48 protein-coding genes (1 of these 48 only partly in view) are annotated in these 57,671 nt (G+C 71.0%); 27 read left to right on the top strand and 21 right to left on the bottom strand.

The features are described from left to right. Positions 1-268: 268 nt before the first annotated feature. The 3 genes from OG985_RS32675 to glnA all read right to left on the bottom strand — a co-directional run bounded on the left by OG985_RS32675 (position 269) and on the right by glnA (position 4,222). Positions 269-1,057 (bottom strand): hypothetical protein, encoded by a 789-nt coding sequence (locus OG985_RS32675; protein WP_371671940.1) that lies wholly within the window; start codon positions 1,055-1,057, stop codon positions 269-271. Positions 1,058-1,067: 10 nt separating this feature from the next. Next, entirely contained in the window at positions 1,068-2,540 is a 1,473-nt protein-coding gene (locus OG985_RS32670; protein ID WP_371671939.1) for a reverse transcriptase domain-containing protein, read from the bottom strand. Between the two features lie 320 nt (positions 2,541-2,860). Continuing rightward, complete coding sequence (gene glnA / locus OG985_RS32665) at positions 2,861-4,222, bottom strand: type I glutamate--ammonia ligase (protein ID WP_371671938.1); 1,362 nt, start codon at positions 4,220-4,222, stop codon at positions 2,861-2,863. A 364-nt stretch (positions 4,223-4,586) separates the two neighbouring features. Here glnA and OG985_RS32660 point away from each other — a divergent pair, with 364 nt between their 5' ends. The 4 genes from OG985_RS32660 to OG985_RS32645 all read left to right on the top strand — a co-directional run bounded on the left by OG985_RS32660 (position 4,587) and on the right by OG985_RS32645 (position 9,824). After that, positions 4,587-5,246 carry a DUF3105 domain-containing protein gene (locus OG985_RS32660; RefSeq protein ID WP_371671937.1) on the top strand — a complete coding sequence of 220 codons (660 nt, stop codon included), beginning with the start codon at positions 4,587-4,589 and terminating at the stop codon, positions 5,244-5,246. Further along, complete coding sequence (locus tag OG985_RS32655) at positions 5,243-5,863, top strand: DUF305 domain-containing protein (RefSeq protein ID WP_371671936.1); 621 nt, start codon at positions 5,243-5,245, stop codon at positions 5,861-5,863. The genes OG985_RS32660 and OG985_RS32655 overlap by 4 nt, the downstream gene beginning before the upstream one ends. A gap of 180 nt (positions 5,864-6,043) precedes the next feature. Beyond that, positions 6,044-7,984 carry a protease pro-enzyme activation domain-containing protein gene (locus tag OG985_RS32650; RefSeq protein ID WP_371671935.1) on the top strand — a complete coding sequence of 647 codons (1,941 nt, stop codon included), beginning with the start codon at positions 6,044-6,046 and terminating at the stop codon, positions 7,982-7,984. An 85-nt stretch (positions 7,985-8,069) separates the two neighbouring features. Next, complete coding sequence (locus OG985_RS32645) at positions 8,070-9,824, top strand: NAD+ synthase (protein ID WP_371671934.1); 1,755 nt, start codon at positions 8,070-8,072, stop codon at positions 9,822-9,824. A 147-nt stretch (positions 9,825-9,971) separates the two neighbouring features. Here the strand turns inward: OG985_RS32645 and OG985_RS32640 are convergent, their stop codons facing one another. The 4 genes from OG985_RS32640 to OG985_RS32625 form a co-directional block, all read right to left on the bottom strand. Beyond that, positions 9,972-11,186, bottom strand: coding sequence for an MFS transporter (locus OG985_RS32640; RefSeq protein WP_371671933.1), 1,215 nt, complete (start codon positions 11,184-11,186; stop codon positions 9,972-9,974). 152 nt (positions 11,187-11,338) lie between these two features. Continuing rightward, positions 11,339-12,313 carry an endonuclease/exonuclease/phosphatase family protein gene (locus OG985_RS32635; protein WP_371674568.1) on the bottom strand — a complete coding sequence of 325 codons (975 nt, stop codon included), beginning with the start codon at positions 12,311-12,313 and terminating at the stop codon, positions 11,339-11,341. Positions 12,314-12,640: 327 nt separating this feature from the next. Continuing rightward, positions 12,641-13,282 (bottom strand): TetR/AcrR family transcriptional regulator, encoded by a 642-nt coding sequence (locus OG985_RS32630; RefSeq protein ID WP_371671932.1) that lies wholly within the window; start codon positions 13,280-13,282, stop codon positions 12,641-12,643. A gap of 73 nt (positions 13,283-13,355) precedes the next feature. After that, positions 13,356-14,945: an MFS transporter gene (locus OG985_RS32625; RefSeq protein WP_371671931.1), complete on the bottom strand. Its 1,590-nt coding sequence runs from the start codon at positions 14,943-14,945 to the stop codon at positions 13,356-13,358. Positions 14,946-15,245: 300 nt separating this feature from the next. Between OG985_RS32625 and panB the strand changes: the two genes are divergently transcribed. The 3 genes from panB to OG985_RS32610 all read left to right on the top strand — a co-directional run bounded on the left by panB (position 15,246) and on the right by OG985_RS32610 (position 18,251). Then, complete coding sequence (panB, locus tag OG985_RS32620; protein ID WP_371671930.1) at positions 15,246-16,112, top strand: 3-methyl-2-oxobutanoate hydroxymethyltransferase; 867 nt, start codon at positions 15,246-15,248, stop codon at positions 16,110-16,112. Between the two features lie 250 nt (positions 16,113-16,362). Beyond that, entirely contained in the window at positions 16,363-17,382 is a 1,020-nt protein-coding gene (locus tag OG985_RS32615; protein WP_371671929.1) for an ATP-binding cassette domain-containing protein, read from the top strand. After that, a complete protein-coding gene (locus OG985_RS32610) occupies positions 17,379-18,251 on the top strand; it encodes an ABC transporter permease (protein WP_371671928.1) in 873 nt (290 codons plus the stop codon). The genes OG985_RS32615 and OG985_RS32610 overlap by 4 nt, the downstream gene beginning before the upstream one ends. 29 nt (positions 18,252-18,280) lie before the next feature. Here OG985_RS32610 and OG985_RS32605 read toward each other — a convergent pair whose 3' ends face one another. Further along, positions 18,281-21,610 (bottom strand): BTAD domain-containing putative transcriptional regulator, encoded by a 3,330-nt coding sequence (locus OG985_RS32605; RefSeq protein WP_371671927.1) that lies wholly within the window; start codon positions 21,608-21,610, stop codon positions 18,281-18,283. Positions 21,611-21,926: 316 nt separating this feature from the next. On the opposite strand from OG985_RS32605, the gene OG985_RS32600 reads away from it, so the two are divergent. Next, positions 21,927-22,727, top strand: a complete 801-nt coding sequence (locus OG985_RS32600) for a site-2 protease family protein (protein ID WP_371671926.1) — start codon at positions 21,927-21,929, stop codon at positions 22,725-22,727. Here OG985_RS32600 and OG985_RS32595 read toward each other — a convergent pair. Continuing rightward, complete coding sequence (locus OG985_RS32595; protein ID WP_371671925.1) at positions 22,717-22,905, bottom strand: hypothetical protein; 189 nt, start codon at positions 22,903-22,905, stop codon at positions 22,717-22,719. The two genes, OG985_RS32600 and OG985_RS32595, sit on opposite strands and share 11 nt — an antisense overlap. Positions 22,906-22,978: 73 nt before the next feature. Then, the gene (gene npdG / locus OG985_RS32590; RefSeq protein ID WP_371671924.1) at positions 22,979-23,704 is read right to left on the bottom strand and encodes an NADPH-dependent F420 reductase; all 726 of its coding nucleotides are present in this window, start codon (positions 23,702-23,704) and stop codon (positions 22,979-22,981) included. A 760-nt stretch (positions 23,705-24,464) separates the two neighbouring features. On the opposite strand from npdG, the gene OG985_RS32585 reads away from it, so the two are divergent. Next, complete coding sequence (locus tag OG985_RS32585) at positions 24,465-25,067, top strand: hypothetical protein (RefSeq protein ID WP_371671923.1); 603 nt, start codon at positions 24,465-24,467, stop codon at positions 25,065-25,067. Between the two features lie 173 nt (positions 25,068-25,240). Further along, entirely contained in the window at positions 25,241-26,506 is a 1,266-nt protein-coding gene (locus OG985_RS32580; RefSeq protein WP_371674567.1) for an MFS transporter, read from the top strand. A 22-nt stretch (positions 26,507-26,528) separates the two neighbouring features. On the opposite strand, the gene OG985_RS32575 is transcribed toward OG985_RS32580, so the two are convergent. Further along, positions 26,529-26,759 carry a hypothetical protein gene (locus OG985_RS32575; protein WP_371671922.1) on the bottom strand — a complete coding sequence of 77 codons (231 nt, stop codon included), beginning with the start codon at positions 26,757-26,759 and terminating at the stop codon, positions 26,529-26,531. A gap of 58 nt (positions 26,760-26,817) precedes the next feature. On the opposite strand from OG985_RS32575, the gene map reads away from it, so the two are divergent. Beyond that, positions 26,818-27,675, top strand: coding sequence for a type I methionyl aminopeptidase (gene map / locus OG985_RS32570; protein ID WP_371671921.1), 858 nt, complete (start codon positions 26,818-26,820; stop codon positions 27,673-27,675). A 153-nt stretch (positions 27,676-27,828) separates the two neighbouring features. Beyond that, positions 27,829-28,476, top strand: coding sequence for a heme oxygenase (biliverdin-producing) (locus OG985_RS32565; RefSeq protein ID WP_371671920.1), 648 nt, complete (start codon positions 27,829-27,831; stop codon positions 28,474-28,476). 140 nt (positions 28,477-28,616) lie between these two features. On the opposite strand, the gene OG985_RS32560 is transcribed toward OG985_RS32565, so the two are convergent. Further along, positions 28,617-29,261, bottom strand: coding sequence for a PhzF family phenazine biosynthesis protein (locus OG985_RS32560; RefSeq protein ID WP_371671919.1), 645 nt, complete (start codon positions 29,259-29,261; stop codon positions 28,617-28,619). A gap of 591 nt (positions 29,262-29,852) precedes the next feature. Between OG985_RS32560 and efeO the strand changes: the two genes are divergently transcribed. From efeO to OG985_RS32540, 4 genes are read left to right on the top strand one after another with little or no spacing between them, the layout of a single operon-like run. Then, positions 29,853-30,989: an iron uptake system protein EfeO gene (efeO, locus tag OG985_RS32555; protein WP_371671918.1), complete on the top strand. Its 1,137-nt coding sequence runs from the start codon at positions 29,853-29,855 to the stop codon at positions 30,987-30,989. A 9-nt stretch (positions 30,990-30,998) separates the two neighbouring features. Then, the gene (gene efeB / locus OG985_RS32550) at positions 30,999-32,261 is read left to right on the top strand and encodes an iron uptake transporter deferrochelatase/peroxidase subunit (RefSeq protein ID WP_371671917.1); all 1,263 of its coding nucleotides are present in this window, start codon (positions 30,999-31,001) and stop codon (positions 32,259-32,261) included. A gap of 2 nt (positions 32,262-32,263) precedes the next feature. Then, the gene (efeU, locus tag OG985_RS32545) at positions 32,264-33,136 is read left to right on the top strand and encodes an iron uptake transporter permease EfeU (protein WP_371671916.1); all 873 of its coding nucleotides are present in this window, start codon (positions 32,264-32,266) and stop codon (positions 33,134-33,136) included. Next, positions 33,096-34,094: a hypothetical protein gene (locus tag OG985_RS32540; RefSeq protein ID WP_371671915.1), complete on the top strand. Its 999-nt coding sequence runs from the start codon at positions 33,096-33,098 to the stop codon at positions 34,092-34,094. Before efeU ends, OG985_RS32540 begins: the two co-directional genes overlap by 41 nt. Before the next feature lie 73 nt (positions 34,095-34,167). Here OG985_RS32540 and OG985_RS32535 read toward each other — a convergent pair whose 3' ends face one another. From OG985_RS32535 to OG985_RS32515, 5 genes are all read right to left on the bottom strand, one after another. Beyond that, complete coding sequence (locus tag OG985_RS32535; RefSeq protein ID WP_371671914.1) at positions 34,168-34,902, bottom strand: bifunctional DNA primase/polymerase; 735 nt, start codon at positions 34,900-34,902, stop codon at positions 34,168-34,170. A gap of 171 nt (positions 34,903-35,073) precedes the next feature. Continuing rightward, on the bottom strand, positions 35,074-35,703 hold the full coding sequence (locus tag OG985_RS32530; RefSeq protein ID WP_371671913.1) for a TetR/AcrR family transcriptional regulator: 630 nt from the start codon (positions 35,701-35,703) through the stop codon (positions 35,074-35,076). Positions 35,704-35,829: 126 nt separating this feature from the next. Beyond that, positions 35,830-36,825, bottom strand: a complete 996-nt coding sequence (locus tag OG985_RS32525; RefSeq protein ID WP_371671912.1) for a small ribosomal subunit Rsm22 family protein — start codon at positions 36,823-36,825, stop codon at positions 35,830-35,832. A 207-nt stretch (positions 36,826-37,032) separates the two neighbouring features. After that, positions 37,033-38,208, bottom strand: coding sequence for a serine hydrolase domain-containing protein (locus OG985_RS32520; protein WP_371671911.1), 1,176 nt, complete (start codon positions 38,206-38,208; stop codon positions 37,033-37,035). Continuing rightward, positions 38,160-39,563, bottom strand: coding sequence for a multidrug effflux MFS transporter (locus OG985_RS32515; RefSeq protein WP_371671910.1), 1,404 nt, complete (start codon positions 39,561-39,563; stop codon positions 38,160-38,162). Before OG985_RS32515 ends, OG985_RS32520 begins: the two co-directional genes overlap by 49 nt. 86 nt (positions 39,564-39,649) lie before the next feature. On the opposite strand from OG985_RS32515, the gene OG985_RS32510 reads away from it, so the two are divergent. Then, positions 39,650-40,672: a Gfo/Idh/MocA family protein gene (locus tag OG985_RS32510; RefSeq protein ID WP_371671909.1), complete on the top strand. Its 1,023-nt coding sequence runs from the start codon at positions 39,650-39,652 to the stop codon at positions 40,670-40,672. Here the strand turns inward: OG985_RS32510 and OG985_RS32505 are convergent. After that, on the bottom strand, positions 40,659-42,314 hold the full coding sequence (locus OG985_RS32505) for an alkaline phosphatase (RefSeq protein WP_371671908.1): 1,656 nt from the start codon (positions 42,312-42,314) through the stop codon (positions 40,659-40,661). The genes OG985_RS32510 and OG985_RS32505 overlap by 14 nt on opposite strands. A 169-nt stretch (positions 42,315-42,483) precedes the next feature. On the opposite strand from OG985_RS32505, the gene OG985_RS32500 reads away from it, so the two are divergent. Beyond that, positions 42,484-43,284, top strand: a complete 801-nt coding sequence (locus tag OG985_RS32500) for an SDR family oxidoreductase (RefSeq protein ID WP_371671907.1) — start codon at positions 42,484-42,486, stop codon at positions 43,282-43,284. Between the two features lie 417 nt (positions 43,285-43,701). Here OG985_RS32500 and OG985_RS32495 read toward each other — a convergent pair whose 3' ends face one another. After that, on the bottom strand, positions 43,702-44,880 hold the full coding sequence (locus OG985_RS32495; protein ID WP_371671906.1) for a D-alanyl-D-alanine carboxypeptidase family protein: 1,179 nt from the start codon (positions 44,878-44,880) through the stop codon (positions 43,702-43,704). A gap of 213 nt (positions 44,881-45,093) precedes the next feature. Here OG985_RS32495 and OG985_RS32490 point away from each other — a divergent pair, with 213 nt between their 5' ends. Continuing rightward, complete coding sequence (locus tag OG985_RS32490) at positions 45,094-46,557, top strand: ABC transporter permease (protein ID WP_371671905.1); 1,464 nt, start codon at positions 45,094-45,096, stop codon at positions 46,555-46,557. A gap of 47 nt (positions 46,558-46,604) precedes the next feature. Continuing rightward, positions 46,605-47,291: an ABC transporter ATP-binding protein gene (locus OG985_RS32485; RefSeq protein ID WP_371671904.1), complete on the top strand. Its 687-nt coding sequence runs from the start codon at positions 46,605-46,607 to the stop codon at positions 47,289-47,291. Between the two features lie 21 nt (positions 47,292-47,312). On the opposite strand, the gene OG985_RS32480 is transcribed toward OG985_RS32485, so the two are convergent. Both OG985_RS32480 and OG985_RS32475 read right to left on the bottom strand, forming a co-directional pair. Continuing rightward, positions 47,313-48,299 (bottom strand): aldo/keto reductase, encoded by a 987-nt coding sequence (locus tag OG985_RS32480; protein ID WP_371671903.1) that lies wholly within the window; start codon positions 48,297-48,299, stop codon positions 47,313-47,315. A gap of 78 nt (positions 48,300-48,377) precedes the next feature. Beyond that, a complete protein-coding gene (locus OG985_RS32475) occupies positions 48,378-48,704 on the bottom strand; it encodes a nuclear transport factor 2 family protein (RefSeq protein ID WP_371671902.1) in 327 nt (108 codons plus the stop codon). Positions 48,705-48,842: 138 nt separating this feature from the next. Between OG985_RS32475 and OG985_RS32470 the strand changes: the two genes are divergently transcribed. From OG985_RS32470 to OG985_RS32440, 7 genes are all read left to right on the top strand, one after another. Next, positions 48,843-49,409 (top strand): DoxX family membrane protein, encoded by a 567-nt coding sequence (locus OG985_RS32470; RefSeq protein ID WP_371671901.1) that lies wholly within the window; start codon positions 48,843-48,845, stop codon positions 49,407-49,409. 79 nt (positions 49,410-49,488) lie between these two features. Further along, complete coding sequence (locus OG985_RS32465) at positions 49,489-49,908, top strand: MazG-like family protein (RefSeq protein WP_371671900.1); 420 nt, start codon at positions 49,489-49,491, stop codon at positions 49,906-49,908. A 35-nt stretch (positions 49,909-49,943) separates the two neighbouring features. Further along, positions 49,944-50,705, top strand: coding sequence for a hypothetical protein (locus tag OG985_RS32460; RefSeq protein ID WP_371671899.1), 762 nt, complete (start codon positions 49,944-49,946; stop codon positions 50,703-50,705). A gap of 50 nt (positions 50,706-50,755) precedes the next feature. Next, on the top strand, positions 50,756-54,319 hold the full coding sequence (locus OG985_RS32455) for a hypothetical protein (protein WP_371671898.1): 3,564 nt from the start codon (positions 50,756-50,758) through the stop codon (positions 54,317-54,319). Between the two features lie 141 nt (positions 54,320-54,460). Then, positions 54,461-56,956, top strand: coding sequence for an AAA family ATPase (locus tag OG985_RS32450; RefSeq protein ID WP_371671897.1), 2,496 nt, complete (start codon positions 54,461-54,463; stop codon positions 56,954-56,956). A gap of 67 nt (positions 56,957-57,023) precedes the next feature. Further along, complete coding sequence (locus OG985_RS32445) at positions 57,024-57,296, top strand: DUF4242 domain-containing protein (protein ID WP_371671896.1); 273 nt, start codon at positions 57,024-57,026, stop codon at positions 57,294-57,296. A 245-nt stretch (positions 57,297-57,541) separates the two neighbouring features. Next, a protein-coding gene (locus tag OG985_RS32440) for a PASTA domain-containing protein (protein WP_371671895.1) crosses the window boundary here: on the top strand, positions 57,542-57,671 show its 5' end (the start). Its footprint extends 485 nt past the window's final position; 130 of the gene's 615 nt are visible here — the first part of the coding sequence; the start codon lies at positions 57,542-57,544; its stop codon lies off the right edge, out of view.

Here is a 57,671-nt window from a genome sequence, read left to right as displayed (position 1 = left end):
TGGCGAAGGGACCCGGACGCTGTGTCCGGGTCCCTTCGCCATAAGGGGATGACGCTCCGCACTTCCCGCGCTCCTCCAGACTGAGCAAGAGCTGGAGGAGCGCGCCGCACGGCGCGGGGAGGACCGTAGCGACTGCCGGGCAGTGTCGGCCCGCACCCACCACCTCGCCGCGACGACGCTCGCGGAGATCGGTGAATCGGACATCTCATGGCTCGCTGCCGAGCGCGCGACGCGGGCCGCAGACGAGTCTGACGACCCGCTCGACTGCTTATACGATTTTTTGCGCATGCTCCGCAATAGGCACAACATTTGGCATACCAGGGAGCACGCCACGCCGCCGAATCTCTTCACTGGTGAACCAGCCGAATTCATTGCGCTGAGCAGAGAGCGTCAACCTCAATGCTTCTTCCTGTTCGCGAGTTGGAAGCAACTCGTAAACGTCAGCCATAATAACTTCGCGAGAGTCCGCGTAGGGACTGAAACGAATCCTGTCTACTACCCGCCCATGATACTCATGCAGAATGTACGGAAAGACTCCCTCCGGGAGGATGGACGTGGCTATCAACTCTTCCTGGAACTCACGCCAAGGAGCGTCTTCACGCCCCGTCCGCCCATCGAACCACTTATAAAATCTAGAAAGGTGCGCTCCCCTTATTCGAATTCTCAGGTCCGCTTCACTTGCTTGATCGATAGGGATCAAATCATCGTCCTGGGCGCCGACACCAACCAAGAAACTTCGGCCTTTGGATGACACCTTGAACACCCCACCGACAGGCTGATAGTGAGGAAATCGAACCCCCTTGACCAAAAGGTACTTTCCGTCGATCTTAATGCGGAACAAGTAGGCCGCAGATATGCGCACCATCTCACTCCTGTAGCGCATCGAGTACCACCGCATGCGTATCGCTACTTTTTCATCGCTAACAGCAAGTATTGCGGGGGTGACGAGGGCCAAGAATCCACCAGTTGTAATATCACCGATAGTAGTGTTCTGGAAAGAAAAACCCAGCGCCAAAAGCGCTATCGAAGCGACGAAATACGCAACGACTCTCGACACATCTCACCTTTCACTTCGGGAGCGGCACAATGGGGGGATTCCTGAGCAGGTACCGAGCGGTCCATTTCAAGTCAGAGAGGGATTGCGACAGAGAGGGGAGAAGCTTCGGCGGGAGGTACTGACATTCATAGAGAGCGACAAGTAACGCTCGCTGGACCGGTTCGCTCCCCTCGGCCTCATACTGCATGCGCAGAAGGGGGCCGTCCGCAATTTCCGAGAAACGCCCGATATATCGGGCCGCAAATTCGCGTGGGTAATTGGAGCGGTTCCTGTCACGCAGAATAGCCCATGCATTATCTTTGAGTACTTTGGATCTGATTTTCCGGCGCAGTGCCGAGTGAAATATATTTCTTTCAAGGTAGGCGTAGTCAACCAGGTCGAAGTCAAGGACCGTCGCCTCAAGGGTGTTGATCAACTCACATCGGCGCCTAGGCAAGGCCTCGGCGTAGCGGAGGATCTGATCCGAGAGGTGATGCAAATCCTTGAGATTGCCGAGGGCCCAGTCAACCGCGGTGGCGTCTCTCCTCCACTTGAAGCGCGTCAGGGAGAACCTGACATCACGCTCCCCTACCGGCCCTAGAGCTGTCGCCTCAGTGAAAAGCTCAGTGAGGAGCTTCTTGGCCTGCGGCACACCCCGATAGTAGAGGTAGGAAATACGGTCGCGAGACGAGTCATCTAGGTGGCCCAGGCTTCCAGGCCGATCGAATATCTCAGTCTTCCTTGCGGCTATTGTCAGACGCCTCGCACGAAGGGCCTGATTCGCTCCAGCCAACACAGAACGTAGCTGTTCCCAGCTATAGCCGAATATATATGTGTCATCTGAATAACGAACATGCTGCGCACCGAATTGTCTAATGTGCTCATCGTAAGGAAGCAAGTAGACATTGGACAGCGCGCCTGACGCGCTCGATCCTTGAGGGAGTCCCCAGGCGCCTGATTGCTGCTCGAATCGTTGCAGGAAGTAATGAATTTGACTCAAGAGCGGTTCGCGGATTCCGGCCTGCGCGAGGTCTAGCTTGAGGATGTCGATATCTATGTTTTCATAGAAATTGGCAACATCTGTCTTTGCCATTGCGAGCCGAGGGTTAGCGTCTAGGATCTTGCGCGCTTGATTTCGCCATTCCAACCAGTCATCTACGGAGTGAATCTGGCTTCGATTAGCCCTGTAGCTGTAGACGTTCTCTGGTACGAGACTATCGACCGTCTCTACTATCTCCGCGACTATAGCCTCATAGGTCAAGCGATCCTTGATATCGAAGCGTGCGAGCGGCCGCACCGAGATTGGGTCCTTGGGGTGCTCGATAATTTCGACCCTATTAGGCCCACAGTGAGCGTTGGATATATGTCCCAACATCTCGTCACGGTAGCCCTCGTCCCAATTGGAACTGACGTCGCGAAAATTGATGATGTCAGGGAGTTCTTGGCGGCTCTCAACGTTGAACAAGCGGCTGGCCACCGCATCCAAGTACTCCGCTTTGGCCACGCGTGTTCCCTGCCGCCCCGTCAAGTGCTGTTAGTCAGACGTAGGTTACCGGCATGATGGGCCCCCGCTCCAGGGCCGTTGGACCAGCTATGACCGGCTCCTGGTCCCGCAGGATTGCCATGGGACTGGCCCTCAGCCAGCGCCGCAGCAGTTCGTGCACGCGAGTGCGCCGCCCCGCGCGCTTCGCGGCTACGGCGATAGGGGCTCCCACGTCTGACGGCCCACGGGCGGCCCAGGATCGGGTGAGACGCCACGGGGCCGACAGTCCAAGACTGTCGGCCCCGGCGATCCGCAGCGGCGACATGCGCTCTGACCTGCCCCTACAGCACCGGCAGGTTCTTCCGCAGCTCGAAGGCCGTGACCTCGCTGCGGTACTCCTCCCATTCCGACCTCTTGTTGCGCAGGAAGAAGTCGAAGACGTGCTCGCCGAGGGTTTCGGCGACCAGGTCGCTGCGTTCCATCAGGGTCAGGGCCTCGCCCAGGTTCTGCGGGAGCGGCTCGATGCCCATCGCGCGGCGCTCCGCGTCGGAGAGGGCCCAGACGTCGTCCTCGGCGCCCGGCGGGAGTTCGTAGCCCTCCTCGACGCCCTTGAGGCCGGCGGCGAGCAGCATCGCGTAGGCGAGGTACGGGTTGGCGCCGGAGTCGATGGAGCGGACCTCGATGCGGGCCGAGCCGGTCTTGCCGGGCTTGTACATCGGGACGCGGACCAGGGCGGAGCGGTTGTTGTGACCCCAGCAGATGTACGAGGGGGCCTCGCCACCGGCGCCGGCGGTGCGCTCGGAGCCGCCCCAGATGCGCTTGTAGGAGTTCACCCACTGGTTGGTGACGGCGGAGATCTCCGCCGCGTGCTTCAGCAGGCCCGCGATGAAGGAGCGGCCGACCTTGGAGAGCTGGTACTCCGAACCGGACTCGTAGAACGCGTTCCGGTCGCCCTCGAAGAGGGAGAGGTGCGTGTGCATGCCGGAGCCGGGGTGCTCGCTGAAGGGCTTCGGCATGAAGGTCGCCTGGACCCCCTGCTCGAGCGCCACCTGCTTCATGACCAGGCGGAACGTCATGATGTTGTCCGCCGTGGAGAGCGCGTCGGCGTAGCGGAGGTCGATCTCCTGCTGGCCCGGGGCGCCCTCGTGGTGGGAGAACTCGACCGAGATGCCCATCGACTCCAACATGGTGATCGCCTGGCGGCGGAAGTCCATGCCGATGTTCTGCGGGGTGTGGTCGAAGTACCCGGAGTTGTCGGCGGGCGTCGGGCGTGAGCCGTCGAGCGGGCGGTCCTTCAGCAGGAAGAACTCGATCTCGGGGTGGGTGTAGAAGGTGAAGCCGAGGTCGGAGGTACGGGCCAGGGCGCGCTTGAGGACGTAGCGCGGGTCCGCGAAGGACGGGGAGCCGTCCGGCATGAGGATGTCGCAGAACATGCGGGCGGTGCCGGGAGCCTCCGCGCGCCACGGCAGGACCTGGAAGGTCGACGGGTCGGGCTTGGCGATCATGTCCGACTCGTATACGCGGGCGAAGCCCTCGATCGCCGAGCCGTCGAAGCCGATGCCCTCGTCGAAGGCCTGCTCCAGCTCGGCGGGGGCCACGGCGACGGACTTGAGGAAGCCCAGCACGTCCGTGAACCACAGCCGTACGAAACGGATGTCGCGCTCCTCCAATGTCCGGAGCACGAACTCCTGCTGCTTGTCCATCTTCCGCTTCCCCATCCTTGCTGGTCAGGCCGCCTGTCTCCCGTACCACGGGAGGCGGTCGGGCACCTGAGCATCCCACCACAACACCATTTCGTGCGCGTTGCGCACCTTGATCGTCCGGCTGACCTCGGCGTGAACGCCTCACGTACGGCGGGTGTACCGCTCCGCAGCCCATCTTGCCTGCTCGCACCGACATCCGTCATGGCCGCCCACCCCCTGTCGCAGTGAGCGACGCCACTCCCGTTCAGTTTGCGGCCGTCGCAGCGACCCGGCCTTTCCTGTGCCCTCCCTACGAGCGGCGGCCGCTTCCCCATTACGATCAGCGGACTCGACCGGCCCCCCTTTCCCCAGAAGGACACACCTCATGGCCTCCGCCAAGAAGAGCAGCAGCACGGCACGCAAAGCGCGGATAGAGGAGATGCGGCGCGCCGAGCAGGCCGCGGAGCGGCGCCGCCGCCTTCTCACCGTCGCGGCCAGTGTGGTGGTCGTCGCCGGTCTCGTCGTCGGGGGCGTCTTCGTCGTCAGGTCGCAGAAGGACGACAGCACGGCCGCCGACGCGAAGACCGCGGGGCACTTCGTCACCGGCAAGGACGGTGTGAAGACCTGGAAGGGCACGCTGGGACGCACCCACGTCACCAAGACGGTCACGTACCCGACCGAGCCCCCGGTCGGCGGCGACCACAACCAGGTCTGGATGAACTGCAACGGCGACGTGTACACCAAGGCGCTCAACAACATGAACGCCGTGCACTCGCTCGAGCACGGCGCGGTGTGGGTGACGTACACCGACAAGGCCTCGAAGGCCGACGTCGACGCGCTGGCGGCGAAGGTGAAGAAGACGCCGTACACGCTGATGAGCCCGGACGACAAGCAGACCGCCCCGATCATGCTGACGGCGTGGGGCCACCAGCGCACGGTGAAGAGCGCGAGCGACGCGAACGTCGACACGTTCTTCGAGCAGTTCGTGCAGGGAAAGCAGACGCCCGAGCCCGGCGCCGCGTGCACGGGCGGGCTGGGGCAGTGAGGCACGCCGGCTGGATCGCGGGGGCCGCGGCCGCGGCGCTCGTCGCGGCCGGCGCGGTGACGTACGCGGTCGCCGAGGACGGCGGTTCGAGTGACACCCCGGCGGCCGACTCCGCGGACGCCGGGTTCGCGCGCGACATGGCGGTGCACCACCAGCAGGCCGTGGAGATGTCGTACATCGTGCGCGACCGTACGAAGAACGCGGACGTACGGCGGCTCGCCTACGACATCGCGCAGACGCAGGCCAACCAGCGCGGCATGCTGCTGGGCTGGCTCGATCTGTGGGAGCTGCCGAAGGTGTCGGCGAAGGCGCCGATGACCTGGATGGACATGGGCGGCATGGCCTCCGGCAAGGACGGCGCGCTGATGCCCGGCATGGCGACCAACACCGAGATGAAGAAGCTCGGCACGCTCGACGGCAAGCAGGCCGAGGTGTTCTACCTCCAGCTCATGACGGACCATCACCAGGGCGGTATCCACATGGCCGAGGGCTGTGTCGCCCGGTGCACGGTCGGGGTGGAGAAGCGGCTCGCGCAGGGCATGGTCGAAGCCCAGCAGTCGGAGATCGATCTGATGGCGGGCATGCTCAAGGAGCGCGGGGCGCGGGCTCGGTCGTAGGAGGATGACCACCGAGCCATAGGGTTTTCCCTAGAGTTCGCGGGCGTAACCGCCAAATCCGCCCTGGTTGCGGCCACTTGGGCTCTTCTTGGTCTTTCCATTCCCCTGGCATGAACGGTTCATCGAAAGAGTGACCCCTGCGAGTGATCCACTCGCGACGAACCGCACACAGGGGGTTCCATGAGATCCAACCGCGCCACGATGCGCGCCGGGGTGAGCATGGCGGCCACACTGCCCATGCTCGCCGGCGCGCTGGCGCTCGGCATACCCGCGGCGCACGCCGCGGACAACCCGGGCCGGGACACGCTCGCGGGCACCAAGCCCGCCTGGGCCACGGCCAAGGCCGACAAGGGCGCGACCGCGAACGGCGCCCAGGTCTCCGCCCGGGTCTACCTCGCCGGCCGGAACGCCTCCGGTCTGGCCGCGTACGCGAAGGCCGTGTCGGACCCGACCTCGGCGGCGTACGGCAAGTACCTGAGCGCAGGTCAGGCCCAGGCGCGCTTCGGCGCCACCAAGGCGCAGGTCGCCGCGGTGAAGTCCTGGCTGTCGGCCGCGGGCCTGAAGGTCACCGGCGTCACCCGGCACTACGTCTCCGTCACCGGTGACGTGGCCGCCGCCGAGAAGGCGTTCGGCACCCAGCTGCACAACTACGCCAAGGGGTCGAAGACCTACCGCGCCCCGGCGAAGACGGCCTCCGCGCCGGACGCCCTGGACGGTGCCGTCCTGACCGTCACCGGCCTGGACAACGCGCCGCACAAGGCGACCCACAGCGACACGCTGCCCCCGCCGGACGCCGTGTTCAAGAACTCCGGGCCGTTCTCCTCGTACTACGGCTCGAAGACCGCGACCACGCTGCCGGACGCGTACGGCAAGAAGATCCCGTACGCCGTCAAGGGCTACACCGGCAAGCAGCTGCGTGCCGCCTACGGCGCCGGGAAGTACACGGGCAAGGGCGTCCGGGTCGCCATCACCGACGCGTACGCCTCGCCGACGATCGCCTACGACGCGGCCACGTACGCGAAGAAGCACGGCGACGCCGGCTGGAAGACGGGCCAGCTCACCCAGGTGCTGCCCGACGGCTACACGAAGACCGAGGAGTGCGGGGCGGCCGGCTGGTACGGCGAGGAGACCCTCGACGTCGAGGCCGTGCACGCGGTCGCGCCGGACGCGCACGTCACGTACGTGGGCGGCGCCTCCTGCTACGACGACGACCTGCTCGACTCGCTCAGCAAGGTCGTCGACGACCACCTGGCCGACATCGTCTCCAACTCCTGGGGCGACATCGAGGCCAACCAGACGCCCGACCTCGCGGCCGCCTACGACCAGGTCTTCCAGTTCGGCGCGGTCGAGGGCATCGGCTTCTACTTCTCCTCCGGCGACAACGGCGACGAGGTCGCCAACACCGGTGTGAAGCAGGTCGACACCCCGGCCAACTCGGCGTGGGTGACGGCGGTCGGCGGTACCTCGCTGGCGGTCGGCAAGGGCGACAAGTACCTGTGGGAGACCGGCTGGGGCACCCAGAAGGCGGCCCTGTCGGACGACGGCAAGAGCTGGACGAGCTTCCCCGGCGCGTTCACCTCGGGTGCGGGCGGCGGCACCAGCAAGACGGTCGCCGAGCCCTTCTACCAAAAGGGTGTCGTCCCGAACGCGCTCGCCACGGCCAACAGCGCCACCGGCAACCGCGTGGTCCCGGACATCTCGGCGATCGCCGACCCGAACACCGGTTTCAAGGTCGGCCAGACCCAGACCTTCCCGGACGGGTCCGCGCAGTACAGCGAGTACCGGATCGGCGGCACCTCGCTCGCCGCGCCGGTGATCGCGGCCGTGCAGGCCCTGGCCCAGGAGGCGCGCGGCGGCAAGGCGATCGGCTTCGCCAACCCGTCGATCTACTCGAAGTACGGCACGAAGGCGTACCACGACGTCACGGACAACCCCACGGGCTCCGGACTCGCCGTGGCGCGCGTCGACTTCGCCAACGCCTTCGACGCGGCCGACGGTCTGCTGACCTCCGTCCGCAGCCTCGGCAAGGACAGCTCGCTGAAGGCAGTGAAGGGATACGACGACGTCACCGGCGTGGGCACGCCCGCGGGCGGCTACGTCGAGTCGTACCGCCGGCACTGATCCGGCACTGACGCGAAGGGGTGGCGTGAAGTGGTCCTCGCCTCACGCCACCCCATCGCGTCGCTCTGACGATTACACTGGCCCCGTGCCTCAACTACGTCTCGCCCTGAACCAGATCGACTCGCGCGTCGGCGACCTCGCCCAGAACGCCGAGACGATCGTCCGCTGGACCCGGCACTCCGCCGAGCAGGGAGCGCACCTCGTGGCGTTCCCGGAGATGGCGCTGACCGGGTATCCCGTCGAGGACCTGGCCCTCAGGTCGTCCTTCGTGACGGCGTCCCGCGCGGCCCTGCGCGACCTGGCCGGCCGTCTCGCCGACGAGGGCTTCGGAGAGCTTCCGGTGATCGTCGGCTACCTCGACCGGTCCGAGACCGACCAGCCGAAGTACGGCCAGCCGGCCGGCGCGCCGCGCAACGCGGCGGCGGTGCTGCACCGCGGCGAGGTCGTGCTCACCTTCGCCAAGCACCACCTGCCGAACTACGGCGTCTTCGACGAGTTCCGCTACTTCGTGCCCGGCGACACCATGCCGGTCCTCCGCGTGCACGGCGTCGACGTGGCGCTCGCGATCTGCGAGGACCTGTGGCAGGACGGCGGGCGCGTCCCGGCGGCGCGCGCGGCCGAGGCCGGACTGCTGGTCTCCATCAACGCCTCGCCGTACGAGCGCGACAAGGACGACACCCGGCTGGAACTGGTCCGCAAGCGGGCCCAGGAGGCCGGCTGCACCACCGCCTACCTCGCCATGATCGGCGGGCAGGACGAGCTGGTCTTCGACGGCGACTCGATCGTGGTGGACCGGGACGGCGAGGTGGTCGCGCGGGCCCCGCAGTTCTCCGAGGGATGCGTGGTCCTGGACCTGGAGCTGCCGGCGGCCTCGCCCGAGGCGCCGACGGGTGTGGTGGCCGACGGTCTGCGGATCGACCGCGTGGTGCTGTCCGAGGACCCGCTGCCGCCGTACGAGCCGGAGCTCCAGGGCGGCTACGCGGAGCGGCTCGACGACGAGGAGGAGGTCTACTCGGCGCTGGTCGTGGGCCTGCGGGCGTACGTCGCGAAGAACGGCTTCACGTCGGTCCTGATCGGCCTGTCCGGGGGCATCGACTCGGCGCTGGTGGCCGCGATCGCGTGCGACGCGGTGGGCGCGCAGAACGTGTACGGCGTGTCGATGCCGTCGAAGTACTCCTCCGAGCACTCCAAGGGCGACGCGGCGGAGCTGGCGCGCCGCACCGGCCTGAACTTCCGCACCGTGGCGATCGAGCCGATGTTCGACGCGTACATGGGCGCGCTGGGCCTGTCCGGCCTCGCGGAGGAGAACCTCCAGTCCCGGCTGCGCGGCACGCTCCTGATGGCGCTCTCCAATCAGGAGGGACACATCGTGCTCGCCCCCGGCAACAAGTCGGAGCTGGCGGTGGGCTATTCGACGCTTTACGGCGACTCGGTGGGCGCGTACGGCCCCATCAAGGACCTGTACAAGACGTGGGTCTTCCGCCTCGCCGAGTGGCGCAACCGGGCGGCGGCCGAGCGGGGGCACACCCCGCCCATTCCGGAGAACTCGATCACCAAGCCGCCGAGCGCCGAGCTGCGTCCCGGCCAGGTCGACACGGACTCGCTGCCCGACTACCCGGTCCTGGACGCGATCCTCGATCTCTACGTCGACCGCGACAAGGGCGCCGACGAGATCGTCGCGGCCGGCTTCGACCCCGCCCTGGTCGCCAAGACCCTACGGATGGTGGACACGGCCGAGTACAAGCGGCGCCAGTACCCGCCGGGCACCAAGATCTCAGCGAAGGGCTTCGGCAAGGACCGCCGCCTGCCGATCACCAACGGCTGGCGCGAATCGGCCTGAGAGACGAGTGAGCCCCTCCGGCGTCCGGACCATCCAGCCCCTCCGGCGATTGAGGAGCGGGGGCCCGGGGGCAGAGCCCCCGAAATCCAGCCCCTCCGGCGTTTGAGGAGCGGGGGTCCAGGGGGCAGAGCCCCTGTACTCCGGCCGTCAGGAGTGCAGCGCCTCGGAAGCCTGCGGGACATGTCCCGCGACCACCCGCGCGGCCCGCGGAGCGACCCGCCGCCGGTCGACCACGGCCGCCGTGCCCGCGACCGCGAGACCAAGCACGGCCAGCACCGCCCCGGCCACCGCCGGGGACGTCACCCCGAAGCCCGCGGCGAGCGCGAGTCCGCCGATCCACGCGCCCCCGGCGTTGGCCAGGTTGAACGCGGCCTGGTTGGCGGAGGACGCCAGCGACGGGCCCGCGGCGGCCTTCTCCATGACCATCAGTTGCAGCGGCGACCCGGTGACGAAGGCCGCCATGCCGAGCAGGACGACCGCCAGCGCCGCGGTCCACTGCGTGCTCATCAGCACCGGGAACAGGGCCAGCACCGCCACGAGTGAGCCGAGGCCGCCGAAGAGGGTGGCCCGCATCGCGTGGTCGGCGAGGCGGCCGCCCAGCAGGTTGCCCGCCGTGGCGCCGACACCGAACAGGGCCAGCAGGAGCGTCACGCTGCCGTCGGCGTACCCGGCGGCGTCGGTGAGCATGGGCGTGATGTAGCTGTACGCGGCGAACAGCGCGCCGAAGCCCGCGACGGTCGTACCGAGTGCCAGCCAGACGGGCAGCGACCGCAGGGCCGCCAGCTCGCCGCGCAGCCCCGCGGCGGGGGCGTGCGTGTGGTCGTGCGGGATCAGCAGGGCCAGCGCCGCGATCGCCGCGAGACCGATCGCGCCGACGCCGAGGAAGGTGGCGCGCCAGCCGAGCTGCTGGCCCATGAGGGTGGCGACGGGCACGCCCGCGATGTTGGCGACGGTCAGGCCGAGGAACATCAGGGAGACCGAGCGGGCCTTGCGTTCGGGCGCCACCATCGTGGTGGCGACCACGGCGCCGACGCCGAAGAAGGCGCCGTGCGGCAGACCGCTCAGGAAGCGGGCGGCCAGCAGCCAGTGGTAGTCGGGTGCGAGGGCCGACAGCGCGTTGCCCGCGACGAACAGGACCATCAGGCCGATAAGGACCTTGCGGCGGGACATGCGCGCGGTGACCGCGGCGAGGAGCGGCGCCCCGATCACCACGCCCAGCGCGTACGCCGAGACCAGGTGGCCGGCGACGGGGATCGAGATGTGCAGGTCGGCCGCGACGTCGGGCAGGAGGCCCATCATCACGAACTCGGTGGTACCGATGCCGAAGGCGCCCACGGCGAGGGCGAGCAGGGCCAGGGGCATGAGGGAGCCTTTTGCCTTTCGAAAGAGAGCGGTGTTCCGTACATGAAGCCAATGCTTATGTTCACGTACGGAACAAAGCCTCTCAGGCCCAGTATTCCATCAGGTTGACCGGGGGGTGCCGGTCCCTGTCATCAGGCCGCTGAGGTGCGGATTCACGAGGAGGATGTGGCGACGTTCACACGGGCCGCCACCGGCAGATGGTCACTGCCCGTCTCCGGCAGGGTCCACGAGCTCACCGGCTCGATGTCCTTCACCATGATCTGGTCGATCCGCGCCATCGGGAACGACGCCGGCCAGCTGAACCCGAACCCGCTGCCCGCCGCGCCCTGCGTGGAACGCATCTGGGCGGTGACGGCGTTGAGCGAGCGGTCGTTCATCGTGCCGTTGAGGTCGCCGAGCAGCACGACCCTCGTCACCTTCTCGTGGGCGATCGCCTCGCCCAGCGCGTCCGCGCTCTTGTCCCGCTGCCTGGCCGTGAACCCGGCCTCCAGCTTCACCCGCACCGACGGGAGATGGGCGACGTACACCGCGACCTGCCCGGCGGGCGTCGTCACCATGGCGCGCATCGCCCGCGTCCAGCCGAGCTTGATGTCGACGGCCCGGACCCCGGTCAGCGGGTACTTGCTCCACAGCCCGACCGTGCCCTGCACCGAGTGGTACTTGTACGTCGACGCCAGCGCCTTCTCGTAGACCGGCACCGCCGACGTCGTCAGCTCCTCCAGGGCCAGCACGTCCGCGCCGGACGCGGCCACGTCCCGGGCGGTGCCGGCCGGGTCAGCGTTGTCGGCGTTGACGTTGTGCGTGGCCACCGTGAGGTCGCCGCCGGTGCCGTCCGCCTTGTCGGTGAGGAGACCGCCGAAGAGGTTCAGCCACACGACGGTGGACAGCAGCACCGCGATCAGCGCGGTCGCCGATTTGCGGACGAAGGCGAGGACGATCAGCACCGGCACGACGACGCCCACCCACGGCAGGAACGTCTCGATGAGACTGCCCAGGTTGCCGATCCGGTTCGGGATCTGCGCGTGCAGCAGCATCACCAGCGCGAGCAGGATCGCGAGCGAGGCGACGACGAGGCCCCGACGCCAGATCCGCCGGTCACCGCGCCAGCCGGCGAACAGGCGGTTCATCAGGCGTCGGAGCCGGGCTCCCGGGCGCTCGGGCCCCGAACCGCCGTTGTCCGTATCCGCCATGAATGCCTGCTGCGCCATACCGTCGCCTCACTGCTTGCCCTGCGCACCGATCTCCCCCTGTGCCTACGACCCTAGGGGATGAACGGTTCCGTTCTCGCCGTCCCTCGACGGCCGTACGGGCTCCATGACGAACAACTCGCTGTTCCGAGTTCCGCCGACGCGTGTCCGCGACCCCCTCTGTGACGAAACGCGCACATTCGCACCCGGAGTTGCCCGGTGCGCCGGCCGGGCAGACCTACGCCGAGTGCTCGCCGGACGGCGAACTTACGCGGAGTGCTCGCCGGACGGCGAACTGACGGGCCGTAGCCCTTCGAGCAGGGTGTCGACGATCTGCTCGGCGAGTCCGTCGGGGAGTTCGGCGTCCGGGCGCAGGACGGCGCGGACGAGCATCGGCCCGACGAACAGGTCGTTGAGGAGTTCGATGTTGACGTCCGCGCGCAGTTCGCCGTTCTCCTGGCCCCGGCGCAGGACTTCGAGGCCGAGCCGGTGCCGGGGGGCGATCACCGTGTTCTGGTACGCGGCCCAGATCTTCGGGCTGCTCTTCATCTGGGCGTAGACGCCGTGCAGGATCGCCGACCGGCGGCTGAGCACGCCCCGCTGCCGCAGCGACTCGAGCAGGACGACCAGGTCGGCGCGCATCGACGTGCCGGTGAGCTCCGGGTCGGCCGGCTCGGCCGCGCGCAACAGGTCGACGAAGAGTTCCTCCTTGCCGCTCCAGCGACGGTAGATGGTGGCCTTGCCGACGCCGGCGGTGCGGGCGATGCGCTCGATGGAGAGCTCCGCGAGCGGCACGCCCTCCTCCATGAGCTTCATCGCGCCTTCCAGGATGGCCCGTTCCACGGCCTCGCTGCGGGGGCGTCCCTTGGTCGCGCCGACTCGGGAGGTCCGGCTTTCGGCGGGGCTCACTCTGCTCCGTCCCTTCGTCTCGCTGGAAGAGGATTCTCCCCCGTGCCCGGCACCGCCGGGCGACGGACGGGCGTCACTCCCCCGCCGTCACCAACTCCTCCTCGTTCTCGCCCTGCTGGGAGGCGGCCGGCTTCCCCGGCAGGAACAGGGCGACGACCACCGCGCCGACGACCGCGACACCCGCTCCCCACAGCGCCGTGACGTGCATGGCGTGCAGGAACGCGTCGTTGGCCGGGCCGACGAGCGCCTGCCCGCGCGGGCCCAGCTTCTCGGCGACGCCGAGGGTGGCCTCGATGGACTCGCCGGCGGTGTGCCGCAGCCCGGCGGGGACCAGGCCGAGCTTGTCCTCGATGCCGTTGCGGTACGCCGTGGACAGCACCGAGCCGAGGACGGCGATGCCGAGGGCCCCGCCGAGCTGGCGGAAGGTGTTGCTGAGGGCGGAGGCGGAACCGGCCTTCTCGCGGGGCAGGGCCTGCATGATGACGACGCTGGTCGGCGTCATGATGTGCGCCATGCCGGTGCCCATGAGGAAGAAGATGACCTCCAGGAGCCAGATCGGCGTGTCCGCGTCCAGGACGGCGAAGGCGGCCAGCATCGCGGCGATGATCACCATGCCCGCCGTGGTGGTGGCCCGGTTGCCGAAGCGGTCGACGAGCAGCCGGGCGCGCGGCGCGAAGATCATCTGGGCGGCGGCCAGCGGCAGCATCAGCAGACCGGTCTGCAGCGGCGAGTAGCCGCGCACGCTCTGGGTGTAGAAGACCGAGAAGAAGGTCACGCCCATCAGTGCGAAGAAGACCAGGGCGATGGCGGCGATCGCGGCCGAGAACACCTTGTTCTTGAAGTAGGTGACGTCGATGGACGGGTGGTCGCTGCGCTTCTCGAACACGACGAAGCCGACGAGTACGGCGAGACCCGCGCCGATGGTCGCCAGGACCTGCGGGTCGGTGAAGTCGGCGAGCTGGCCGCCCTTGATGATGCCGTAGACGAGCAGGACCAGGCCGACCACGGACAGCACGACGCCGACGGGGTCGACGCGGCCCGGCTTCGGGTCGCGGGAGTCGGGCACCAGCCACAGCATCAGCGCGAGCGCCAGGAGCACGATCGGCACGTTGACCAGGAAGACCGAACCCCACCAGAAGTGGTCGAGGAGCACACCGCCGGTGATGGGCCCGATGGCGATGGCGAGGCCGACCCCGCCGGCCCAGATGCCGATGGCCTTCGGCTGTTCCTCGCGCTCGAAGACGTTCATCAGGACGGCGAGGGTGGCCGGCATCACGAAGGCGGCGCCGAGGCCCATCAGGGCGCGGAAGGCGATGAGCTCGTTCGGCGAGCCGGAGAAGGCGGCGAGGGCGGAGCCGATGCCGAACACGGCGAGTCCGCCGAGCAGGACCTTCTTCCGCCCCAGCCGGTCGCCGAGCAGGCCGGCGGTGAACAGCAGGCCCGCGAAGACGAGGGTGTAGGCGTTGATCGCCCACTCCAGCTCGCTCTGGGTGGCGCCGAGGCCGGTCGGAGCGGGGGTGGAGATGGTCTTGATCGCGACGTTCAGGATCGAGTTGTCGAGCACCACGATCAGCAGGCTCAGCATCAGGGCGCCGAGAATCGCCCAGCGACGGCGGTGCACCGCTTCCGGAATCCTGGAGACGGGGTAGGCAGGTGTACTCATGGCGTCGAGTTTAGGCCAATTACGATACGAGACCGGTCCGTATCGGAAATCCTTTACCGAGGTCTTACACAGGCCGGCGGTGGGGGCGGGCCCACGGGCGGACCGGACGGCGGAACGAGGGGCGGCAGACGGGCGAAGGACGGCCGGAAGGACAGCCGGGAAGACGGCCCGGAGGACCCGGCCGCCGACGGGAAATCCGTCACACCGGGGTCCCCTAGCCGTCCCTGGCACGAGGTGCCACCATGGAGGGGATCCGGGGACGCCGTCAGGGCGCCTCGAGATGACGAAGGAGCCGTTGCAATGACGCAGCTTTCGGCTGCCCACACCAAGCCCTCCGACGGCAGCAAGGCGCTGTACGGGGGGAAGGGCACACGCCGCATCACTGTTCGCGACATCGCCACCGCCAAGGAGCGCGGCGAGAAGTGGCCCATGCTCACCGCGTACGACGCGATGACCGCCTCCGTCTTCGACGAGGCCGGGATCCCTGTGCTCCTGGTCGGGGACTCGGCGGGCAACTGTCACCTCGGGTACGAGACGACCGTGCCCGTCACCCTCGACGAGATGACCATGCTCTCCGCCGCGGTCGTACGCGGCACCAGCCGGGCCATGATCGTCGGCGACCTGCCCTTCGGTTCGTACCAGGAGGGTCCGGTGCAGGCGCTGCGCTCGGCGACCCGTCTGGTGAAGGACGCCGGGGTCGGCGCGGTCAAGCTGGAGGGCGGCGAGCGCTCGCACCGGCAGATCGAGCTCCTGGTGGAGTCCGGCATCCCGGTGATGGCGCACATCGGCCTGACCCCGCAGTCCGTGAACGCGATGGGCTACCGCGTGCAGGGCCGTGGCGAGGAGGCGGCGCAGCAGCTGCTGCGGGACGCGAAGGCCGTGCAGGACGCGGGCGCGTTCGCGGTCGTGCTGGAGCTGGTTCCGGCCGAGCTGGCCGCCGAGGTGACGCGCGTGCTGCACATTCCGACGGTCGGCATCGGCGCGGGCCCCGAGACGGACGCGCAGGTCCTGGTGTGGACCGACATGCTCGGACTCACCCCCGGGCGGGTGCCGAAGTTCGTCAAGCAGTACGCCGACCTGCGCGAGGTGATGGGCGGCGCGGTGAAGGCGTTCGCGGAGGACGTCGTCGGCGGAACGTTCCCGCTGGAGGAGCACTCCGTCCACTGAGACCTGAGCACCGAGTACTTGCCACTGCGGCACCGAGCCACTGCGCACCGAGCCACTGCGGCACCACCCAGCCCCGCCGATCTTCCCCCGTCGGCGGGGCTGTCGCGTGCCGCGCCCAGCCGGGAGATCCCGCTGGTCGCCGGCGCTGGTCGGGGGCTGCCGACGGGCTGTAGGCGGGCTGTCGGTGGGTTCGCCGTACTGTCGGCGGGCTGTCGGTGGTTTGTCGGTCGCCCCTGGCACCGTCATCGGCATGACGCGAATCGACAAGAACGCCAATGGCGTGGCCGTCACCGTGCGGGGACTGGTCAAGCACTACGGCGAGACCAAGGCGCTGGACGGCGTCGACCTGGACGTCCGTGAGGGCACCGTGATGGGTGTGCTGGGCCCGAACGGGGCCGGCAAGACCACACTGGTGCGCATACTCTCCACCCTCCTCGCCCCGGACGCTGGGCAGGCCACCGTGGCCGGCTACGACGTCGTACGGCAGCCCCGGCAGCTGCGCCGGGTGATCGGGCTGACCGGACAGTACGCCTCCGTGGACGAGAAGCTCCCGGGCTGGGAGAACCTCTACATGATCGGCCGGCTGCTCGACCTGCCCCGCAAGGAGGCCCGCGCCCGCGCCGACGAACTGCTGGAGCGCTTCTCGCTCACCGAGGCAGCCAAGCGCCCGACATCGACGTACTCGGGCGGGATGCGGCGGCGGCTCGACCTGGCCGCCTCCATGATCGGGCGGCCCGCCGTCCTCTATCTGGACGAGCCGACCACCGGCCTCGACCCGCGCACCCGCAACGAGGTGTGGCAGGAGGTCAAGCGCATGGTCGGGGAGGGCGTGACCGTGCTGCTCACCACCCAGTACATGGAGGAGGCCGAGCAGCTCGCCTCCGAGTTGACCGTCGTCGACCGCGGCAAGGTCATCGCGAGCGGCGGCATCGAGGAACTGAAGGCGAAGGTCGGCGGCCGCACCCTGCGCGTCCGACCCGCCGACCCGCTCCAGCTGCGCCCGCTCGCCGCCGCCCTCGACAGCCTCGGCATCACCGGGCTCGCCTCCACGACCGTGGACGCCGAACGCGGTGCCCTCCTGGTGCCGGTCCTCAGCGACGAACAGCTGACCGCCATCGTCGGCGCGATCACCGCGCGAGGCATCACGCTCGCCTCCATCACCACCGAACTGCCCAGCCTGGACGAGGTGTTCCTGTCCCTCACCGGCCACCGCGCCTCCGCCCCGCAGGACACCACGCCCACCCTCGACCGCGAGGAGGTCGCCGTATGAGCGCCCAGCCGTCGCCCACCGCCACCCTGGACAAGGCGCGTCGCGCCGCCCCTTCGAGCACTCTCACCGCGGCCGGTTCCCAGGCCGACGCGCCCATCTCGCCGCGCGCCCATCTGCGTCACACCGGCGCGCTGATCCGCCGCAACCTGCTGTGGATCCGGCAGGACCCGGAGTCGATGTTCGACGCCATCCTGTTCCCGGTGATCTTCACCCTGCTGTTCGTGTACGTCTTCGGCGGTTCCATCGGGCAGTCGCTCGGCGGCGGCCAGGAAGCGTACGTCCAGTACATCGTGCCCGGGCTGATGGCCATGATGGGCATGAACATGGCCCAGGGGGTCGGCACCGGATTCAACACGGACTTCAACAGCGGTGTCATGGACCGGTTCCGGTCGCTGCCGATCGGGCGCGGCTCGGTGCTGTTCGCCAAGATCGCGGTGGAGCTCATGCGCATGCTGATCGCGACCGCCGTCCTCATGGTCATCGGCGTCCTGGTCGGCTTCCACATCACCAACTGGCCCGGCCTGCTGGCCTCCGTGGGCCTGTCCGCGGTGTTCGGCTCGGCCCTGATGTGGGTCTTCCTCACCCTCGGCGTGATCATGAAGAGCGCGCAGTCCGTCCAGGCGATGGGCTTCCTGGTCCTGATGCCGCTCCAGTTCGGCTCCTCGATCTTCGCGCCGACCCAGTCCATGCCCGGCTGGCTGCAGACCTTCACCGACTACAACCCGCTGTCCTCGCTCGCCGACGCGGCGCGCGGACTGATGGTCGGCGGCCCGGTCGCACACGGCCTGTGGGTCACCCTCGCCTGGTCGGTGGCGCTCACCGCGGTGATGGCGCCGATCGCCATCCACAAGTTCCGCACCAAGAGCTGACCGGCGGGCGCGCCGTGCGCCGGCGGGTGTCAGACCAGGGCGGCGGCCTCCTCCGGGGAGAGGCCGCCGCCCTCCGCGTACGCGGCCTCGTACTCCTCGTCGCCGAGCGCCGCGCGAGCCGCGGCCCCGGCCCGGGCGCGCACCTCGCGCTCCAGGGACGCGGGCACATGCGAGGACGGCAGGTCCGCGTCGGCGGCGCCGATACACAGGGCGGCGTCCCGGGCCCGGCCACCGCCGTCGACACCGGCGAGCGCCAGCGCGGCGATGGTCAGATATCCGGAGCGCATGTGGGGCGCTATGGTCCGCGACAGCGGGTCGGCGGCCCGCTTCAGGGCCCGCCGGATCTTGGTGAGGGCCTCCTCGTGGCGCTCGTCGGCCGCGTCCAGCGCGGCTTCCGCCCCGAGGATGATCGCGTCGAAGATGACGAAGTGGGCGATCGCGAACTCCTCCCGGAGCAGCCGCAGTTGCTCGCGCGCCTCGGCGATCCGGCCGGTGATGCCGAGCCGGGCCGCCAGGAACAGCCGGGCGGCGGACATCGCCTCGCCCGCGGGGCCGGTCCGCTGGGCGATCACCTCACGCAGCAGGCCCTCGCCCCGCTCGAACTCACCGGCCTCCAGGAGGGCGCTGCCCAGGCGGGCGGTGAGCACGCCCTGTTGAGCGCGGGCGCCGAGTCGTCGGGCGTACTCCCGCGCGGCCTCGTAGTCGGCGGCGGCGGCCAGGTAGTGGCCCTGGCGTTCGTTGGCCTCGCCGCGCGAGGAGAGCGCCTCGGCGGTGCCCCACAGGTCTCCGATGCGGCGGTAGATCTCCAGTGACTCGTCCGCGTCGCGGGCTGCGTCGCCGGCCCAGTCGCTGCGGTTGGCGAGCATGTTGGCGCGCATGTGCAGGCTCGCGGCGAGCTCCCACTCGTAACCCGGGGCCGTACGGCAGGTGTTGACGCTCCCGTCGATGATGTCGCTCAGCCGGGACATGTCGCCGCTCAGCATCACCGCGAAGAACCAGTAGGAGCCCGGGCTGCGGCAGACCTGCGGGAGTCCGGGTTCGTAGGTGAGGGTGATGACACGCAGTTTCTCCTGCGCCTGCGGCGTCTGCCAGGCCTCCAACTCGGTGTCCATACAGGCGAGATGGACGAGATGGGCGCCTCGCCGGGCCTCTTCGAGAAGCTCTCCGGTCCAGGGGAAGGGTTCGTCCGTGCAGCGCTCCCACAGCGGCGCGGCCGGGCGGGCCGGCGGGGCGAACGGGTCGGGGCCGAGCTCCTGCACCTCCCGGGACCAGTTGCGGGCCTCGATGCGCAGGTCGCGCATCTGCCAGTACCAGGCGAGGGACAGGATCAGGCACAGCCCCTCCTGCTCGTCGCGCAGCGCCACGGCGTGGCGCAGGGCGGTGCGCAGGTTCTCGTACTCGCGCTCCAGCCGTCCGATGGCGGCGAGCTGTCCGGAGCCGCGCAGCAACGGGTCGGTGGTGCGGGCGAGTTCGCGGTAGTACGTCAGATGCGCGCGCTCGGCATCCGCCCGCCCGCCGGCCTCCTCCAGCCGCTCCCCCGCGTACTCGGCGACGGTCTCCAGGAGCCGGTAGCGCATCTCCCCCTCGCGTCCCTCGTTCGTGGAGGGGGAGGCCACCACGAGGGACTTGTCGACGAGCGAGCCGAGCGCCTCCAGGGCGACCGGTCCGCACACCGCCTCGGCGGCGGCCAGGTCGCAGCCGCCCGCGAACACCGACAGCCTGCCCAGGACGTCCCGTTCGTCCTCGTCGAGCAGTTCCCAGGACCAGTCGACGACGGCCCGCAGCGTCTGCTGGCGGGGCAGGACGGTGCGGCTGCCGGAGGTGAGCAGGCGGAAACGGTCGTCGAGCCGGTCGGCGATCTGCCGTGGTGTGAGCATCCGCAGCCGGGCCGCGGCGAGTTCGATGGCGAGGGGCAGGCCGTCGAGGCGGCGGCAGATCTCCGCGGCCGCCTCCGGATCGTCCTCGATCCGGAAGCCGGCCCTGGCCGCCGCTCCCCGGTCGGCGAGCAGTCGCAGCGCGACCGGCTCCGGCAGCGGCTCCACGGGACGCAGCAACTCCCCCGGAATTCCGAGGGGTTCGCGGCTGGTTGCCAGCACGGTCAGGTTGGGGCAGCGCTCCAGCAGCTCCTCGACGAGCCGGGCGGCCGCGTCGATGACGTGTTCGCAGTTGTCGAGGACGACCAGCATGCGGCGTCTGCCGCAGTGCTCGGCGAGACGTTCGACGGGGCTGTCGTGGCGGTCCGCCCCGGCCCGCATCGCCTCCGCGCCGGCGCCGTAGAGCACGGTCTCGCGGGCGCCGACAGCGGTGAGCACGGCCTCCGGTACGGCGTCCGGGTCGTCGACGGGCGCCAGCTCGGCCAGCCACACCCCGTCCCGTGCCGCGTGCCGCGCGGTCTCGGCGGCCTCCTGCGACAGCCGCGTCTTCCCGGCCCCGCCGGGCCCGAGCAGTGTGACGAGCCGGGCCGCCGCGAGATCACCCCGGATCGCCTCGATGTCGGCCTCCCGGCCGACGAAGGAGGTGAGGCGGGCGCGCAGGTTCCCGGCGGACGGCGTGGAGGCCGGGGCCTCTTCCGGCCGCCCTGCGGGCTGTTCCGACCGCGCGCTCTCGGGTCCCGGCTGGGTCGCCGTGTCACCCGAGCCGAGCAAGTCCCCGTGCAGCTCCCGCAGTTCGGGTCCCGGGTCGGAGCCGAGGCGGTCGGCGAGCACCCGGCGTACGTCCTCGTACGCGGCCAGTGCCTGCGCCGTACGGCCCGCGTCGCGCAGCGCGCGCAGCCGGAGGGCCTGGAGGGACTCGTCCAGCGGATGGGCGTCGCACAGGGCGATCAGCTCGGGCAGGGACTGGTCGGCGTGCCCGAGGGCGAGGGCCGCCGCGTGGCGGGCGCGCAGGGCGTCCAGACGCCGGCTCTCCCAGCGGGCCACCTCGGAGGTGCGGTCGGGCAGGTCGGCGAGGACCGGGCCGCGCCACAGTGCGAGGGCGTCGTCGAGGACGACGGCCGCCTTGGCGGGGTCGCCGTCGGCCAGCGCGCGGGTGCCCTCGCCGGCCAGGCGCTCGAAGCGGTGCAGGTCGATGTCGTCGGCCGGGGCCGTGAGGCGGTAGCCGCCGTCCACGGAGGCGATGGCGTCCGCGCCGAGCGCCCGGCGCAGCCGCCCGATCAGCGCCTGGAGCGCGCCGGTGGCGTCGGCGGGCGGGTCGTCCCGCCACACCTCGTCGACCAGCAGGCGCACGGGCACGGTCCGGCCGGGCCGCAGGGCGAGCACGGCCAGCAGGGCGCGCAGCCGTGCCCCGCCGACCGGGACGGCCGTGCCGTCGGGGCGAAGTGCCTGGGTGGTGCCGAGAATGCGGTAGCGCACGGGGTCCATTGTCTCTGTTGGCGTCGGGGCCGGTCACGGGGTTGGGTCGGTCGGGCGGGTCTTGCCGGAGCGAAGCCGCGGTGCCGGACGCCATCAGCGGTGCCGTACCTCTTCGCGGGCGCGGGCCGGACGCGGGTGTGCGTGCCGAGGTCGATCGCGGTGGTGGCGGCGGCGGCGAAGCGGATGCCCGTCCCGCCGCATCCGATCACAGCCTCGCCGAAGCCACCCAGCTTTACCGGAACCCCCGGCCGACCGCGAGACGTTTTCCTCGTGCGCCCGGTACGGTCGGGCGTCCCGATGCGTGTCCGAGAGTCCAGGGAGCCCCATGACCACCGCCACCACCCGCCACAGTGACCGGCGGATCAGCCCCGTCTTCGTGGGGATCATGGCTGTCACGGCGGTGACCGGCTGGGCCACCTGGACCGGGTTCGCCGAGCAGCCGGGCGTCGCCGTGTTCCTGTTCGTGACGGCGGCGTGGATCGTCTCCCTGTGCCTCCACGAGTACGCGCACGCGCGTACCGCCCTGCACAGCGGCGACATCTCCGTGGGCGCGAAAGGGTACTTGACGCTCAATCCGCTCAAATACACCCACGCCCTGCTGAGTATCGTCCTCCCGGTGATCTTCGTGATCATGGGCGGGATCGGCCTGCCGGGCGGGGCGGTGTTCATCGAGCGGGGCCGGATCCAGGGCCGCTGGAAGCACAGCCTGATCTCGGCGGCGGGACCGCTGACGAACGTCCTGTTCGCGGTGGTGTGCACGGCGCCGTTCTGGCTCCACGCGCTCGACGGGGTGCCCCGGGACTTCCGGTTCGCGCTGGCGTTCCTGGCGCTGCTCCAGGTCACGGCGGCGCTCCTGAACTTCCTGCCGGTGCCGGGCCTGGACGGCTACGGCATCATCGAGCCCTGGCTGTCGTACAAGGTGAAGCGGCAGGTGGAGCCGTTCGCGCAGTTCGGCCTGCTGTTCGTGTTCGCCCTGCTGTGGGTGCCGTCGGTGAACAGCGTGTTCTTCGACGTGATCGACTCGATCCTGAGGTCGCTGGGGATCAACGAGTTCGACACGTACTGCGGTCAGGAGTTCTACCGCTTCTGGCAGGGCACGAACGAGTTCTGCCAGGTCAGCCCCTGACCGACGGGCCCCGCTGGTCGATCCTGCCGCGCTTGAGGTAGTACCAGCACATGTTGGACGACAGCCCGGCCAGCAGCACCCACACGATTCCCAGCCAGCTGCCCTGGACGAACGAGACGACCGCCGCGGCCACCGCGAGCAGACAGACGACGAGGGCGTAGAGGGCGAGGCGGGACATCTGGTCGGCTCCTGTCGGGGGACACTGCTGGCACTGCTGGAACAGCTCGTGCCGACCAGTGTCCCCCATCCCCTCACACGTCCGTGACGCGCAGTCCCGCGTGCGCCTTGTACCGGCGGTTCACCGAGATCAGGTTGGCGACCAGCGACTCCACCTGGTGGGCGTTGCGCAGCCGGCCGGCGAAGACACCGCGCATGCCGGGGATACGGCCGGCCAGCGCCTGGACGATCTCGACGTCGGCCCGCTCCTCGCCGAGGACCATCACGTCGGTGTCGATCTCGGCGATCTCCGGGTCCTGGAGCAGCACCGCCGACAGGTGGTGGAAGGCGGCCGTCACCCGCGAGTCCGGCAGCAGGACGGCGGCCTGCTGGGCGGCGCTGCCCTCCTCCGGCTTCAACGCGTAGGCGCCCTGCTTGTCGAAGCCGAGCGGGTTGACGCAGTCGACGACGAGCTTGCCCGCCAGCTGCTCGCGCAGCGACTCGAGCGTCTTGCCGTGACCGTCCCAGGGCACGGCGACGATCACGATGTCGCTGCGCTGCGCGGTCTCGGCGTTGTCGGCGCCCTCGACACCGTGACCGAGTTCCTCGGCGGCGGCCTGCGCGCGGTCGGCGGCCCGCGAGCCGATGATCACCTTCTGTCCGGCCCGGGCGAGCCGGTAGGCGAGGCCCTTGCCCTGCGGCCCGGTGCCGCCGAGCACGCCGACGACGAGCCCGGAGACGTCCGGAAGGTCCCAGGGATCCTTGGCGGGGGCCTTCGCCGGCGCTCCCGAGGGCTGCTGTGCACTGTCGGTAGAGGTCATGGCCCGACTTTACGGTCCGGACACCCCTCACCGGCCAGGTGAGCCGCGTCACGGGACGGGTTGCCTCCGCCGCCCACCGCGACGGACGGCGAGCGAGCGGGCCGCCGGCCGGGGACCGGGAAGCGGGCCCGACCATCGCTGGTCGAGACGTGCGAAGGGGCCAGGGCCCGGGCCGCCGGAGGCGAGGCTGACGCCGGCGGGCCGTCGGCCGGGCGCCGAGCGCGGGTCCGACCGCCGCCGACGAAGCCGCCGCAGAGGCGCACCCTGGCCAGGCCGCCAGAGACGAGGCGAATGCCGGAGGCGGGCGCCTGCGGGCCGTCTGCCGGGCCCGAGCGCGGGTCCGACCGCCGCCGACGAAGCCGCCGCAGAGGCGCACCCTGGCCAGGCCGCCAGAGGCGGGGCAAATGCCGAAGGCTGACGCCGGCCCGCCGTCGGCCGGGCACCCAGCGCGGGTCCGACCGCGGCCGACGGACTCGCCGCGGAGGCGCACCCTGGCCCCCCGCCGGAGGCGAGGCGGGTGCGTGAGGCGGGCGGGACTTGGCCCCGCCACGAGGTGAGGCAGCCCTTGGGGGCGCCAGCCGTCAGGGGTGAGGTCGTGGCCGAGAGGGAGGGCGGCGGTGGTCGGTGGGCCGCGTGGGCCGCGTGGGCCGCGTGGGCCGCGTGGGCCGGTGGCGGAACGGCCGTGGGTTCGTGCCCGGTTCGGGGGAATTCGTGGTGAACCGCGGGCTCGGAGCGGCCGGTTGCGGCAGGATGCCGGCGTATGGATGCCGTACGGGTGGCGCTGTTGCGCGAAGTGCTCGCCGGGACCGAGTGGTTGGGGTCCACCCGCCGGTTCGCGGGGGTGCTGCGGGGGTCCGTGGTGTCGCACGGGGGCGGGCTGCTGCTGGTGGGCACACCGGAGTACGAGCCGTGGCATCTGGCGGCCCACCTGGTGGACGAGGCGGCCTGGTCGGGGACGCCCGAGCTGGCCCCGACACTGGTCCGGCATGACGCGTGCGCGTCGGATCCGGCGCATCTGGCGGTCGGGCCGGGACGGCTCGCGGCGGCACGGCGGGGCGAGACGCTGCTCGTGGTGACACCGCGGGGACCCGGCGGCGACCTGCTGGAAGGGGTGCACGACGCCCGGCGGGCCGGGGCGACGGTGCTGGCGCTCGGCGACGGCGGGGACGAGCTGACGGCCATGGCGCACGAGTCGCTGACCGTGGCCGACGGGTCCGAGCTCGACCTGGACAGCGTGCAGCACCTGGTGAGCGCCGCAGCCGGGGAGAACTCCCTGCCCGCCCCACGCGGCCGCCGCCGCTTCCGCGACCGCCTCTCCACCCTGACCCACCACCTGACGGCGCCCCCACCGGCACGCTGGTAGCCCCGCCGAGCAGGTGGTGGCGGTACCGGTCCGCGCGAAAACCGGTTGCCTCCGGCAGCCGTCCGGGCCGAGCATGGCCGGTCGTGACGCACGACGGTGACAGCCCTTCCGAAGGCCCTTCCGACGACCTTTCCGACAACCCTTCCGACGGTCCTCCCTCCGGTCTTCGTGCCCTGCTTCCCGACCTCGCGCCCTGGCGGGCCTCCGTCGACTTCCGCAGGCTGTGGCTGTCGGGCCTGGTCACCAACTTCGGGAGTTTCCTGACCTTCGTCGCGCTGCCGGTGCAGATGAAGGAGCTCACACACTCCGCCGCGGCCGTCGGAGCGATCGGCGCCGTCGAACTCGTACCGCTGATCGTGTTCGGGCTGTACGGCGGCGCCCTCGCGGACGCCTGGGACAAGCGGAAGCTGATTCTGTGGACGGAGGCCGGCCAGGGTCTGCTGTGCGCGGCTCTGCTGCTCAACGCGCTCGTGCCGCACCCCGCCGTCTGGCCGCTGTACGTGGTCGCCGCGTTCTCCTCCGCGCTCGGCTCCGTCCAGCGCCCCGCGCTCGACGCGCTCACCCCGCGGATCGTGGCCCACGAGCATCTGCCGGCCGCGGCCTCGCTCAACTCGCTGCGCTGGACGGTCGGCGGGGTCGCGGGCCCCGCCCTGGCGGGCGTGGTCGTCGCGTTCGCCGGGCTGGGCTGGGCGTACGCCGTGGACCTGGTGACCTTCGTCGTCTCCGTCGTCTTCGTGATGCGCATCGCCGCGGCGCCCGCCTCGCACGCGTCGCCGAAGCCCTCCCTGCGGTCCATCGCCGAGGGCGCCCGGTACGCCTGGGGCCGCAAGGAACTCCTCGGCACCTACGCCATCGACCTCGCCGCGATGTTCCTCGCGATGCCGCTCGCCGTGCTGCCCTTCCTGGCCGACGAGCTGCACGCCCCCTGGTCGCTCGGCCTGATGTACGCGTCCGCTCCGGCCGGAGCCCTGGTGGTGAGCCTGACCAGCGGCTGGACCTCGCGGGTGCGGCGGCACGGCCGGATGGTGGTGCTCGCGGCCGCGCTGTGGGGCCTGGCGATCGCCGCCGCCGGCGCCACCGGCAACGTGTGGCTCGTGCTGTTCTTCCTCGCCGTCGGCGGGGGCTGCGACATGGTCAGCGGCATCTTCCGCGGCGCCATGTGGAACCAGACGATCCCCGACGAGCTGCGCGGCCGGCTCGCCGGGATCGAGCTGCTGTCCTACTCGGTGGGCCCGCAGCTGGGCCAGGTCCGCTCGGGAGGTGTGGCCGCGTGGGCCGGGGTGCGGACGTCGGTGTGGTCGGGCGGGCTGCTGTGCGTGGGCGCGGTGGGGCTGCTGGCCCTGTGCCTGCCCGGGCTGATGACGTACGACGTACGGACGAACGAGCACGCGGTGCGGCTGCGCGACCAGCGGAAGGCGGCCGCACCGGTGCGGGGCTGACGTCCCCCGGCAGGGGGTCCGCTCAGCCCTCGTCCGCGCCGCCCGCCGGCGCGTCGTGCCACTTGGGGTCGTTCTCCCACTCCAGGTTGCGCTCGCGGGCGATCTCCATCGCGTGCTCGGCCTCCGCGCGGGTGGCGTACGGACCGAAACGGTCCTTGCCGGGGCAGTCCGGGCCCTCCTCGACCTTCTTGTGCTCCAGGCAGTAGAACCACTCGCCCGGTTTACCGACCGTCCGCTTCTTGAACAGGGCCATGACCAGCTCCTCTCGCCACCGACATGTTCCCCCATCGCCGCTGGTTAGACTCGCTGGCATGTCTGGCCAGTCGCTGCTCGTCCCAGGGGAGCTGTCCCCCATCCGTTCCGTGCCCGGGAACATCCGCCGCCCCGAGTACGTCGGCAAGCCCGCGCCGACGCCGTACACCGGCCCGGAGGTGCAGACGCCCGAGACCATCGAGGCGATGCGCCGCGCCGGCCGGATCGCCGCGCAGGCGATGGCGGAGGCCGCGAAACTGATCTCGCCGGGGGTCACCACCGACGAGCTGGACAGGGTCGCGCACGAGTACATGTGCGACCACGGCGCCTACCCCTCGACGCTCGGCTACCGCGGCTTCCCCAAGTCCCTGTGCACCTCGGTCAACGAGGTCATCTGCCACGGCATCCCGGACTCGACGGTCCTGCGCGACGGCGACATCGTCAACCTGGACGTCACGGCGTACATCGGCGGGGTGCACGGCGACAACAACGCCACCTACCTGGTCGGGGACGTGGACGAGGAGAGCCGGCTGCTCGTCGAGCGCACCCGGGAGTCCCTCGACCGCGCGATCAAGGCGGTCCGGCCGGGCCGCCAGATCAACATCATCGGGCGGGTCATCGAGTCGTACGCCAAGCGCTTCGGCTACGGCGTGGTCCGCGACTTCACGGGGCACGGCATCAACTCGTCGTTCCACTCCGGCCTGATCATCCCGCACTACGACAGCCCGCACGCGACGACCGTCATCCAGCCCGGGATGACGTTCACGATCGAGCCGATGCTGACCCTCGGGACGCACGACTACGACATGTGGGACGACGGGTGGACGGTCGTGACCAAGGACCGCAGGCGCACGGCCCAGTTCGAGCACACGCTGGTGGTGACGGAGACGGGCACGGAGATCCTCACGCTGCCGTAGCGCCACCGTCTTGTCGCGGCGGAGCCACGTGGCTCCGTACGCTCGGGCCCGCTTCCTCGTGGAGCGGGCCCTTCCTCTTACCCGTACGCTTTTACCGACAGGACGTCGGCAAACTATTGACTTAGGTAAACCTAACTTAAAGAATCCGGACTCATGGACTCCTTCTCGGCCCTCATCCGCACCGCCTCCCACGAACAGCACGTGGAGGCGGAGACCTCGACCTTCATGAGCGACCCGCTCGGCGGCCGGCTCGACGTCGAGGCGTACGCGCGGTACACCGAGCAACTGTGGTTCGTGTACGAGGCGCTGGAAGCGGGAGCCGAGCGGCTGGCCTCGGATCCGGTGGCCGGGCCCTTCGTCCGGCCCGAGCTGTTCCGGCTGGCCGCGCTGGAGCGGGACCTGACGCATCTGCGGGGGCCGGAGTGGCGGGCGGGGCTGTCCGCGCTTCCGGCGACACGGGCGTACGCGGACCGGGTCGCCGAGTGCGCCCGCGCGTGGCCGGCTGGCTACATCGCCCACCACTACACGCGCTACCTCGGCGACCTCTCCGGCGGCCAGATCATCCGCGACAGGGCGGAGAAGACGTGGGGCTTCACCCGCAAGGGCGACGGCGTCCGCTTCTACGTCTTCGAGGAGATCGCCAACCCGGCCGCGTTCAAGCGGAGTTACCGCGAACTTCTGGACGAGGTCCGCGCGGACGACCTGGAGAAGCAGCGGATCGTCGCCGAGTGCAAGCGGGCGTTCGCCCTGAACACCGGCGTGTTCCGGGCGCTGGGCGAGGAGTTCCCGCTCAGCGCCTGAGTTCCGGCACGCGGACACCACTCGGCCTGCCGAAGCCACCCGCACGCCGACACCACCCGGCCCGCCGACACCACCCCACGCCGATCCCCGGCCCGCCCGAGTCCCGGCCCGCCCGAGTCCCGGCCCGCCCGGGCGCCGGCTCAGCGCTCCAGGAGTACTCGTCCCCCGACCTCCACCCAGCCCCCCGGCTGCGGAGCCGTCAGGAGTTGGGAGCCCGCGCCCTGCGTGATGTTCAGGGCCCGCCCCAGCTGGTCCGTGAGCAGGATGGCCGCCGCGCCCGTCGCCTCGTCCTCCTCGATGCCGTCGTCGCGGCCGGGGAAGGCGCGGGCGCGGACCCGGCCTGCCGCCTCGTCCTCCCAGGCCCAGGCGTAGATCCACTCCCCCGCCGGCGGGACCGCCAGATCGTCGACCTCGGCGGGCGTCGCGTACCGGCGGAGCGTGCGCGGCGTGGCCCACTCCGCGCGCGCCTCAATCCAGCTGAACTCGCCGTCCAGACGGACACCCACCACTCCGGCGGGGGTGACCAGTTCGGGGACGTCGAGAAGCCAGGCCGTGCCGACGCAGGGGTGGCCGGCGAAGGGGAGGCGCAGGGCGGGCGTGTAGATGTCGATGACGCCGCGCTCCGGGTCGTCGACGAACACGGTCTCGCTGAACCCGAGTTTCGCGGCGAACGCCTGCCGCTCCTCCGGGTCCGGCATCACCGAGCCCTCGCGGACCACGGCGAGCTCGTTGCCGTATCCACCACGGGGTCCGCAGAAGACCCGGAGCACGTCGTAATCAGTCACGCGGGCATTGAAGCACTGAACAGGATCACTCCGCGGCCGTGCGCCGCCCGCCCATCGCGTGGACGACGCCCGTGCCCCGTCGCCACGGTGACCGCGGCCGTCGTGCCCGGCGTCGCGGCCGGCAGGAACCGGCCGGTGGCGGCGAGTCCACCGGTGACGCCACCGGTGGTCGTGCCCGCGCCGCCCGTGGTGGCCACCGATCGGACCGCCCACACGTTCTCGGGCTCACGGCGACCCACGCGCACCGGGTCGCGACCCTGTGCGCCGGTCGTGTCGCGGCCGGGGGGCCGCCGGCCGTGGTGTTCTCGGCGCGGCTGCTGTCGGAGGTCTGCGACCAGCCGTGGAGGCGCTCTCGCATCCCCAGACCCGGGCGGACCTGGTGACCGGGAAGCGGAATCTTTGAATCTCCTTTGACCTTCCCTTGGCCTTTGGTTTGAGACACCGTGACCTGGTCGTGCCCTTACAGCGTCTATGAGAGGTGAATCACGGACTGCGGGGGTATTACGCAGGTAAGCCTTCGATAAGTTAGGCGAGCCTCACCAATCCTGTGAACCTCGTCACGTGATTTTTCAGCCAGCCTCGGGAGCCCGAATGCGAGCCGCCAGACTCTCCGTCGTCACCGCCGTCGCCACCGCGGCGGCGTTGACCGCCGTCACGGGGTGCGCCGAGAAGAGCGACGGGAAAGGTGCCGGCGCCATCAAGGTGACCGCCACCGACTCCAAGTGCGAGGTGTCCAAGAAGGAGTTCCCGGCCGGCCACATCGAGCTCGACATCCAGAACAAGGGCTCCAAGGTCACCGAGGTCTACATCCTCTTCCCCGACGACCGCATCGTCAGCGAGCGGGAGAACATCGGCCCCGGCACCAAGCAGACGGTCACCGCCGAGGTGAAGTCGGGCGACTACACGATCGCCTGCAAGCCGGGCATGAAGGGCAAGGGCATCCGCCAGGCGGTCAAGGCCACCGGCGGCAAGGTCGCCAAGCGCGACCCGCGCCTGGACGCGGCGGTCGCCGCCTACCGCGAGTACGCGCAGGAGCAGGCCGACGCGACGCTGCCCGAGGTCGCGACCTTCGTGAAGGCCGTCAAGGCCGGCGACCTGGCCGCCGCCAAGGCCGCCTACGCGCCCTCCCGCATCGGCTGGGAGCGGACCGAGCCGGTCGCCGAGTCCTTCGGTGACATCGACCCGAAGGTCGACGTCCGCGCGGACGGCCTGGAGGACGGCCAGAAGTGGACGGGCTGGCACCGGCTGGAGAAGGCCCTCTGGCAGGACAAGAAGATCGGCGCCGAGGAGAAGACCCTCGCCGACCAGCTGGTCACCGACCTCACGGACTGGCAGAAGCGGGTCGGCAAGGCCGACATCACCCCGACCTCCATGGCCAACGGCGCCAAGGAACTCCTCGACGAGGTCGCCACCGGCAAGGTCACCGGCGAGGAGGAGCGCTACTCGCACACCGACCTGGTCGACTTCAAGGCCAACGTGGAGGGCGCCCAGAAGTCGTACGAGCTGCTCAAGCCGGTCGCCAAGGAGAACGACGCGGCGCTGACCACCGAGCTCGACAAGCAGTTCGCCGCGCTGAACACGCTGCTCGACAAGTACCGCGCGGACAAGACGTCGTACGACTTCGTCTCCTACGACAAGGTCGGCAAGGACCAGCAGAAGGAGCTCTCGGACGCGGTGAACGCGCTCGCGGAGCCGCTGTCCAAGCTCGCCGCGGCTGTCGTGAAGTAGGGGGCGACCATGACCGACACTCCTGCTGAGGAAGCCACCCCGGCCGCCCCCTCCCGGCGTTCGCTGATCGGCTGGGGCGGTGCCGGGCTCGCGCTCGGTGCCGCCGCGGCCGGCGGCGCGGTGGCGATGGCCCGCACCGGCGACGACGTGGAGCCGACAGCCGCCGAGTCGGGCGCCGCGGTCGCCTTCCACGGCACGCATCAGGCCGGCATCGCCACGCCGGTGCAGGACCGGCTGCACTTCGCCGCGTTCGACGTGAAGACCGACGACCGCGCCGAGTTCGTCCAGCTGCTCAAGGACTGGACGGCGGCCGCGCGCCGGATGACCGGCGGGCACGCCGTCGGCGAGGGCGCCTACGGCGGGCTGGCCGAGGCGCCGCCGGACGACACCGGCGAGGCGCTGGGCCTCAAGCCCTCGCGGCTGACCCTGACGATCGGGTTCGGTCCGTCCCTGTTCGAGAAGTTCGGGCTCGCCGACCGGCGCCCCGAGGCACTGGTGGACCTGCCGACGTTCCCCGGCGAGAACCTCGACCGCAACCGCAGCGGCGGCGACCTGTGCGTCCAGGCCTGCGCGGACGACCCGCAGGTCGCCGTGCACGCGATCCGCAACCTGGCCCGCATCGGCTTCGGCAAGGTCGCCATCCGCTGGTCCCAGCTCGGCTTCGGCAAGACCTCGTCCACGACCCCGGACGCGCAGACCCCGCGCAACCTGATGGGCTTCAAGGACGGCACCCGCAACATCGCGGGGACGGAGAGCGATCGCCTCGAGAAGTTCGTGTGGGCCGACGCCAAGGACGGCTCCGACTGGATGGCCGGCGGCTCCTACCTCGTCGCCCGCCGCATCCGCATGAACATCGAGACCTGGGACCGCACCTCCCTCCAGGAGCAGGAGGACGTCTTCGGCCGCGACAAGGGCGAGGGCGCCCCGGTGGGCCGGGCCAAGGAGCGCGACAAGCCGTTCCTGAAGGCGATGAAGCCCGACGCGCACGTCCGGCTCGCGCACCCCGACTCCAACCACGGGGCGACGATCCTGCGCCGCGGCTACTCCTTCACCGACGGCACGGACGGCCTCGGCCGGCTGGAGGCGGGCCTGTTCTTCCTGGCCTACCAGCGGGACGTCCGTACGGGATTCATCCCGATCCAGCGCAGTCTGGGCGCCGACGCGCTCAACGAGTACATCCAGCACGTGGGTTCGGCGCACTTCGCCGTCCCGCCCGGCGTCCGCGACAAGGACGACTGGTGGGGCCGGACGCTGTTCTCCAAGGAGGCCTAGCCGTGTTCTCCAACTACCTGATCGGTCTGCGCGAGGGCCTGGAAGCCAGCCTCGTCGTCTGCATCCTGATCGCCTACCTGGTCAAGACCGGCCGCCGGGACGCCCTCAGGCCGATCTGGACCGGCGTCGCCGTCGCGGTCCTGATCGCGATGGGCTTCGGTTGTGTCCTCGAATTCGGCTCCCAGGAGCTGACGTTCGAGGCGCAGGAGGCGCTCGGCGGCAGCCTGTCCATCGTGGCGGTGGGGCTGGTGACGTGGATGGTGTTCTGGATGCGGCGCACCGCCCGGCACCTGAAGTCGGAGCTGCACGGCAAGCTGGACGCGGCCCTGGCGATGGGCACCGGCGCGCTGGTCGCCACGGCGTTCCTCGCGGTGGGCCGCGAGGGCCTGGAGACGGCCCTGTTCGTGTGGGCCTCGGTGCACGCGGCCGGCGACGGCACCCCGCGCCCGCTGATCGGCGTGGCCCTGGGCCTGGCGTCGGCGATCCTGCTGGGCTGGCTGTTCTACCGCGGCGCCCTGAAGATCAACCTGGCCAGGTTCTTCACCTGGACCGGCGCCATGCTGGTGGTGGTCGCGGCGGGCGTACTGGCGTACGGCGTCCACGACCTGCAGGAGGCCAACTGGGTCCCGGGGCTGCGGAACCTGGCCTTCGACATCAGCGACACCATCGCGCCGGACAGCTGGTACGGCACCCTCCTGAAGGGCGTCTTCAACTTCCAGCCCGACCCGACGGTCCTCCAGGTCACGGTGTGGCTGCTGTACCTGGTCCCGACGCTCGTCTTTTTCTTCGCCCCGGTAGGGTTCGCCTCCGGGAAGGGGAAGGTGAAGGCACCTGATGAGCAGGGATCGCAGCCCTCGAAGGCTCCGCAGGCTTGACCGGAGCGCGCTGACGGCGGCCTCGCTGACCGCTCTGTCGTTGACGGCGAGTGGTTGCGTGGTGGTGCACGGGGAGAAGGAGGTACTCCCCGCGACCACCCGGGCGGAGGCCGCGAAGGCGCTCCAGCAGTTCACCGCCGCGTACAACAAGGCGGACGAGGAGTACGACAGTTCAGCCGACGCCGACCATGTCACGGGCGCCCTCGGCGACATCGACGCGGCCCGGCTGAAGGCCGGGCACATCAACAACCCCGACGGCAATCCCGGGCATTCGCCGCTGGAGCTGTCGGACGCGCGCTTCACGATCCCCAAGAAGGCGGGCTGGCCGCGCTGGTTCGTCGCCGACGCGCACGGCAACAAGGGCGGCGACCTGCGCTGGCTGCTGGTGTTCACCCGCAACGCCCTGGGCGACCCGTGGCAGGCGGCGTATCTGACGCTCGTCGCCCCCGACGACGTACCGAAGTTCAAGCAGGACGCGGACGGCTGGGCCGAGGCGGTGCCCGCGAACACCACACAACTCGCCCTCACACCCGGCACGTTGAGCCAGGACTACGCGACCTATCTGAAGAGCGGCGGGAAGTCCTTCGCCGCGGGCACGCACACCAGCGAGTGGCGGGCGCAGCGTGCGGCGGGCACCAAGCCGGGCCTCGCCACGCAGTACATCGACGACCCGCTGACCAACGGCGACTACGCCCCGCTGGCGCTGCGCACCACAGACGGCGGCGCGCTGGTGTTCTTCACCACCCGCCGCTACCAGAAGCAGACCGCCGCGGCGGGCGCCGCGATCCCCACCCCGAACGACAACGTGCGGGCCCTGACGACCGGCGAGATCAAGCAGTCGCTGACGATGGAGTTCGTCTCCAACCAGGTCGCGCTGGACCCGCCGCGGGGCTCGGACGGCGGCAAGGTGAAGGTCCTGGGCCGCATCGAGGGACTGACCTCGGCGGAGGGGTCGTAGGCGAGGGTTGGTAGGCGAGGGTTCATAGGCGACGGGTCGCGGGCGGCGCGGGTCGCCTGCGTGGCTCAGTGCCTCACAGCCGGGTGGGCCACGCCGAGCTCGCGTGGTCCGGCTCCGCCCCGACGTGCCGGGCGCAGGCGTCCGTGAGGACCTCGAGCACGCTCAGCGGGTCGGGCAGCGGGTGCTCGAGGCCGCGGACCCAGTGCACCGACTGGTCCTCGCCGGGGAGGCGGGCCGGGGGCATGAGGACGTAGGAACCCCGGCAGTGCCAGCGCAGGCCCGGGTGCTCGTCCATCGTCTCGGGGTGGCAGTCCAGCTCGCAGGGCCACCACTCGTCCTCGTCCTCGGGGGTGCCACGGGTGAGGGTGAAGAAGAGGAGCCGCCCGTCGTCGCTCTCGGCGACCGGGCCGACCTCGATGCCCGCGGCGAGCAGGCGCTCCAGGGCCTCACGGCCGGCCTCCAGCGGCACGTCGAGGACGTCGTGCACCATGCCGGTCGCGGTGATGAAGTTGGCCTGCGGCTGATGCCGGGCCCAGCGCTCGATCTGCGTGCGGTCGGTGGTCGACTGGGTCTGCCAGGCGAACGACACCGGGTGCCGGGCGGGGGTGGGACAGCCCACGCGGTCGCAGGAGCACCGGTAGCCGGCGGCGGGGTACGCGGCGGGCGCGAGCGGCAGTCCCGCTCCGGCGGCGGCGAGCAGCAGGGCCTCCCGGCCGCCGTCGTCGGTGGCCTCCTTCGGGCGGCGTCCGCGCAGCCACTGGGAGATTTTGCCCTGCCGGCCGGTCCGACCGCCGAACTCCGCGCTCATCTATCTCCTCGCCCCGCTGTCGTGCCAAGCAGCTCGCTCCATGCTCCCACCATCCTGCGCTGCGGGGAGCCGGAGCCGACAACCGGGGTGGACGGACCGGGGCACATCAGTTCCTCGACGGCACGGCATCACCCGATCTGTCACGATTTACCCGCCTGATGGCGCGGGCGCTCACCGGGGTGCGAGTCCGTGCAGCGCGTAGTCGACGAGGGTGTCGGTGTACTCGTGGGAGAGCGGGCCCGTGTACTGCAGCCAGCGCTGGGCGAGTGGCGAGACGAAGAACTCGAGCGCGATGCGCGGGTCGATCTCGGGGCGCACCTGCCCGGCCTCCTGCGCGGAGCGCAGCCGGTTCACGTACAGCTGGAGGTTCGGCTCCAGGAGCTTGGCCGTGAACTCCCGGCCGACCTGCTCGTTGACCACGCCCTCGGCGGCCAGGGCCCGGGCGGGCGCGTCGAACCGGGGGTCCGTCAACTGGTCGACGGTGGCCCGCAGCACGGCCTTGAGGTCGGCGGCGAGGTCGCCCGTGTCCGGGATGGCGTACGGCTGCCCGCCCGCCTCGTCCTCCGCCTGCGCGCCGAGGTCGAGGAACGCCTCCAGCAGGACGTCCGCCTTCGACCCCCACCACCGGTAGATCGTCTGCTTCCCGACGCCGGCGCGGGCGGCGATGCCCTCGATGGTGGTCTTCGGGTAGCCGGCCTCCGCGACGAGGGCGAGGGCGGCGTCGTAGATGGCACGGCGCGACCTCTCGCTGCGCCGGGTCGCGTTCGGGGTCTGCCTGTCGGGGGCGGGCTGCTTGACCATGGTCCGACCGTACCAAGCGGGTGAGACGGGGCGTCTCGCCGTAGCTCCGCGGGGCGTGCGGCTCGTCCACGCCGGAGAGGTTCACGCGGGTGAGGTCTACGGCGGTGAGGTGTACGGCGGTGCGGTCTACGCCGGTGCGGTGTACGGCGGCCAGGCGTCGCCCCAGTCCGCGTCCCGGGCCGCCTTGTACAGATCGCCGTGGCGCTTGGTGACCGTCGTCCGCCGCAACGCCTCGTCGGCCTCGCACAGGTCGAGCAGGACCTGGCCCTTGCGGATCTGCGGGCGCCGGACCACGCGGGACGGGGCGGGCGCGACGGGCACGCGGGTGGCGGCGACATAGCTGAACTTCTCGTCCTCGTAGGCGAGGGAGCCGCCCTTGACCTGGCGGTGCAGGGAGGAGCGGCTGACCCGGGCCGAGAAGTGGCACCAGTCCTCGCCGGGGACGATGGGGCAGGCGGCGCTGTGCGGGCAGGGCGCAGCGACGTGGAAGCCGGCGGCGATCAGGCGGTCGCGGGCCTCGATGACCCGGGCGTACCCGTCGGGGGTGCCCGGCTCGACGATCACCACGGCCCGCGCCGCGCCGGCGGCGGCGTCGACCAGACGGGCGCGGTCGGGGACGGCCAGCTCGTTGAGTACGTAGGACACGGTGACCAGGTCGGTGCTGTCCAGGGCGAGCTCCGCCCCGATCCGGGACCGCTGCCAGCGAACGTCCCGCAGCGCCGGGTTGGCGGCGGCGATCTCCCGGCCGAGGGCGAGCGCCGGCTCGGCCCAGTCGAGCACGGTCACCGGCCGGGCGCCGGCCCAGGTCGCGCTGACGGCCCAGGTGGCCGCGCCGGTGCCGCCACCGACGTCCACATGACCGGCGGGCACCCACTCCGGTACGGCGTCCGCGAACGCCTCCAGCGCCGACCGTACGGCCTCGAAGGTCGCGGGCATCCGGTACGCGGCGTAGGCGGCCACGTCGGCACGGTCCCGCAGGATCGGGGCGTCCGTGGGGGTCGCCCCCCGATAACTGGCGATCAGCCGCTCCACGGCCCCGGCGGCCTGCCGAGCCGGAAGCCCGTCAAGCAGACCGGCGAGAGCGGCACGGAGGGTTTCGGCCGGAGGCAGGGGGTCGTCCACCCACCGATTCTAAATGCGCGAACCACACACTCCGGCCCCGGTCCAGGTCCACGCATCTCAGCCAGTCCGGCGCTTGAGGACGAAGCCGGTCCAGGGGCATTTCAGCCCGTCCGGCGTTTGAGGACGAGGCCCGTTCAGGGCCGACCCGGGGTCTGGGGGCGGAGCCCCCGGCAGACATCACACCGCACCCGACGACGGAGCCCCGCGCTAGCGGCCCCGCACCGCCCGCGCCACCCGCGTCGCCGCCTCCGCCCGGGGCCGGCTGTCGGGCAGCCGCCGACGGGGATGAACCGTGTTGGCCAGCAGCACGACAAACGTGTCCGTCGCCGGGTCGAGGACCAGCGAGGTCCCCGTGAACCCCGTGTGTCCCGCCGCCCCCCGCCCGGCCAGCTCGCCCATGAACCACGGCTGGTCGAGGGCGAAGCCGAGTCCCGGCGGGGTGAGGAGGAGTTCGACGAAGTCGGGGCCGAGGATCCGGGCGGGCCCGTAGGAGCCGCCCGCCAGCAGCGTGCGGCAGAACACCGCCAGGTCCCGTCCCGTGGAGAACAGGCCCGCGTGTCCCGCCACCCCGCCCAGCGCCCACGCGTTCTCGTCGTGCACCTCGCCGCGCAGCATCCCGCGGTCGGCCTTGGCCCACGGCCGCCGCTGGTCCTCGGTGGCCGCCGCGCCGGGGCACGGCCCGAAGCCGGTCGCGGTCATGCCGAGCGGCCTGGTGATCCCCTCGTGCACGAGGACGTCGAGGGGCCGGCCGGTGACGCGTTGCAGGACGTGCTGGAGCAGCAGCGGGTTGAGGTCCGAGTAGGTGTAGGTGCCGGGCGCGCCGACCGGCCGCTCCGCCCGCAGCAGGGCGAGCCGTTCCGTGTCGTCGGCGCAGTCGTACAGCGGGAGCTCGGGGCGGAGCCCGGAAGTGTGGGTGAGCAGTTCTCGTACGGTGATGCCGTGCTTGGCGGCCGCGCGGAACTCCGGCAGGTAGGCGCCCACCCGCGCGTCGATGCCGAGTGTGCCCCGCTCGATCTGCTGGACCGCGGCGACGGCCGTGAACAGCTTGGTGAGGGAGGCCAGGTCGAAGGGCGTGGTGACGGTCGTACGGACCCGTGCGGCGGGCGGCAGTTGCACGCCCGCGTCCGTCCGCGGGTCGTAGGCGGTGTAGCGCACGGCCCAGCCCACCGCCTCCTCGACGGCGATCACGGGACCGCGCCCGGCGACGACGACGGCGCCGGACGCCCAGGGCCGCTGGCCGGCGGTGAGGGCGCGGACGCCGGTGACGAGACGGGCGAGTTCCCCGGAGTCGAGTCCGGCCCGCTCCGGTGTGTCGTTGCGCAGTCGCGGTGCGCTCAGCTCTCGACTCCCTCCACACTCGCACGCTTGTTCCAGGGACGGCACATTCCCACGAAACAGATCAGTGCCACCAGTGCGGCGGCAAGTTGGACGACGGCCATCGGGACGGCGGTGTGGTCCCCGGCGATCCCGACCAGCGGGGAGGCGATGGCGCCGATGAGGAAGGAGGTCGTTCCGAGGAGGGCGGACGCGGAGCCGGCCGAGTGCCTGGTGCGCATCAGGGCGAGCGTCTGGCTGTTGGGGAGGGTGACGCCCATCGCGGACATCAGCACGAACAGGGCCGCGGCGACGGGGGCGAGGCCGACCTCGCCGAAGGCGCCGGCCGACATCAGCAGCAGGACGGTCGCGGCGGCGATGACCACCAGGAGGCCCGCGCCCAGCACCCGGTCCAGGCTGACCCGTCCGACCAGGACCTTGCCGTTGATCTGGCCGACGACGACCAGGCCCACCGAGTTGAGACCGAACAGCAGGCTGAACGTCTGCGGGGACGCGCCGTAGATCTCCTGGATCACGAACGGCGAGGCCGCGATGTAGGCGAAGAGGGCGGCGAAGGCGAAGCCGCCGGCGAGCATGTAGCCGGTGAAGGGGAGGTCGGAGAGCAGGCGGCGCATGGAACCCAGGGCCTCGCCGACACCGCCGGCGTGGCGTTCGGCGGGTTCGAGTGTCTCGGGAAGCTTCGCCCAGACGACCCCGGCGAGCAGCACGCCGACGACCGTGAGCACGACGAACACCCCCCGCCAGTCCGTGACGCGCAGGATCTGGCCGCCGATGAGCGGTGCGACGATCGGGGCGACTCCGGAGATCAGCATGAGGCTGGAGAAGAACCGGGCCATGGCCACGCCGTCGTACAGGTCACGGACGACGGCTCGCGCTATCACGATGCCGGCGGCGCCCGCGAGGCCCTGCGCGAGCCGGAAGGCGACCAGGAACTCGACGGTGGGCGCGAAGGCGCACAGCACGGTGGCGACGACGTACACGGCGAGGCCGGCGAGCAGCGGGCGCCTGCGGCCCCACCGGTCGCTCATCGGGCCGACCACGAGCTGCCCCAGCGCCATACCGGCCAGGCACGCGGTGAGCGTGAGCTGGACCGTCGCGGCGGGGGCGTGCAGGGCGTCGGTCACCTCCGGCAGCGAGGGCAGGTACATGTCCATCGCGAGCGGAGGCGTGGCGGTGAGGCCGCCCAGGATCAGCATCACGAGCAGACCGGTACGCCCGGCCGTACGGGCGTCCGGCCGCTGGTCGGACACGACGGAAGGCCGCTGGTCGAACTCGACCGACGGCCGTTGCTCCGCCGCCTCCGGTCGCCGCGGGTCCGGCACGGCGGCCGGTCCCCGCGCCGCCGCGTCCGCCGCGTCCGCCGCCTGCCGGGTGTCCGGTGTCGGCGCCCCAGGCTCGGGCATGTGCCCCTCCCTCTCCGAGTGGTCCGCCACCTATGCTCTCAGCTCGTACGCAGTGGCGATGGTCAGGTGAGCGAGGGTGAGCCGGGATGACGGAGCAGAGGGTGCGCTGGGGGGTCCTGGCGACCGGTGGGATCGCGGCCGCGTTCACGGCGGACCTGGTGGATCTGCCGGACGCGGAAGTGGTGGCGGTGGCCTCGCGGGCGAAGGACTCCGCGGAGGCGTTCGCGGAGCGGTTCGGGATACCCCGGGCCTACGGCGGCTGGGACGCGCTCGCGCGGGACGAGGACATCGATGTCGTGTACGTCGCCACCCCGCACTCGGCGCACCGGCAGGCCGCCGGGCTGTGCCTGGAGGCCGGCCGCAACGTGCTGTGCGAGAAGGCGTTCACGCTGAACGCGCGCGAGGCCGGGGAACTGGTCGCGCTGGCCCGTGGGCGCGGCAGCTTCCTGATGGAGGCCATGTGGATGTACTGCAGCCCGCTGATCAGGCGACTGAAGGCGCTGGTCGACGACGGCGCGATCGGCGACGTACGCACCGTGCACGCCGACTTCGGGCTCGCGGGCCCCTTCCCGCCCTCGCACCGGCTGCGTGACCCGGCACAGGGCGGGGGCGCCCTGCTGGACCTCGGCGTGTACCCGGTGTCGTTCGCGCAGTTGCTGCTGGGTGAGCCCACGGACGTGATGGCCAGGGCGGTGCTCTCCGAGGAGGGCGTCGACCTGCAGACCGGGGCCCTGCTGTCCTGGGCGGGCGGGGCGCTCGCCTCGGTGCACTGCTCCGTCGTCGGCGGCACCGCCACCACCGCCTCCGTCACCGGCTCGCGGGGCCGTATCGACATCCCGTACGGCTTCTTCCACCCGGACCGTTTCGTGCTGCACCGGGACGGCCGCGAGCCCGAGGAGTTCGCGGCCGACGCGGCGGACGGCCCGCGCAGCAGCCTCAAGCACGAGGCGCGTGAGGTGATGCGGGCCCTGCGCGCGGGCGAGACGGAGTCGCCGCTGGTCCCGCTGGAGGGCACGCTCGCCGTGATGCGGACGCTCGACGCGATCCGGGACCGCATCGGCGTCCGCTACCCCTCGGAGGCGAACGAGCCGGGTCTCACGCCGGCTTGAGCCCCTGGTCGCCCACCTCCGTCACGAAGGACGCGGCCGTCGTGACCGTCGCCCCCGGCGTGGTCACGTACGGCACCGTCCGGAAGTCGGCGCGGGCCTGGGTCTGTCCGAGGGTGACGCGCGCGTAGCCGCGACGGCCGTTGTAGAACTTCAGGTGCGGGTTGGCGGTCATGTAGGTGGCCCAGTTCGCGGGCCGGTCGGAGCCGTCCTTGCCGCTGGCGACGGAGGTGGCCACGATCTCCGTGCCCAGGGTGCGGGACGCCGGGTCGTCGAAGTCGTCCTTGACGTCGAAGGCGTACCCGACGTGCACGTCCCCGGTGAGCACCATCAAATTCTCGACGCCGGCCGCCTTGGCGCCGTCGAGGATGCGGCGGCGGGCGGCCGGGTAGCCGTCCCAGGCGTCCATGGAGACCTTCGCGGCCGGGTTGAGATCCATCTTGCGCTGGGAGAAGCAGACCTGCTGCGGCATGACGTTCCACAGGGCGCGGGAGTCGCGCCAGCCGTCGAGCAGCCAGCGTTCCTGCGTGGTCCCGGTCAGGGTGCGCGACGGGTCCGCCGTCTCGGGGCCGGGGACGTGCGGGACGTCGCCGTAGGCCTGGTCGGAGCGGTACTGGCGGGTGTCGAGGACGTCGAACTGGGCGAGCGCGCCCCAGTTCAGCCGCCGGTAGAGCCGCATGTCGGGGCCGGCTGGAAGCTGCGGCAGGCGCAGCGGCTGGTTCTCCCAGTACGCGCGGTAGGCGGCGGCGCGGCGCAGCAGGAACTCCGGTGTGGAGACGGCGTTCTCGGGATGGTCGCCGGCGTAGTTGTTCTCGGTCTCGTGGTCGTCCCAGGTGACCACGAAGGGGTGCGCGGCGTGCGCGGCCCGCAGGTCGGGGTCCGTCTTGTAGAGGGCGTAGCGCAGCCGGTAGTCCTCCAGCGTCGCGGCTTCGTGGTCGAACAGGGACGGGAGCACCCGGTCGGTGTAGCCGCGGGCGCCGCCGGCCGAGTCGACCGCGTACTCGTACAGGTAGTCGCCGAGGTGGAAGACCAGGTCGACGTCGTCCTGGGCGAGATGGCGGTGCGCGGTGAAGTACCCGTCGTGGTAGGCCTGGCAGGCGACGGTGGCGAAGGTGAGCTGTGAGACGGCGCTGTCCGCGGCGGGCGCGGTGCGGGTGCGGCCGGTCTCGCTGAGCCAGGTGCCGGTGCGGAAGCGGTAGTAGTAGACGCGGCCGGGGTCGAGGGCCTCGACCTCCACGTGCACGGTGTGGTGGAACTCGGGGTGCGCGGTGGCGGTGCCCCGGGCGACGACGGTGGCGAACGTCTCGTCCCGGGCCACCTCCCAGTCGACGGCGATCCGTTCGGCGGGCAGTCCGCCGTCGGGCTGGTACGGCAGGGGTGCCAGCCGGGTCCACAGGACCACCGAGTCGGGCCGCGGGTCGCCCGAGGCCACGCCGAGGGTGAAGGGGTGGGTGCCGATCCGCGCCGTGTCGAGTTCGGCGGCGCCCGCCACCCCGGTGGCGGGCAGGTCGACGGCGAAGGCGAGCGCGACGGCCGCGCCGGTGGCGCTCAGGAAGCGGCGGCGGCCGATGTGGCGGGCGGCGGCCCGTACTTCGGGAGCGTGTCCCGCGTGGACCCGCCCTGACGTAAATGCTGTGATTGTCATTCTGTCCTCCCCCGACAGTTGAGGGAGGAGGCCGGAGGGCGGCCCGGGACGACACGCGGTGTCGCGCGCACAGCACCCGGACGGCGGACGCGGGCGTCCCGAATGGCGGACCGACGACGGGACCCGGCCGCCGTGCCCGAGGGCCGCTCCTCCCCTACGCTGCGGCCTCATGAATGCCAATCGGATGGACGGGCGGGACGGCGGCGAGCGGGACGGCGGGGGGCGGCCGCGGGTCGCCGTGGTGACCGGGGCCGGCTCCGGCATCGGCCGCGCGGTCGCCGTGGAACTGCTCCGCGCGGGCTGGTCGGTGGCGCTGGCCGGCCGTCGTCCACAGCCCCTGGAGGAGACGGCGGCGCTGGCCCCCGAGGCCGCCTCGATCGCCGTACGCACGGACGTGTCCCGGCCCGAGGACGTGGCGGCGCTGTTCACCGCGACCGTGGAGCGCTTCGGACGGGTCGACCTGTTGTTCAACAACGCGGGGACGTTCGGCCCCGGCGGGGTGCCGGTCGAGGAACTGCCCTACGAGGCCTGGCGGCACGTCGTCGACACCAACCTGAACGGCGCGTTCCTGTGCGCGCAGGCCGCCTACCGGCAGATGAAGGAGCAGGACCCGCAGGGCGGCCGGATCATCAACAACGGCTCGATCTCCGCCCACACGCCCCGGCCGCACTCGGCCGCCTACACGGCCACCAAGCACGCGCTGACCGGCCTGACCAAGGCCCTGTCGCTGGACGGGCGGCCGTACCGGATCGCGGTCGGGCAGATCGACATCGGCAACGCGGCGACGGACATGACGGAGCGGATGGGGACCGGCGCCCTCCAGGCCAACGGCGAGATCGCGCCGGAGCCCGTGATGGACGTCGCCGACGTGGCGCGCACGGTCCGGCACATGGCCGCGCTGCCGCTGGAGGCGAACGTGCAGTTCGCGACGGTGCTGGCGACGACGATGCCGTACGTGGGGCGCGGCTGACCGCGATCCGGACGCGGTCCGCGTGTGGCCGGAACACGGGTCCGGGACGCGGTCCGGGACGCGGTCCGGCCGTGGTCCGACCGTGGGTCCGGTCGTGGTCCGGTCGTGGTCCGGAGATGGTCAAACCCTCAACCTGCACAAGCGGAGTTGATTGTTCCGCCCCATACCGGCCGGTAGCGCGCTTATGCTCTTGACCTCCTCCACCGGAGCTTCACACTTGGAGCACAGAGCTTCCGCAGACCATGCCGAGGGGGGAGGCGGCAGCCGTTCCACCGCACCGGGTGGGGGTGGCCCTCGCGAGACATCGTGGGGTACGCACCGGTACCTGGAACGGCTGCCGCACGACGTCGTCGGACCGTCGAACCGCCGCCGCGTGACTCCGCCCGTGAGCCGCTCGGAACACCGTCCGTGACGGCCTCAGGGCCGGTGTCGCCGCCCGACGGCCGGACGGCGCCTGCGTACCGCGTACGCCCCGCCCGCCAGCAGGGCGACCGTGCCCACCGCGCCTTCGAGGAGCCGCCAGGCCGACGTGCCGGCCGGCTGCGCACCAGACGCCCCGGCGAGCGCTCCCGCGGCCGCCCGCGCGGCCTTACCGCCGGCCTGCCGGGTGGGTGACGCGCTCGCCCCGCCCTCGCTGAGCGGCTCGACCAGCGTGCCCACCGGCCGCACCGAACTCCCCGTCCCGAAGCCCCAGTCGAGCAGCGCGGCCGCCTCCTCGTACACGGAACCGCTCCCGCTGCCCGGGTGCATCACGGTCACCAGCAGGGTCCGTCCACCGCGCACGGCCGCGCCGGTGAAGGTGTTGCCGGCGTTGCTGGTGTAGCCGTTCTTCACCCCGATCAGGCCCGGGTACGTCCGCACTCCCCACGCGCCCGTCAGCAGCCGGTCGGTGTTCTGGATCTGGAAGGTTCTGCCGTCGCCCGCCGGGAAGTCGGCGGTCCTCGTCGCGCAGTACGCGCGGAAGTCGGCGTCCTTCAGCCCGTGCCGGGCGAAGAGCGTGAGGTCGTACGCCGACGAGCGCTGCCCCGGGTGGTCGAAGCCGTCCGGGCTGACCACACGCGTGTCCAGGGCCTGCAGGTCCGCCGCCCTGGCCTGCATCTCGGCGACCGTGCGCGACACCCCGCCGTTCATCCGGGCGAGCACGTGCACCGCGTCGTTGCCCGAGCGCAGGAACACGCCGTGCCACAACTGCTCGACGGTGTAGGTGATCCCCGCCTTGATCCCGACCAGGCTGGAGCCCGCCGGGATGCCGGCCAGGTCGGCGTCCGTCACCGTGTACCGCTCGGTCCGCGCGAACCTCGGGAGCACGGTGTCGGCGAACAGCATCTTCAGCGTCGACGCGGGCGCGAGGCGCCGGTGCGCGTCACTGGCGGCCAGCACCTCGCCGCTGTCGTGATCGGCGACCAGCCAGGCGCGGGCGGTGAGCTTCCGGGGCAGACCGGTGGCGCCCCGCACCTGGACGCCGTCGCGGGCCAGCCGCGCTCCGCCGACGACCGACGGAGCGGAAGCGGGCGCCGCGGAGGCAGAGGGCGCCACGGAGGCCAACGGGGCCGTCGCGGCGAGAGCGAGCAGGGAACGCCTGGACAGGGAATTCAAAGAAAGACCGCTCCTCACAATGTGACACCCCACCCCACAGGGGTTTCCTGGCAGTACGCCCTGCTCAGCTTAGGAAACACCTGTCTTACCGAATTCTGAATCCGGACGTTTCATTCTCAGGTCCTCCACACGTATTACTCAGGACGACTCAAAGGTTTCTCCCTAGCTTGTGGCAGCGCCCACAGCGGGCGCCAAGAACCTTCGAGGAACGGGATGTTTGGCATCTATCTCAAGCGCGAACTGAGCCGGCGCAAGAAGGCGGCTCTGGTCATCGCACTGGGTCTGGCGCTCGGAATCGCCCTGGTCATCACCGTGAACTCGGTGTCGGCCGGCATGGCTCAGGCACAGGACAAGGTCCTGCAGTCGCTGTACGGACTCGGCACCGACATGACCGTCACCAAGGCCAGGTCGGCGCCCACCGGAAACAGTTCGGGCAGACCCAACTTCGAGTTCGACGCCCAGTCCGACGACGACTCGTCGGAGCAGAGTTCGGACCGTGTGATGACCCAGGGCGGCCAGGCCCTGAAGTCCTCGCTGGTCGCCAAGGTCTCCGCGCAGAAGGGCGTGGCGAACGCGGTCGGCGCGATCACCCTGAACGTCACCAAGGTCGACGGCTCCTTCACCCAGGGCAAGGCGCAGAGCACGACCGGCGGCCAGACCCAGAACCAGGGCGGCCCCGGCGGTGGCACCAGCAGCGGCAGCACCGCCCAGCCGCAGGTGCAGGGCGGCGGCGCCTCCTTCGACGTCAACTCCTACTCCGTCGCCGGCGTCGACGTCACCGACCAGACGCTCGGCCCGCTGGCCGGCTCGACGATCAGCTCGGGCACGACGTTCACGGCCACGCAGACCAACGCGAAACTCGCGGTGCTCAGCAAGTCGTACGCGAAGGAGAACACGTACAAGGTCGGCTCGACCTTCAAGATCTCCGGCACCAAGTACAAGGTCGTCGGCATCGCCACGCCCGAGAGCAGCGAGTCCACGACCGACGTCTACCTGCCGCTGAAGCAGGCGCAGACCCTGGCCGACGCGAAGAACCAGGTCACCACGATCTATGTGAAGGCCACCGACTCCAAGCAGATCGAGACCGTCAAGTCGACCATCCAGAAGAACATCTCCGGTACGACGGTCACCACCTCCGCCGACCTCGCCGACACCGTCTCCGGCTCGCTGTCCACCGCCTCGAACCTGGCGACCAGCGTCGGCAAGTGGCTGTCGATCGCGGTCCTGGCCGCCGCCTTCCTGGTGGCCGCGCTGCTGACCTCCTCGGCGGTCTCCCGCCGGGTGCGTGAGTTCGGCACCCTCAAGGCGCTCGGCTGGCCCAGCCGCAGGGTCACCCGGCAGGTCGTCGGCGAGTCCATGGTCAACGGTCTGCTCGGCGGCGCCCTCGGCATCGGTCTGGGCCTGGCGGCCGCCTACGCGGTGACCATGATCAGCCCGAAGCTCACCGCCCAGCTCGGCACCACCGGTGGCGGGGCGGGCGGCGGTCCCGGCGGCGGCGGTCCCGGCGGGCAGTCGACGCAGAACACCATGGAGATCGCGCTCTCCGCGCCGGTCTCGGTGACCACGATCGCCCTCGCGGGGGGCCTGGCGGTCACCGGCGGTCTGATCGCCGGCGCCATGGGCGGCTGGCGCGCCTCCCGGATGCGTCCGGCCGACGCCCTGCGCAGCGTCTCCTAGGCCCTGGCGCCGACTCCCCCTCACTCACGCTCAACCACGGAGAACCCATGTACAGACTGACCGGCGTCGCCAAGCGGTACACCCGCGGCAAGGACACGGTGGAGGCGCTGCGCGGCGTCGACCTCACCATCGAGGACGGCGACCAGCTCGTCATCCAGGGCCCCACCGGCGGCGGCAAGTCGACGCTGCTGCAGATGATCGGCGGCCTCGACCGCCCGTCCGAGGGCAGCGTCGAGCTGGACGGCGTGGACCTCGCCTCCATCAGCGAGGCCAAGCTGACCCGGCTGCGCGCCGAGAAGATCGGCATCATCTTCCAGGCGTTCAACCTCATCCCGACGCTGACCGCGCAGGAGAACGTCGAGACGGCCCTGGTCCCGCTCGGCGTGAAGCCGGCCGAGCGCCGCGAGCGCGCGGCGGAGGCGCTGCGCTCGGTGGGCCTCGGCGAGCGTCTCACGCACGTCCCGACCGAACTGTCCGGCGGGCAGCAGCAGCGCGTCGCCATCGCCCGCGCGCTGGTCAAGAAGCCGAAGGTGCTGCTCGCCGACGAGCCCACGGGCAACCTCGACGAGGGCACCCGCGACGACATCATGTCCCTGCTCGAAGGGCTGTGGCGGGAGTACGGGCTGACCTTCGTCATCGTCACCCACGACTCGTCGATCGCCCGCCGCGCGCCACGACTGGCCACCATCAGGGCAGGCCAGATCACGCTGACCGAGCAGGCCGTACGGTCCTGACCGGTCAGCCCGTGGGGCCGTTCACCGCCCGAGTATCCGGTCGATCTCGGCCGACTGCTCAGCGGTGAGCGGCCCCTTCGCGATCGCGCCCGCGTTCTCCTCGGCCTGCGCGACGGAACGGAACCCGGGAATCGGCACGGTGCGCGGACTGCGTGCCCAGATCCAGGCGAGAGCGCCCTGGGCGAGGGTGCGGCCGCCGCTGGTGAGGATCTCCCTGAGGGCGTCGATCCGGCCCAGCCATTCCGGATCGGCCCCGGTGCCGTCCTCGAACCCCTCCAGCCAGGCCGGCGGCCGGCTGCGGATGTCCCCCGGCTCCAGCGCCTGCCGCGCTCGGCGCTTCCCGGCCAGCAGCCCCATCGCCAGCGGACTGCGGTTGATGCTCGCGAGCCCCGACTCCTCGCACAGCGCGATCATCGCGGGCGCGTCCCGCAGCACGTTCAGCGCGTGCTGTACGGCGGCGCAGTGCGCCCCCTCGGCGAACACGGCCGCGCGGTCGGGATCGTCGGTGCTCCACGCGTACGCCCGTATCAGCCCCTCGCGCACGAACTCCTCGCAGGCCTCCCGCAGTCGGGCCGCCTGCTCCGGGTGGGCGTCGGAGAGGTGCAGCTGGTAGAGATCGACGTGGTCGGTGCCGAGCCGGCCGAGCGAGGCGGTGAGAGCGGCGCGCGCGTGCCCCGGGGAGGCGTCCTGCCCGGTGAGGGTCCGGGTCCCCTCGTCGAAGAGGTTGCCCCACTTGGTGGCGACGACGACATCGGCCCGCCGCTTGCCGAGGGCCCGGCCGAGCACGCGCTCGCTGTGCCCGGTGCCGTAGACGTCGGCGGTGTCGAAGAAGGTGACACCGAGGTCGAGGGCGCGGTGGATCGCCCGTACGGACTCGTCGTCGTCGACCTTTCCCCAGCCCAGCGGCTGTCCGCCGGCGTCCTGCCACTCGCCCCCGATGGCCCAGCAGCCGAATCCGAGGGGGCTGACGTCGATACGGCCGCGTCCCAGTGTCCTGGTGGTCTCCATGACGACCGACGCTAGGTGGTGAAGCGCACTCCAGCGCAAGGGGTGTGCGGGAGCCGTACGACGGTCACGACGCTCTGTTCACGCCTGACCGGTCTCGAACCGCGAGATCCTGCCGTCGTCCCCGACGGTGAAGCTCCAGCGGGTCCGCATCTCGCCCCAGGTGTCGTTGCTGTAGCGGGCGAGGAGGGCACGGCCGCCCTGGGACTCCCTGTCGACCTCCAGATGACCGTGCGAGGAGAAGATCTCCCGGTCAATCCAGTCGGTGAGCTCACGGTCGGAACCGTCGTCCGCCATCGTCGCGTCAGGGGCGAGCAACGCCAGGAAACGGTCCCGGTCATGGGCGTTGACGGCGCTGACGAAGGCGCGGACGGCCGGGTCGCTGAGTCTGGCGGTCTGAATCGTCATGCCGGTCAGACTCGCACCGCCCGACGGACTCCGCCACCCGAACGGCGGCCCGGACCGGCCACCGGGTGTCAGAAGTGCGACGGTGGAAACGCGGGAGGGGAATGTCCACAGTTCCTGCTGTCTGCACCGGGAGTCATCGTGACCACATTCGACCGACGTGATCTGGGCCTGCTGCTGCTCCGGCTGGGCACCGGCGGAGTCCTCGCGGCACACGGCGCGCAGAAACTCTTCGGCTGGTTCGGCGGACACGGTCTGGAGGGGACGGGCCAGTTCTTCGAGTCCGTCGGCTACGCGCCCGGCAAGGCGAGCGCGACGGCGGCGGGCCTGGCCGAGGCCGGCGGCGGCACCCTGCTGGCGCTGGGCCTGGCGACCCCGGCGGCCGGCGCGGCGGCGGCCGGCGCGATGACGGGAGCGGCGGCGGTGCACGCCCCGAACGGCTTCTTCAACCAGAGCGGCGGCTACGAGTACGCGGCGGCCCTCGGCCTGACGGCGGCCGGCCTCGCGATCACCGGCCCCGGCCGCCTCTCCCTGGACCACGCCCTCGGCCACGCGGTCAACCGCAGCTGGATGGTCCCGGCGGCCTTCGCGGTGACCGGCCTGGCGACGGCCCTGGTGGTGGGCGCCCGCAACAAGCGCCTGCGCAAGGCGGAGGAGGGCGAGCAGGAGGCCCTGTTCGACGAGGAGGCTGCGCTGTACCGGGACTAGGCCCGCGACGGCGACGTTCGCCCCGTCGCGACGCCCGGCACGGTGGTCCGCGCGCGCGGCGTCATGAAAAGCTGCCCGGATGACCGACCGGGCCACCCCTCCCAGCACCACCGCGGACACCGACCTCTGGACCTCCGTCGACGACCTGCACACCTGGCTGGACACCAACCGCCCGGTCGACGGCTCGGAAGGCCTCCTCCTCCGCATCCTGAAACTCTCGGAGGAGGTCGGCGAGGTCGCCCAGGCGGTGATCGGCGCGACCGGCCAGAACCCCCGCAAGGGCCTCACCCACACCTGGGACGACGTCCAGTCGGAACTGTGCGACGTCGTCATCACGGCACTGGTGGCACTGCGGACGCTGACGCCGGAGGCGCGGGAGGTGTTCGCGCGGCACCTGGCGGGAGTGACCGAGCGCTCGATGGCAGCGACTCGGCCACATAACCACCCGATCGAGCGAGGAACGAGCGATTCCGCCGCGCCTGCCGAACCTGTGCCCTAATCTCCTGGATCACCGAGGGGCCACGGGGGGCATGGGTGATCGAGAAGATCGTGGGTGGCGTCTGCGTTGCGCTGCTCACCTGGACGGGCCGGACAGTGTGGCAGAACCGGCACCACTTACTTCTGCTGAAGTTGCTGTTCGTGCCACGCCGGAAGATACGCGTATCGGTGGCGGTACTCCTGAGACTCCACGACGAGGACCACTACGTTCTCTTCGACTCCCCCACCCGGCCGGGAGGTTACGGCCCGCCCGGTGGGGTCGTGAAGTACCACCAGACCCCGCGGGGCACCCTCGAAAAGCTGGGCTTCGACCCCGAGGGCCGCACCAACGACGTGATGAAGCACGACCTGCGGGGCTTCCTGCCTGCCGCGAGGATCCCCGGCTTCGCGCGCTGGCTGCACCGCGCCACGGGCCGGGAGCCCGCGACGGAGTGTCTGCGCCGGGAAATGATCGAGGAACTCGGTGAGGTCGGCCATCCCGAACTGGCGCCCCTCGCCCAGGCGGTCAGCTTCTCCCCACTCCGCACGGTCGTCGACGGCCCCATGAAGGTTCCGGGTGAGGCCTACCGGCAGATCCGCTTCATCGAGGTGTACGACCTGCTGCCCGACCGGCCCGAGGCAGCGGAGCTGCGCGCGGCACTCCTCGCTCTGGCACGGACCCCGGACTCCCCCCACGTGATCGGCGCTACGCGCCAGGACATCGTCCGTGGACGCTCCGGTCCTCATGTCGTGCTGCCGCAGTCCGCCTTCCTCATCGGCGACCGGCGCGAGCGGGAAGACATCCAGCCGGTGCGCTGAGGGCGTGCGTGCGACCGGCCCCACGAACACCGTGACGAAGGCGAAACCCCGTGAAAGCAGATCCGTTGGCCCTTCTGCACGCCGACGCCGCCGGTCTCGGCATCGACCTGACACCAGACCTGCTCGGGCAGGTGGTGGACGCCTTCGGCGCGGGTCTCTTCGCTAGACTCCTCGATCCGCGGGAAGCGGCCACCGCCGTCGCCGACATCTGGAACGCGGCGTACAACAAGCTCGACTTTGACAGCGCCGTCATCGTCTGCCTCGCGGTGCGCCGCGTCCTGGCACCCGGAGCCTCCCGGCTCCAGCCTCATCTCGGGAACCTGCGGTGGAGGGCGACGTGGTGCCATGTCCATCTCTACCTCGCCGGGTCGCTGTACCAGCAGGCCAAGGAGTTGATGGCGCACGGGGCGGGTGACCTCGTCCGCCCGATGCTCACGGAGGCGCTGCGCTGCTGGGACGTCGTCGAGCCGAACGACGGCCACCTGGCCGATCGCACGCCCGGCCGCATCTGGCGCGGGATGCGCGGGGTGACCCGTCTCGTTCTCGCCCGTCAGGACCCCGAGCCCCTGGCTCTGCTTCGGGGCGCCCGAGTCGATCTGCGACTCGCCGAGGAGCGCGGGGACACCAGCGAGGAACACTTCGCGTTCCTTCTGGAGGTCCACTACCGGCTGAGCCAGCATCCCGAGGAACCCCGCACCATATGGGACGAGGTGGACCAGCTCGTCGAACGCGCGCGGCCGTACGTCTCCGACTCGTTCTCGTGGCTGTCCGTGCTCGGCGAGGCCCACCTGCGCAAGGCCCAGTCGGTCGTGCACGGAGAAGACGAGAAGGCCGCCGACGACACCGACGCCACCGTCGACCTCGGGCCGGGCCCGAGGCCCGAACTCCCCGGCGACGAAGCGGTCGTAGCACGCCGCAAAGCCGCCCTCGACGCGTATCGCGAGGCACTGCGCCTCTTCCGGTCGGCGCAGGAGCGGGTCAACGGCAGCGAGCACGGCTTCCGTCTGGTCATGCTGCGGCACAACCACGGCGTCGCCCGGGCGGGTATCGCCCGCACGCTGCAGGCGCTCAGGGAGATGGACGAAGTCCGCGACCTCTACTCGGCCGCACTCGACGACTTTCGCTGGAGCGCCCGTCACGACACCCCGGTCCGCGGCTCCGCCTACCCCTCGGCACTGATCGACTGCGCCCTGCACCTGTACCGTTCCCGGGACTTCGCCGGCGCGCACGCGGTGGCAGAGGAGGCGTACTTCCTCTGCGAGGCCACGCCCGACCTCCTCGCCAACCCGGCGCGGCAGAAGTTCCTGGTGGAGCTGTGGCGTGCGGCCGCTCTCCGCGGGCTGTGGCCCTGGACGGAGACGGCGCCCGACGAACTCCCGGAGCCCGACCCCGTGTCCGCTCCGCTTCCCGCCGACGTGCGTACGAGACTCGATGCGCTCCTCGCCGTACAGCCCGACGAGCTCATGTCGGCCGTGCCCCTCGTCCTGTCCGCATGGCTGCTCATCGAGCGGGCCGAGCCTCTGGTGGACCTCCCTCGCATCCGGGCGACACTGGCCACCCTGCACACGCTGCGCGAGCGGGCGACCACGGACACACGCTCCTGGCTGTCCGCCCGACTGGGCATGTTGTGCGGCCAGTTGGACCGCCTCTGTCGCATCACGAGTGGCCCGGCCACCGACGACACCACGGGCCCGACCCGAAACACCGACGGCCTCGCGCTCGAAGCTCCCGCGCGGGAGAACCTGCTCGCCCGTGCCTACGCCTACTTCGGCGACGCCGTGGCCGAGACGACCGAGCGCCGCCGACAGCTCGAGTTCGGTCTCGGCAGGGCCACGCTGCACCATGCCAAGGCGCTGCTCGCCGAGGAGGGCGAGTCGGAGACCGCCGTCCAGCTGCTTCACGAGGCGCGGGACGTCCTGACAGCCTGCCTTGACGAGCCGACCGACGGCCCACCGGCCGTATCCGGAAAGCCCGTCGAGCGGCCTCTCGTACGTGAGCGCGTGACCAGCTACCTCGGCGAGACCTGCCTGCGCCTGCATGCGCTGACCCGCGACGAAGCCCATCTTCGGGGAGCGGTCGAGTGGTTCGAGCAGACCATCGCCGCGAACGAGACCATGGGAAACGTGCAGGGCATGCTGGGCGACGCGTATCTGCGCCTGGCACGCACCGGCAGCAAGGACGACCTTCGCACAGCGCTCGCCCTCAAGGCGAAGGCCCGCGCGGGCGGCGACCGGTCGCGCGAGAACTTCAGCGTGTCGGCCGCCGGCCACCACCGGCTGTGGCGGCTGACCCAGGACCCCGAGGAGTTCGCGACGGCGGTCGGCCTGGCACTGCGAGCCCGCGGACTCGCCGCGGACTGGCCGTGGCCACTGCTGCAACTCGCCGACCTGGCGGGCGCACCGGCCGCCGTCAGGGCCACACCCCAGCTGTCGTGGGAAGCGGAGGAAGCCGAGACGTACGGAGCCGCCCACGCGGAGTCACAGCGGCTCCTCGAAGCCGTACGGAACGGCGACCAGACCCGGCTGCACGAACAGGCGGCACGGACGGCCGTCCACTCCCGGACCTTCCGACAGGCCGTACTCGGTGGGCGGTCGGAGACCTTCGTCCTCGACGACCCGCACCGGCTCCTGTCCACGACTCTGGTACTCAAGCCGACCTACCTCGCCGAGGCCGAGGCCGAACGGGCACACCTGGAATCCCTGCGGCAGTACCTTCGCGACACCGCCGCCCCACGCTGGATGCGACTGCCCGAGGTACTGGCCCTGGTGGACCTGCCGCACGACTGGGCCAGCACCCGCCGCCCACCCCCGGACACGGCCCTCGCCTCCCGTCGCGCCGTGGGCCGCAGCCTCGCGGGTGCCATCGCCGACGCCTACGACGGCCGCCGACGGCTGCCGTACGAGATGCTGGTCTGCGCCCTGCGCTACCTCGCCCGGATCCACGTGTGGTCGAGCGGGGTCACGGGCATCGCCCACACCGGGTCGACGCACCGGGCGCACGCCAGGGTGGCCGCCGAACTCGAGAAACGAGCCGGTCGGCTGCAGATCCCCGGCGCCCGTGATCTCGTGGAGCAATGGGAGGCGGTGGCCGTGCCGTCCTTGCCGTTTCTGCCCGGCAGAGACGCCCACGCGGAGAACTGGCTGGTCACGGACTCCGGTGACGTGGTGGCCCTGGACCTCGAACCGCACGGTCACTTCCCGCTGCTCTACGAAGTGGTCCAGTTGATCGAGGACCACGCGGCGCTCCCCCTCAAGGACAGCGACTGGCCGGACCGCGAGGCCCTGTGCCGGGTGTACCTGGACGAACTGGCGGCCCTGGGGCACACCGACACGATGTCCGGCCCTGACGTGCTGCCCGCCTACCAGGCGTTCGCTCTGGTCAGGGCGGTGTTCCTCGTGGAGCACCTGTCCGGCCGGCCGTCGGACGGCAAGCCGAAGCCGTCATCAGCCTCGACAGGCTCACGGCGCTGGGCCCGACGCCGACTCGCCCACTCCCACGCCCTGCTGGAGCGCTGCGCCACCACGGCGACCGAGGAGGGCCTGCGAGACCTCGCCCTGCGGCTGGAAACTTTTCTGCCCGCCGACGACACGGGGGATGTCCTGGTCGGAGCCTGAGCGGCAGCCACGTCACGACCGCTCCTGCGCCTCTACGGTCGGGGCCGCTCACGGGCGGACCCCTGCCGCGGCTTCGCCGGCCCCGGAGGCGTCCGGTTTCTCGATGCGGAACGGTGAGGGCCTGGGGCTACCATCCGCCATATGGCGTTACTTGAGCGGGGGGACTGGCTTGACGCGCTGCGACGCTGCCCGGCAGGGCGGGTGGTCCTGGTGTCCGGTGAGGCGGGTATCGGCAAGACCTCTCTCGTCAGGGCGTTCTGCGCCGGGCTGACCCGGCCGGTGCTATGGGGTTCGTGCGACGCGCTGCGGACGCCGCAGCCACTCGGCCCGCTCCACGACATCGCACGGCAGGCGACAGGTGAACTGGCCGCGGCGATGGCCGCGGAGAGCTCGCGTCAGGCGATGTTCCACGCGTTCCTGGACCAGTTGACGGCGCGGGAAGCCCTCGCCGTGGTGGAGGACGCGCACTGGGCCGACGAAGCGACCATCGACCTGCTCGTGTTCGCCGCCCGCCGGATCTCCTCCACGCGTGGCCTGCTCGTCATCACCTACCGGGACGACGAGGTCGGATCGGATCACCCGTTGCGCGCGGTGCTGGGAGCGCTCGCCACCGACAGGAGTGTGCTGCGCGTACGGCTGTCACCGCTCTCGGCCGCGGCCGTCGCGACGCTGGCCGGACCGGACGGCCCGGATCCCGCGGAACTGCACGCCCGGGCCGGCGGCAACCCCTTCTTCGTGACCGAGGTCCTGGCCGATCCCGACCACCGGGTTCCCGAGACCGTGCGCGACGCGGTGCTGGCCCGGGCGGCCGGGCTCGGCCCCGCGGAGCGCGAGGCGCTGAACTCGGTGGCCGTCTTCCCCGGTCATGCTCCCGCGCCCTTGGTCCAGGCGCCCGGAAAGGCCGTCGACGGCTGCGTGGACGCGGGAATGCTGCTGCGCGACGGCACGCGGATCCTGTTCCGCCACGAGCTGGCCAGACTGGCCATCGAAGAGGGAATCGCGTCGGCACGCAGGACCGAGCTGCACCAGCGCGCACTGGCGGACCTGACCCGGTGGGGCAGCGATCCGGCCCGGCTCGCCTATCACGCGGAGGAGGCGGGCGACGCGGCGGCCGTACTCGTGCACGCCGGTGCGGCGGCGAGGCGGGCGTCCGCCGTCGGTGCTCACCGGCAGGCGGCCGACCACTACGCCCAGGCGCTGCGGTTCGCCGACGGGATCGGCCCGGGCCGGCACGCCGAACTGTTCGAGCGGCATGGCGAGGCGTGTGCGCACGCCGGACGGGCTGCCGCGGCCGTTATCTCCTCCCGTCGGGCGATCGAGTGCTGGCGGGAGGAAGGCGACCAGGAGCGCGAGGCCGCTCTGATGGCGTGCTGCTCCTACTACTTGTGGAACCAGGGCCGGAACGCCGAGGCACATGCCATGGTGCGGCAGGCGCTCGCCCTCGCCGAGCGGCTGCCGGAGGGCCCCGGGCTGGTCGCCGCGTACACCTGGTCGGCGTACCTGCTGATGCTTGCCCGGGACATTCCCGGGGCGGTGCGGACCGGCAGTCGCGCCGCCCTGCTCGCCGAGCGGTTCGGGGAACAGACCCTGCTGGCCCGGGCGCTCAACGCGGTCGGCTCCGCACAGTGGTCCATCGAGCCCGACCTGGCCGTGCGGACCATGCTCCGTAGTCTGCGGGCGGCCCACGCGGCCGGTGACGACGCGGCCGTGGGAAGTGCGATGGTCAACCTCGGATCCGCGGCAGGCGAGGTCCGTCGCTATGACCTCGCGGAACACTGGCTGCGCGAGGCCATGAAGTGGTGCTCCGACCGCGACCTGGACGACGTACGGAGTTACGCCACGGCATGGCTGGCCCGGTGCCTGTCGGAGCGCGGGCAGTGGTCGGCGGCGGAAGCGACGGCGGACCAGGTGGGAGCCACCGAGTGCACACCGAGCCGGATCGTCGCGCTCACCGTGCTGGGGCGGCTGCGGACCCGGCGGGGAGAGCCGGGCGCGGCGGACGTACTCGACGAGGCGTGGTCGCTGGCCCGACAGACCGGAGACCTGCAGCGCCTGTGGCCGGTCGCCGCGGGACGCGCCGAACTCGCGAGTCTGAGCGGACAGCAGGCCGACAGCAGCCTGTCCGAAACGTACGAACTGGCGGTACGGCTCGGCATCGGATGGGCGATCGGTGAACTCGGACAGTGGCTGGAACCGCGGCCAGATGACGTCCACCCGGCCGCCGCCCCGCCGTACCGGATGAATCCCGTCGACGCCGCGCGCGCCTGGGACGAGCTCGGTTGCCCGTACGAGTCGGCCATGGCGCTCGCCCAGAGCCCGGATCACCTGAGCGAGGCCTTGCGCGCGTTCGAAGGTCTTGGCGCGCGACCCGCCGCGGACCAGGTGGCAAGGTGGATGCGCGACCTGGGCATCCGGACACCACGGCGTTCCACGCTGGCTCATCCCGACGGGCTCACCGCACGCGAAGCCGACGTCCTCGACCTGCTCAGGGACGGACTGCGGAACTCCGAGATCGCCGACCGGCTCCGCATCGCGGAGAAGACGGCCGGGCATCACGTCTCCTCCATCCTGGCCAAACTCGGCGTGCGTACACGCCAGGAGGCCGCCAGACATGGGGAGATCGCGGAGCGAACATAGGGAACCGCTCCCGATGCCCCGAGGCCGCCGCCAGGCCGACAGTGGCTCTCGGAAAGGAGCGTGCACCATGCCGCGATATCTCGTGCAACGGACCTTCACCGAGGGTCTGCACATCCCGATGGACGACGAGGGCGCCAAGGCCTGCAGGAACGTCGTCGAGGGCAACGCCGCGTCGGCCGTCACCTGGGTGCAGTCGTACGTGAGCCGGGACAAGAGCGTGACCTACTGCGTGTACGACGGGCCGTCTCCGGAAGCCGTGCGCCAGGCCGCACAGACCACGGGCCTGCCCGTCGACCGGATCACCGAGGTCAGTGTCCTGGACCCGTACTTCTACCACTGACCCTCGCGGAGTCGTCGACAACCGGCGGCCCGCCCACCCCGACCCACGGCACCTCCCGGTGACAGGCGTGAGGCGATACGGGCGGAAGTCCGACCACCGGCGACGGCGGCTCCCGGCGACGGCGAACAAGTCGAGCAAGTCCATAAGTCGAACAAGGAGGAACATTGAATGTGTCATCGAATCGGATAGGCCGCGCTCCCGGCGGGCCCGCCCGCGGGTGCGGGCCGTGGAAGTGGGCGGGCCGGATGACGCGATCGCCCAGAGCGGTGGTGTTGGTGACCGCCGCGCTGCTGGCGACGGCCTTCGCCGTGACACCCGCCTACGCGGACGATCCGGGACTGAACTGCGCGCTCACCGCCACCGGTTCCCTGTCGG

The sequence above is a fragment of the Streptomyces sp. NBC_00289 genome (assembly GCF_041435115.1).
Taxonomy (GTDB): domain Bacteria; phylum Actinomycetota; class Actinomycetes; order Streptomycetales; family Streptomycetaceae; genus Streptomyces.
Note: the sequence above shows the minus strand (reverse complement) of the source record. Positions and strands in the feature narration are given on the sequence as shown.

Bases quoted from the DNA above. Each gene is read 5' to 3' on its own strand.
- OG985_RS32610 (WP_371671928.1), top strand. From the start codon at position 17,379: ATGAGCGCCCAGCCGTCGCCCACCGCCACCCTGGACAAGGCGCGTCGC.
- OG985_RS32450 (WP_371671897.1), top strand. From the start codon at position 54,461: ATGGCGTTACTTGAGCGGGGGGACTGGCTTGACGCGCTGCGACGCTGC.
- OG985_RS32640 (WP_371671933.1), bottom strand. From the start codon at position 11,186: ATGCCCCTGGCCCTGCTCGCCCTCGCCGTGGGCGCCTTCGGCATCGGT.
- OG985_RS32585 (WP_371671923.1), top strand. From the start codon at position 24,465: ATGGATGCCGTACGGGTGGCGCTGTTGCGCGAAGTGCTCGCCGGGACC.
- glnA (WP_371671938.1), bottom strand. From the start codon at position 4,222: ATGGACAAGCAGCAGGAGTTCGTGCTCCGGACATTGGAGGAGCGCGAC.
- efeO (WP_371671918.1), top strand. From the start codon at position 29,853: ATGCGAGCCGCCAGACTCTCCGTCGTCACCGCCGTCGCCACCGCGGCG.
- OG985_RS32660 (WP_371671937.1), top strand. From the start codon at position 4,587: ATGGCCTCCGCCAAGAAGAGCAGCAGCACGGCACGCAAAGCGCGGATA.
- OG985_RS32480 (WP_371671903.1), bottom strand. From the start codon at position 48,299: ATGGAGACCACCAGGACACTGGGACGCGGCCGTATCGACGTCAGCCCC.
- OG985_RS32575 (WP_371671922.1), bottom strand. From the start codon at position 26,759: ATGGCCCTGTTCAAGAAGCGGACGGTCGGTAAACCGGGCGAGTGGTTC.
- OG985_RS32530 (WP_371671913.1), bottom strand. From the start codon at position 35,703: ATGGTCAAGCAGCCCGCCCCCGACAGGCAGACCCCGAACGCGACCCGG.
- OG985_RS32515 (WP_371671910.1), bottom strand. From the start codon at position 39,563: ATGCCCGAGCCTGGGGCGCCGACACCGGACACCCGGCAGGCGGCGGAC.
- OG985_RS32605 (WP_371671927.1), bottom strand. From the start codon at position 21,610: ATGGACCCCGTGCGCTACCGCATTCTCGGCACCACCCAGGCACTTCGC.
- OG985_RS32535 (WP_371671914.1), bottom strand. From the start codon at position 34,902: ATGAGCGCGGAGTTCGGCGGTCGGACCGGCCGGCAGGGCAAAATCTCC.
- OG985_RS32650 (WP_371671935.1), top strand. From the start codon at position 6,044: ATGAGATCCAACCGCGCCACGATGCGCGCCGGGGTGAGCATGGCGGCC.
- OG985_RS32635 (WP_371674568.1), bottom strand. From the start codon at position 12,313: ATGAACCGCCTGTTCGCCGGCTGGCGCGGTGACCGGCGGATCTGGCGT.
- OG985_RS32565 (WP_371671920.1), top strand. From the start codon at position 27,829: ATGGACTCCTTCTCGGCCCTCATCCGCACCGCCTCCCACGAACAGCAC.
- panB (WP_371671930.1), top strand. From the start codon at position 15,246: ATGACGCAGCTTTCGGCTGCCCACACCAAGCCCTCCGACGGCAGCAAG.
- OG985_RS32540 (WP_371671915.1), top strand. From the start codon at position 33,096: ATGAGCAGGGATCGCAGCCCTCGAAGGCTCCGCAGGCTTGACCGGAGC.
- npdG (WP_371671924.1), bottom strand. From the start codon at position 23,704: ATGACCTCTACCGACAGTGCACAGCAGCCCTCGGGAGCGCCGGCGAAG.
- OG985_RS32615 (WP_371671929.1), top strand. From the start codon at position 16,363: ATGACGCGAATCGACAAGAACGCCAATGGCGTGGCCGTCACCGTGCGG.
- OG985_RS32490 (WP_371671905.1), top strand. From the start codon at position 45,094: ATGTTTGGCATCTATCTCAAGCGCGAACTGAGCCGGCGCAAGAAGGCG.
- OG985_RS32445 (WP_371671896.1), top strand. From the start codon at position 57,024: ATGCCGCGATATCTCGTGCAACGGACCTTCACCGAGGGTCTGCACATC.
- OG985_RS32595 (WP_371671925.1), bottom strand. From the start codon at position 22,905: ATGTCCCGCCTCGCCCTCTACGCCCTCGTCGTCTGTCTGCTCGCGGTG.
- OG985_RS32485 (WP_371671904.1), top strand. From the start codon at position 46,605: ATGTACAGACTGACCGGCGTCGCCAAGCGGTACACCCGCGGCAAGGAC.
- OG985_RS32505 (WP_371671908.1), bottom strand. From the start codon at position 42,314: ATGACAATCACAGCATTTACGTCAGGGCGGGTCCACGCGGGACACGCT.
- OG985_RS32475 (WP_371671902.1), bottom strand. From the start codon at position 48,704: ATGACGATTCAGACCGCCAGACTCAGCGACCCGGCCGTCCGCGCCTTC.
- OG985_RS32500 (WP_371671907.1), top strand. From the start codon at position 42,484: ATGAATGCCAATCGGATGGACGGGCGGGACGGCGGCGAGCGGGACGGC.
- OG985_RS32510 (WP_371671909.1), top strand. From the start codon at position 39,650: ATGACGGAGCAGAGGGTGCGCTGGGGGGTCCTGGCGACCGGTGGGATC.
- map (WP_371671921.1), top strand. From the start codon at position 26,818: ATGTCTGGCCAGTCGCTGCTCGTCCCAGGGGAGCTGTCCCCCATCCGT.
- efeB (WP_371671917.1), top strand. From the start codon at position 30,999: ATGACCGACACTCCTGCTGAGGAAGCCACCCCGGCCGCCCCCTCCCGG.
- OG985_RS32625 (WP_371671931.1), bottom strand. From the start codon at position 14,945: ATGAGTACACCTGCCTACCCCGTCTCCAGGATTCCGGAAGCGGTGCAC.
- OG985_RS32465 (WP_371671900.1), top strand. From the start codon at position 49,489: ATGACCGACCGGGCCACCCCTCCCAGCACCACCGCGGACACCGACCTC.
- OG985_RS32600 (WP_371671926.1), top strand. From the start codon at position 21,927: ATGACCACCGCCACCACCCGCCACAGTGACCGGCGGATCAGCCCCGTC.